This window comes from Streptococcus gallinaceus, assembly GCF_024170225.1.
Lineage (GTDB): Bacteria > Bacillota > Bacilli > Lactobacillales > Streptococcaceae > Streptococcus > Streptococcus gallinaceus.
Genome location: NZ_JALJXU010000002.1, coordinates 1 through 55,795 on the forward strand (window position 1 = coordinate 1; position 55,795 = coordinate 55,795).

64 protein-coding genes, 1 pseudogene and 1 riboswitch (1 of these 66 cut by a window edge) are annotated in these 55,795 nt (G+C 39.6%); of the genes and pseudogenes, 50 read left to right on the plus strand and 15 right to left on the minus strand.

The window, feature by feature from the left end:
- Positions 1–155, plus strand: a 155-nt coding sequence (locus tag J2T50_RS02420; protein WP_253364035.1) for an IS3 family transposase, incomplete at its 5' end; no start/stop codon positions are given.
- Positions 156–222: 67 nt separating this feature from the next.
- On the opposite strand, the gene pepC is transcribed toward J2T50_RS02420, so the two are convergent.
- Complete coding sequence (gene pepC, locus J2T50_RS02425; RefSeq protein ID WP_253363309.1) at positions 223–1,551, minus strand: aminopeptidase C; 1,329 nt, start codon at positions 1,549–1,551, stop codon at positions 223–225.
- A gap of 152 nt (positions 1,552–1,703) precedes the next feature.
- On the opposite strand from pepC, the gene J2T50_RS02430 reads away from it, so the two are divergent.
- From J2T50_RS02430 to J2T50_RS02495, 14 genes are all read left to right on the plus strand, one after another.
- Positions 1,704–2,951, plus strand: coding sequence for a diaminopimelate decarboxylase (locus J2T50_RS02430; protein WP_253363310.1), 1,248 nt, complete (start codon positions 1,704–1,706; stop codon positions 2,949–2,951).
- Positions 2,952–3,096: 145 nt separating this feature from the next.
- Positions 3,097–3,330: a YneF family protein gene (locus tag J2T50_RS02435; protein WP_253363311.1), complete on the plus strand. Its 234-nt coding sequence runs from the start codon at positions 3,097–3,099 to the stop codon at positions 3,328–3,330.
- A 56-nt stretch (positions 3,331–3,386) separates the two neighbouring features.
- The gene (gene racE / locus J2T50_RS02440; RefSeq protein ID WP_253364037.1) at positions 3,387–4,181 is read left to right on the plus strand and encodes a glutamate racemase; all 795 of its coding nucleotides are present in this window, start codon (positions 3,387–3,389) and stop codon (positions 4,179–4,181) included.
- Positions 4,178–5,173 (plus strand): nucleoside-triphosphate diphosphatase, encoded by a 996-nt coding sequence (locus J2T50_RS02445; RefSeq protein ID WP_253363312.1) that lies wholly within the window; start codon positions 4,178–4,180, stop codon positions 5,171–5,173. Before racE ends, J2T50_RS02445 begins: the two co-directional genes overlap by 4 nt.
- Positions 5,152–5,673, plus strand: coding sequence for a metallophosphoesterase (locus J2T50_RS02450; RefSeq protein ID WP_253363313.1), 522 nt, complete (start codon positions 5,152–5,154; stop codon positions 5,671–5,673). The genes J2T50_RS02445 and J2T50_RS02450 overlap by 22 nt, the downstream gene beginning before the upstream one ends.
- Positions 5,670–6,116, plus strand: a complete 447-nt coding sequence (gene cbpB / locus J2T50_RS02455; protein ID WP_253363320.1) for a cyclic-di-AMP-binding protein CbpB — start codon at positions 5,670–5,672, stop codon at positions 6,114–6,116. The genes J2T50_RS02450 and cbpB overlap by 4 nt, the downstream gene beginning before the upstream one ends.
- Before the next feature lie 8 nt (positions 6,117–6,124).
- Positions 6,125–6,871 (plus strand): site-specific tyrosine recombinase XerD, encoded by a 747-nt coding sequence (gene xerD, locus J2T50_RS02460; protein WP_253363328.1) that lies wholly within the window; start codon positions 6,125–6,127, stop codon positions 6,869–6,871.
- Positions 6,861–7,580, plus strand: coding sequence for a segregation/condensation protein A (locus J2T50_RS02465; protein ID WP_253363330.1), 720 nt, complete (start codon positions 6,861–6,863; stop codon positions 7,578–7,580). Before xerD ends, J2T50_RS02465 begins: the two co-directional genes overlap by 11 nt.
- Positions 7,564–8,130 carry an SMC-Scp complex subunit ScpB gene (gene scpB / locus J2T50_RS02470; protein WP_253363338.1) on the plus strand — a complete coding sequence of 189 codons (567 nt, stop codon included), beginning with the start codon at positions 7,564–7,566 and terminating at the stop codon, positions 8,128–8,130. The genes J2T50_RS02465 and scpB overlap by 17 nt, the downstream gene beginning before the upstream one ends.
- Positions 8,120–8,845 (plus strand): pseudouridine synthase, encoded by a 726-nt coding sequence (locus J2T50_RS02475; protein WP_253363339.1) that lies wholly within the window; start codon positions 8,120–8,122, stop codon positions 8,843–8,845. The genes scpB and J2T50_RS02475 overlap by 11 nt, the downstream gene beginning before the upstream one ends.
- Positions 8,845–9,093 carry a membrane protein insertion efficiency factor YidD gene (gene yidD, locus J2T50_RS02480; RefSeq protein ID WP_253363340.1) on the plus strand — a complete coding sequence of 83 codons (249 nt, stop codon included), beginning with the start codon at positions 8,845–8,847 and terminating at the stop codon, positions 9,091–9,093. Before J2T50_RS02475 ends, yidD begins: the two co-directional genes overlap by 1 nt.
- Positions 9,094–9,293: 200 nt before the next feature.
- Positions 9,294–9,836, plus strand: a complete 543-nt coding sequence (locus J2T50_RS02485) for a tRNA (cytidine(34)-2'-O)-methyltransferase (RefSeq protein ID WP_253363341.1) — start codon at positions 9,294–9,296, stop codon at positions 9,834–9,836.
- A 127-nt stretch (positions 9,837–9,963) separates the two neighbouring features.
- A riboswitch (FMN riboswitch) is annotated at positions 9,964–10,095 on the plus strand.
- An 80-nt stretch (positions 10,096–10,175) separates the two neighbouring features.
- Positions 10,176–10,733, plus strand: a complete 558-nt coding sequence (locus tag J2T50_RS02490; protein WP_253363347.1) for an ECF transporter S component — start codon at positions 10,176–10,178, stop codon at positions 10,731–10,733.
- Positions 10,734–10,756: 23 nt separating this feature from the next.
- Positions 10,757–11,407 carry a phosphatase PAP2 family protein gene (locus J2T50_RS02495; protein WP_253363349.1) on the plus strand — a complete coding sequence of 217 codons (651 nt, stop codon included), beginning with the start codon at positions 10,757–10,759 and terminating at the stop codon, positions 11,405–11,407.
- Positions 11,408–11,451: 44 nt separating this feature from the next.
- Here J2T50_RS02495 and J2T50_RS02500 read toward each other — a convergent pair whose 3' ends face one another.
- The 3 genes from J2T50_RS02500 to J2T50_RS02510 all read right to left on the minus strand — a co-directional run bounded on the left by J2T50_RS02500 (position 11,452) and on the right by J2T50_RS02510 (position 14,177).
- The gene (locus J2T50_RS02500) at positions 11,452–13,266 is read right to left on the minus strand and encodes an acyltransferase family protein (RefSeq protein ID WP_253363350.1); all 1,815 of its coding nucleotides are present in this window, start codon (positions 13,264–13,266) and stop codon (positions 11,452–11,454) included.
- Positions 13,256–13,678: an MORN repeat-containing protein gene (locus tag J2T50_RS02505; RefSeq protein ID WP_253363352.1), complete on the minus strand. Its 423-nt coding sequence runs from the start codon at positions 13,676–13,678 to the stop codon at positions 13,256–13,258. Before J2T50_RS02505 ends, J2T50_RS02500 begins: the two co-directional genes overlap by 11 nt.
- Before the next feature lie 64 nt (positions 13,679–13,742).
- Positions 13,743–14,177 carry a low molecular weight protein-tyrosine-phosphatase gene (locus J2T50_RS02510; protein WP_253363354.1) on the minus strand — a complete coding sequence of 145 codons (435 nt, stop codon included), beginning with the start codon at positions 14,175–14,177 and terminating at the stop codon, positions 13,743–13,745.
- Positions 14,178–14,335: 158 nt separating this feature from the next.
- Here J2T50_RS02510 and J2T50_RS02515 point away from each other — a divergent pair, with 158 nt between their 5' ends.
- From J2T50_RS02515 to J2T50_RS02525, 3 genes are all read left to right on the plus strand, one after another.
- Complete coding sequence (locus J2T50_RS02515; RefSeq protein WP_253363356.1) at positions 14,336–14,857, plus strand: Dps family protein; 522 nt, start codon at positions 14,336–14,338, stop codon at positions 14,855–14,857.
- Positions 14,858–14,971: 114 nt separating this feature from the next.
- Entirely contained in the window at positions 14,972–15,196 is a 225-nt protein-coding gene (locus tag J2T50_RS02520) for a YqgQ family protein (protein WP_253363358.1), read from the plus strand.
- A complete protein-coding gene (locus tag J2T50_RS02525) occupies positions 15,193–15,582 on the plus strand; it encodes a rhodanese-like domain-containing protein (protein ID WP_253363360.1) in 390 nt (129 codons plus the stop codon). The genes J2T50_RS02520 and J2T50_RS02525 overlap by 4 nt, the downstream gene beginning before the upstream one ends.
- Positions 15,583–16,120: 538 nt before the next feature.
- Here J2T50_RS02525 and J2T50_RS02530 read toward each other — a convergent pair.
- Positions 16,121–18,439: a hypothetical protein gene (locus tag J2T50_RS02530; protein WP_253363361.1), complete on the minus strand. Its 2,319-nt coding sequence runs from the start codon at positions 18,437–18,439 to the stop codon at positions 16,121–16,123.
- Positions 18,440–18,706: 267 nt separating this feature from the next.
- Between J2T50_RS02530 and J2T50_RS02535 the strand changes: the two genes are divergently transcribed.
- The gene (locus tag J2T50_RS02535) at positions 18,707–20,221 is read left to right on the plus strand and encodes a helix-turn-helix domain-containing protein (RefSeq protein ID WP_253363362.1); all 1,515 of its coding nucleotides are present in this window, start codon (positions 18,707–18,709) and stop codon (positions 20,219–20,221) included.
- A 403-nt stretch (positions 20,222–20,624) separates the two neighbouring features.
- Here the strand turns inward: J2T50_RS02535 and J2T50_RS02540 are convergent, their stop codons facing one another.
- Complete coding sequence (locus J2T50_RS02540; protein ID WP_253363363.1) at positions 20,625–21,266, minus strand: DUF421 domain-containing protein; 642 nt, start codon at positions 21,264–21,266, stop codon at positions 20,625–20,627.
- A gap of 3 nt (positions 21,267–21,269) precedes the next feature.
- Positions 21,270–21,719, minus strand: a complete 450-nt coding sequence (locus J2T50_RS02545; RefSeq protein ID WP_253363364.1) for a DUF3290 domain-containing protein — start codon at positions 21,717–21,719, stop codon at positions 21,270–21,272.
- Positions 21,720–22,037: 318 nt separating this feature from the next.
- Here J2T50_RS02545 and rsmD point away from each other — a divergent pair, with 318 nt between their 5' ends.
- The 8 genes from rsmD (at position 22,038) to trpB (ending at position 28,350) form a co-directional block, all read left to right on the plus strand.
- Positions 22,038–22,577 (plus strand): 16S rRNA (guanine(966)-N(2))-methyltransferase RsmD, encoded by a 540-nt coding sequence (rsmD, locus tag J2T50_RS02550; RefSeq protein WP_253363371.1) that lies wholly within the window; start codon positions 22,038–22,040, stop codon positions 22,575–22,577.
- A 10-nt stretch (positions 22,578–22,587) separates the two neighbouring features.
- Positions 22,588–22,881: a hypothetical protein gene (locus J2T50_RS02555; protein WP_253363373.1), complete on the plus strand. Its 294-nt coding sequence runs from the start codon at positions 22,588–22,590 to the stop codon at positions 22,879–22,881.
- Entirely contained in the window at positions 22,878–23,360 is a 483-nt protein-coding gene (gene coaD / locus J2T50_RS02560; RefSeq protein ID WP_253363383.1) for a pantetheine-phosphate adenylyltransferase, read from the plus strand. Before J2T50_RS02555 ends, coaD begins: the two co-directional genes overlap by 4 nt.
- Positions 23,360–24,409 carry a SepM family pheromone-processing serine protease gene (locus J2T50_RS02565; RefSeq protein ID WP_253363386.1) on the plus strand — a complete coding sequence of 350 codons (1,050 nt, stop codon included), beginning with the start codon at positions 23,360–23,362 and terminating at the stop codon, positions 24,407–24,409. Before coaD ends, J2T50_RS02565 begins: the two co-directional genes overlap by 1 nt.
- A 127-nt stretch (positions 24,410–24,536) precedes the next feature.
- Positions 24,537–25,121 (plus strand): YutD family protein, encoded by a 585-nt coding sequence (locus J2T50_RS02570; RefSeq protein ID WP_253363388.1) that lies wholly within the window; start codon positions 24,537–24,539, stop codon positions 25,119–25,121.
- An 8-nt stretch (positions 25,122–25,129) separates the two neighbouring features.
- Positions 25,130–26,251, plus strand: a complete 1,122-nt coding sequence (gene rlmN, locus J2T50_RS02575) for a dual-specificity RNA methyltransferase RlmN (protein ID WP_253363390.1) — start codon at positions 25,130–25,132, stop codon at positions 26,249–26,251.
- Positions 26,251–26,766, plus strand: coding sequence for a VanZ family protein (locus tag J2T50_RS02580; protein WP_253363392.1), 516 nt, complete (start codon positions 26,251–26,253; stop codon positions 26,764–26,766). Before rlmN ends, J2T50_RS02580 begins: the two co-directional genes overlap by 1 nt.
- Positions 26,767–27,234: 468 nt before the next feature.
- A complete protein-coding gene (gene trpB, locus J2T50_RS02585; protein WP_253364039.1) occupies positions 27,235–28,350 on the plus strand; it encodes a tryptophan synthase subunit beta in 1,116 nt (371 codons plus the stop codon).
- 20 nt (positions 28,351–28,370) lie between these two features.
- On the opposite strand, the gene J2T50_RS02590 is transcribed toward trpB, so the two are convergent.
- From J2T50_RS02590 to J2T50_RS02605, 4 genes are all read right to left on the minus strand, one after another.
- The gene (locus J2T50_RS02590) at positions 28,371–28,931 is read right to left on the minus strand and encodes a GNAT family N-acetyltransferase (RefSeq protein ID WP_253363394.1); all 561 of its coding nucleotides are present in this window, start codon (positions 28,929–28,931) and stop codon (positions 28,371–28,373) included.
- A 24-nt stretch (positions 28,932–28,955) separates the two neighbouring features.
- Entirely contained in the window at positions 28,956–29,780 is an 825-nt protein-coding gene (nadE, locus tag J2T50_RS02595; RefSeq protein ID WP_253363401.1) for an NAD(+) synthase, read from the minus strand.
- Positions 29,781–29,794: 14 nt separating this feature from the next.
- Complete coding sequence (locus J2T50_RS02600) at positions 29,795–31,243, minus strand: nicotinate phosphoribosyltransferase (protein ID WP_253363402.1); 1,449 nt, start codon at positions 31,241–31,243, stop codon at positions 29,795–29,797.
- Between the two features lie 85 nt (positions 31,244–31,328).
- Positions 31,329–31,973, minus strand: coding sequence for a prepilin peptidase (locus tag J2T50_RS02605; RefSeq protein ID WP_253363403.1), 645 nt, complete (start codon positions 31,971–31,973; stop codon positions 31,329–31,331).
- A gap of 524 nt (positions 31,974–32,497) precedes the next feature.
- Here J2T50_RS02605 and J2T50_RS02610 point away from each other — a divergent pair.
- From J2T50_RS02610 to mnmM, 17 genes and pseudogenes are all read left to right on the plus strand, one after another.
- Entirely contained in the window at positions 32,498–33,715 is a 1,218-nt protein-coding gene (locus tag J2T50_RS02610) for a trypsin-like peptidase domain-containing protein (protein ID WP_253363404.1), read from the plus strand.
- Positions 33,716–33,728: 13 nt separating this feature from the next.
- On the plus strand, positions 33,729–34,619 hold the full coding sequence (locus J2T50_RS02615; protein WP_253363405.1) for a hypothetical protein: 891 nt from the start codon (positions 33,729–33,731) through the stop codon (positions 34,617–34,619).
- A 465-nt stretch (positions 34,620–35,084) separates the two neighbouring features.
- Positions 35,085–35,309, plus strand: a complete 225-nt coding sequence (locus J2T50_RS02620) for a hypothetical protein (RefSeq protein WP_253363406.1) — start codon at positions 35,085–35,087, stop codon at positions 35,307–35,309.
- Positions 35,296–35,526 (plus strand): type II toxin-antitoxin system YafQ family toxin, encoded by a 231-nt coding sequence (locus tag J2T50_RS02625; protein WP_253363407.1) that lies wholly within the window; start codon positions 35,296–35,298, stop codon positions 35,524–35,526. Before J2T50_RS02620 ends, J2T50_RS02625 begins: the two co-directional genes overlap by 14 nt.
- A 212-nt stretch (positions 35,527–35,738) precedes the next feature.
- Positions 35,739–35,915, plus strand: a complete 177-nt coding sequence (locus tag J2T50_RS02630; protein ID WP_253363409.1) for a hypothetical protein — start codon at positions 35,739–35,741, stop codon at positions 35,913–35,915.
- 305 nt (positions 35,916–36,220) lie between these two features.
- A complete protein-coding gene (locus tag J2T50_RS02635; protein ID WP_253363411.1) occupies positions 36,221–36,640 on the plus strand; it encodes a helix-turn-helix domain-containing protein in 420 nt (139 codons plus the stop codon).
- Positions 36,641–36,658: 18 nt separating this feature from the next.
- Positions 36,659–39,202: an SEC10/PgrA surface exclusion domain-containing protein gene (locus J2T50_RS02640; protein ID WP_253363413.1), complete on the plus strand. Its 2,544-nt coding sequence runs from the start codon at positions 36,659–36,661 to the stop codon at positions 39,200–39,202.
- A 345-nt stretch (positions 39,203–39,547) separates the two neighbouring features.
- On the plus strand, positions 39,548–40,258 hold the full coding sequence (locus J2T50_RS02645) for a CPBP family intramembrane glutamic endopeptidase (protein ID WP_253363415.1): 711 nt from the start codon (positions 39,548–39,550) through the stop codon (positions 40,256–40,258).
- Positions 40,259–40,731: 473 nt separating this feature from the next.
- On the plus strand, positions 40,732–41,280 hold the full coding sequence (locus J2T50_RS02650) for a hypothetical protein (protein ID WP_253363417.1): 549 nt from the start codon (positions 40,732–40,734) through the stop codon (positions 41,278–41,280).
- 70 nt (positions 41,281–41,350) lie between these two features.
- A pseudogene (locus tag J2T50_RS02655) lies at positions 41,351–41,496 on the plus strand (putative holin-like toxin).
- A 205-nt stretch (positions 41,497–41,701) separates the two neighbouring features.
- A complete protein-coding gene (locus J2T50_RS02660; protein ID WP_253363419.1) occupies positions 41,702–41,953 on the plus strand; it encodes a DUF3850 domain-containing protein in 252 nt (83 codons plus the stop codon).
- Between the two features lie 473 nt (positions 41,954–42,426).
- Positions 42,427–42,648: a hypothetical protein gene (locus tag J2T50_RS02665; protein ID WP_253363421.1), complete on the plus strand. Its 222-nt coding sequence runs from the start codon at positions 42,427–42,429 to the stop codon at positions 42,646–42,648.
- 132 nt (positions 42,649–42,780) lie between these two features.
- The gene (locus J2T50_RS02670; protein ID WP_253363423.1) at positions 42,781–43,536 is read left to right on the plus strand and encodes a tyrosine-type recombinase/integrase; all 756 of its coding nucleotides are present in this window, start codon (positions 42,781–42,783) and stop codon (positions 43,534–43,536) included.
- Positions 43,537–43,676: 140 nt separating this feature from the next.
- Positions 43,677–44,603 (plus strand): tRNA modification radical SAM protein MnmL/YtqA, encoded by a 927-nt coding sequence (gene mnmL, locus J2T50_RS02675; RefSeq protein WP_253363425.1) that lies wholly within the window; start codon positions 43,677–43,679, stop codon positions 44,601–44,603.
- Positions 44,604–44,605: 2 nt separating this feature from the next.
- A complete protein-coding gene (locus J2T50_RS02680) occupies positions 44,606–45,391 on the plus strand; it encodes an aminoglycoside 3'-phosphotransferase (RefSeq protein WP_253363427.1) in 786 nt (261 codons plus the stop codon).
- 9 nt (positions 45,392–45,400) lie between these two features.
- The gene (locus J2T50_RS02685; RefSeq protein ID WP_253364043.1) at positions 45,401–46,081 is read left to right on the plus strand and encodes a YdcF family protein; all 681 of its coding nucleotides are present in this window, start codon (positions 45,401–45,403) and stop codon (positions 46,079–46,081) included.
- Entirely contained in the window at positions 46,050–46,613 is a 564-nt protein-coding gene (mnmM, locus tag J2T50_RS02690; protein WP_253363428.1) for a tRNA 5-(aminomethyl)-2-thiouridylate-methyltransferase MnmM, read from the plus strand. The genes J2T50_RS02685 and mnmM overlap by 32 nt, the downstream gene beginning before the upstream one ends.
- Before the next feature lie 19 nt (positions 46,614–46,632).
- On the opposite strand, the gene J2T50_RS02695 is transcribed toward mnmM, so the two are convergent.
- The 3 genes from J2T50_RS02695 to J2T50_RS02705 all read right to left on the minus strand — a co-directional run bounded on the left by J2T50_RS02695 (position 46,633) and on the right by J2T50_RS02705 (position 49,796).
- Positions 46,633–46,938: a DUF1827 family protein gene (locus J2T50_RS02695; protein ID WP_253363429.1), complete on the minus strand. Its 306-nt coding sequence runs from the start codon at positions 46,936–46,938 to the stop codon at positions 46,633–46,635.
- 56 nt (positions 46,939–46,994) lie between these two features.
- Positions 46,995–47,447, minus strand: coding sequence for an NUDIX hydrolase (locus J2T50_RS02700; protein ID WP_253363430.1), 453 nt, complete (start codon positions 47,445–47,447; stop codon positions 46,995–46,997).
- A 108-nt stretch (positions 47,448–47,555) separates the two neighbouring features.
- On the minus strand, positions 47,556–49,796 hold the full coding sequence (locus tag J2T50_RS02705; protein ID WP_253363431.1) for an ATP-dependent Clp protease ATP-binding subunit: 2,241 nt from the start codon (positions 49,794–49,796) through the stop codon (positions 47,556–47,558).
- Positions 49,797–50,008: 212 nt separating this feature from the next.
- Between J2T50_RS02705 and J2T50_RS02710 the strand changes: the two genes are divergently transcribed.
- The 3 genes from J2T50_RS02710 to J2T50_RS02720 all read left to right on the plus strand — a co-directional run bounded on the left by J2T50_RS02710 (position 50,009) and on the right by J2T50_RS02720 (position 51,770).
- Entirely contained in the window at positions 50,009–50,239 is a 231-nt protein-coding gene (locus J2T50_RS02710) for a DUF1797 family protein (RefSeq protein WP_222346934.1), read from the plus strand.
- A 117-nt stretch (positions 50,240–50,356) separates the two neighbouring features.
- Positions 50,357–51,043, plus strand: coding sequence for an amino acid ABC transporter permease (locus tag J2T50_RS02715; RefSeq protein ID WP_253363432.1), 687 nt, complete (start codon positions 50,357–50,359; stop codon positions 51,041–51,043).
- Positions 51,036–51,770, plus strand: coding sequence for an amino acid ABC transporter ATP-binding protein (locus J2T50_RS02720; protein WP_253363433.1), 735 nt, complete (start codon positions 51,036–51,038; stop codon positions 51,768–51,770). Before J2T50_RS02715 ends, J2T50_RS02720 begins: the two co-directional genes overlap by 8 nt.
- Positions 51,771–51,792: 22 nt before the next feature.
- Here the strand turns inward: J2T50_RS02720 and brnQ are convergent, their stop codons facing one another.
- Positions 51,793–53,169, minus strand: coding sequence for a branched-chain amino acid transport system II carrier protein (gene brnQ, locus J2T50_RS02725; protein ID WP_253363435.1), 1,377 nt, complete (start codon positions 53,167–53,169; stop codon positions 51,793–51,795).
- Between the two features lie 284 nt (positions 53,170–53,453).
- Here brnQ and J2T50_RS02730 point away from each other — a divergent pair, with 284 nt between their 5' ends.
- The 3 genes from J2T50_RS02730 to J2T50_RS02740 form a co-directional block, all read left to right on the plus strand.
- Positions 53,454–54,305, plus strand: a complete 852-nt coding sequence (locus J2T50_RS02730; RefSeq protein ID WP_253363437.1) for a bifunctional methylenetetrahydrofolate dehydrogenase/methenyltetrahydrofolate cyclohydrolase — start codon at positions 53,454–53,456, stop codon at positions 54,303–54,305.
- Positions 54,306–54,444: 139 nt separating this feature from the next.
- Positions 54,445–55,482, plus strand: a complete 1,038-nt coding sequence (locus J2T50_RS02735) for a LacI family DNA-binding transcriptional regulator (protein ID WP_253363439.1) — start codon at positions 54,445–54,447, stop codon at positions 55,480–55,482.
- Positions 55,483–55,581: 99 nt separating this feature from the next.
- Positions 55,582–55,795, plus strand: the 5' portion of a protein-coding gene (locus J2T50_RS02740; protein WP_253363441.1) for an RDD family protein. 182 nt of this gene lie beyond the right edge of the window; only the first 214 of its 396 coding nucleotides appear in the window; its start codon is at positions 55,582–55,584; its stop codon lies off the right edge, out of view.

Below are 55,795 nucleotides of genomic sequence, written 5' to 3' on the forward strand. Positions count from 1 at the left end.
CAGAGATGTTTTACGGCTATGAAGAGTCCTACAAATCACTGGTGGAGCTTGAATCTGCCATCAAAGAATACATAGTTTACTACAATAACAAGAGAGTCAAAACAAAATTAAAAGGACTGAGTCCCGTTCAATACAGAGCTCAATCCTGTGCTTAAAATATAGTGTCTAACTTTTGGGGGCAGTACAAAAGTCCGGGGCCTTTTCTTTTTAACTGTAACAGTTTTATTTGTTTGCAAGTGCTCCCATTGGATCCCATGGTGCAAGGACGATTGGTTGGCTTTCGTAGGCAGCTAATTCTTCTGCTGTGAGGAATTCTTTGCGCACAACGATTTGGTAAGTGAATTCATCCATCCAGGCATCAGAAGCGACGAAGTAACCTTGTTGGCCAACCTTGTCTCCCCATGAATTTTCGACTTTCCATTTGGTTGCTTTGCCATTTTCGTCCAAGTCAACTCCGGTCAAGACCATAGCGTGAGTCATCAAGCTTTCGCTGTAGTCCAGGCGACCAGCCTTGTCTTGAGTCAATTGAATATCCATAGCAGATGCAAAGTCGTAAGTGTTAGTTGCCATAACACCAGATTGACGGTCGCTCATTTGGCCGACATCAGAACCAAACCAAACTGACTCGCCGGCTTGCATTTGGGCAATGGCCAATTCTTTGAAGCGGTCCATGTCTAAGTTGATGTAGCGTACGTCACGGCTACCAACGACATTTCCGAGGAGTTCAACAGTATAAGATTTGCCATATGGTTTATCAGCTGTTGGAGCATTGATGACAGAGACATAGTCTTCGAGTTTCAAGCCGACATATTTTTCGTAGAAAGCTTGTGGTGTCAGATTTTTCTCTGAGTAGAAGTTGTTATCTTTGTCACGGTAGGCAAAGTCAAATGTGCGTGGTGGCAAACCAAGGTTCATTGCTAGGAAGTTGAAGATTTCTTGGAGAAGTTCTTCTTTTTTAGCTTGAACATCGCCGCCGTTTGTGACCAATTCACGGAGAATTTGTGCATCTTGACGCAATAATTTGTTAAGGTATTGGTTCATTTCACGGCTGGCGCTAGATGATACAGATTCAGGATAAACAGATTTCGGTACGACGCCGTATTTTTCAAAGAGGGCAACGACCATATCCCATTGACCACCGTCTTGTTGAGGGACATCCAAGAGGAATTTTACCTTGCGGCTACCCAATTCTTGATCAGCTGTTGCGATGATTTGTTCCAAGAACCAGTTTGATTTTTCGTATTTGTCCCAGAAGAAAGTGTGGGCTTGTGACAATTCAAAGTTTTCCAATTTGAACTCGCTGATGAGTTTGTGGCGGAAGGTATTGAGGGCAGCAAACATCCAGCAACGACCAGATGCTTTTTGGTTTGAAACTGCATCTTTTGTCAAGTCAATGGAGAAGACAGGGTCTGTTTCAATTTCGCTTTGGCGCGTTTCCAGTGCTTTTAGAAGCCCAGCGTGGGTTACAGCATTTTCTACAGCTTGGTATTTGGGATTTGCCAAATAGTCTGCATAGAGTTTTTCAGTGAAGTTTTGTGTTAATTCGGCCATGGTTCACTCCATTTCTAAAAAATTTACCCTTCCATTATAACGCTAGGAGGTCAGATTGCAAGTCGGGACTAGAATTTTGCGAATATTTTGCCAGAAAACTTGTATTTTATGGTATAATATGACAACATATTTTGAAGATTTGGAGAGTAACGATGACAAAGACCCCTTTTATTTCCACACCTGTACTAGAAAGGTTAACTGAGCAATTTCCAACGCCATTTCACCTGTATGATGAAAAAGGAATTCGTGAAAAAGCGCGTGCGGTCAATCAAGCATTCGCTTGGAATCCTGGATTTAAAGAGTATTTTGCGGTCAAAGCAACTCCCAATCCAACAATTTTGAAGATTTTACAAGAAGAGAATTGCGGTGTGGACTGTGCGACAGAAGTCGAATTGTTGATGAGCGACAAACTTGGTTTTACCGATATTATGTTTTCTTCCAACAATACGCCTGCCCAAGAATACCGCTATGCGCGTGAGATTGGAGCGACCATTAACTTGGATGCCTATGAACAAATTGCCTTCTTAGAGGAAGTGGCAGGCCTACCTGAGACGGTATCTCTCCGCTACAATCCTGGTGGGGTATTTGCACTTGGGACTGACATTATGGACAATCCAGAGGAATCCAAATTTGGCATGACACGTGCCCAGTTGATCCAAGGTTTTAAGGATTTGAAGGCTGCGGGCGTCAAAGAATTTGGAATTCACTCATTTCTTGCTTCCAATACCGTAACCAATGATTATTATCCCGAATTGGCACGCCAACTCTTCACTCTCGCAGTCGAAATCAAGGAAGAAGCAGGAGTTGAACTCAGCTTTATCAACTTATCTGGAGGAATTGGGGTCAATTATCGCCCAGAAGAAAAAGAAAATGACATTGTCATCATCGGTGAGGGCGTGCGCAAGGTCTATGAAGAAGTCCTGACACCAAACGGACTGGGCTTTGTCAAAATTTTCACCGAATTGGGACGCTTTATGCTGGCACCGCACGGTCTCTTGGTTACCAAGGTTCTCCACCGTAAGAAGACTTATCGTGACTATGTGGGCGTAGATGCTTCTGCTGTCAATCTTCTTCGTCCGGCTATGTACGGCTCATACCATCATATCACCAACATGACCAATTCTGAAGGTGCGGTAGAGGTTGTGGACATTGTTGGTTCGCTTTGCGAAAATAATGATAAATTTGCCAAGGAACGTGAATTGCCAGAGGCTCGTGTCGGTGACACACTTGTTATCCATGATACAGGTGCGCATGGCTTCTCTATGGGGTACCAATACAACGCCCGCTTGCGCTCAGCAGAAATCCTTCTCCAAGAAGACGGATCAGCTCGCATGATTCGACGCGCTGAGACACCAGAGGACTATTTTGCAACCCTTTATGGATTTGATTTTGAGGAGTAGGTTTCCTCGTTAATTGACGTGAAAAAGACAACCGCCAATTTGATTTCTCTGTCGAGGAAGAGGCTGATTGAAAACCATAACAAAACCTTGGAAAACTTTGATTTTTCTGATATAATGGTACAAGAAAATCAAGGAGTTTAGAAATATGAATTTAGCATTAGCAATTGTATTAATTTTGGCAGCTTTGGCTGGTGGTGTCGCTTTGGGAATGTACCTTTCACGTAAGCAAGTACAGGACTACATCGCAGATAAGCCAGTTTTGGATGAAAATGCCCTTCGTTTGATGATGAGTCAAATGGGACAAAAACCGAGCGAAGCAAAAGTGCAACAAACACTTCGTCAGATTAAAGCTTCTCAAAAGGCTGCAAACAAAAAATAAGCATAAATGGGACTCGGGAGAACATCCCAGTCCTTTTTTAGCGAAAGTAGGAAATGATGGATAATCGACCAATTGGTTTTTTGGATTCAGGTGTGGGTGGTTTGACGGTGGCGCGTGAGCTCATGCGCCAACTTCCTCATGAAGAAATTGTCTATATCGGGGATTCGGCTCGGGCACCTTATGGACCGAGACCAGCAGAACAAATTCGTGAATATACTTGGCAGCTGGTTCATTTTCTCTTGACCAAGGATGTGAAGATGATTGTCTTTGCCTGCAATACCGCAACAGCCGTTGCTTGGGAAGAGGTCAAGGAAGCCTTGGATATTCCTGTTTTGGGTGTGATCTTGCCTGGGGCATCTGCAGCTATCAAGGCAACAAAATCTGGCAAAGTCGGTGTGCTCGGGACATCTATGACTATTCAGTCCGACATTTATCGACAAAAAATTCAAGCACTTTCTCCTGAAACAGACGTAAGCAGTCTGGCCTGCCCCAAGTTTGCTCCTCTGGTAGAGTCCAATTCTTATCAGTCCAGTTTGGCTAAAAAGGTGGTCTATGAGACTCTAGGAGGCTTGAAGGGGAAGGTGGATACACTGGTCTTAGGCTGTACTCACTACCCGCTTCTACGGCCCATTATTCAAAACGTTATGGGGCAAGAGGTCAAGTTGATTGATAGTGGGGCAGAGTGTGCTCGGGACATCTCCGTCTTGCTTAATTACTTTGAAATCAATCGCAGCCGGACAGCAGAAAAAACAGGCCATAAATTTTACACAACGGCCAGTCCAGCAGCCTTTCGCGAGATTGCTGAAAGCTGGCTAGATCGAACAATAGATGTGGAGCGTGTGACATTATGACAAAGAAAATTTATGAATACAAGGATGTAGCAAACTGGTTTATTGCGAGCCTAGGTTCTTTTCAATATGTAACGAGTTTTCTGGAAGATGATGACTTTTCAAGTTTTTCAGAAGTGATTTATAAATTGTTAGAAGATGTTGGTATGAAACGATTTGAGGAAGGTCCAGGTGTCCAAATTCATATCGTGCAATGCTCTTCACATTTTCATTTGTTGAACTTTTTAGTGGATGTCATCAATCAAGAATTTGACCGGAAGATAGAAGTACGTCGTCACCAAGGAGCCATTTTAGTCAGTGAAAACGACCAACTCTTGTCTGTTCAACTTCCAAAAAATGGTGTGAAGCTAGCTGACTTTTTAGGTGCTTCTTCAGAAAAATCACTTGAAGATACCATCCTCATTGCGACGAAAAATGAAGGAAAAACCAAAGAGTTCCGAGCTTTCTTTAAAAAAATGGGCTACGCAGTTGAAAATCTCAACAACTACCCAGACTTACCTGATGTCGCAGAAACCGGTATGACCTTTGAAGAAAATGCACGGCTCAAGGCTGAAACCATTGCCCAGCTGACTGGAAAAATGGTCTTGGCAGATGATTCTGGCTTGAAGGTGGACCGACTGGGTGGTCTGCCCGGAGTTTGGTCTGCTCGCTTTTCAGGAGCAGGAGCAACCGATGAGAGTAATAACGCTAAACTCTTGCATGAATTAGCAATGGTCTTTGAACAGAAGGATCGTTCTGCTCAGTTTCACTGCTGTCTAGTCATTGCGGCGCCTGAGCGAGAAAGCCTCGTCGTCGAGGCGAATTGGGAAGGCTACATTGCCTTCGATGCCAAGGGGGAAAATGGCTTTGGCTATGACCCACTCTTTATCGTTGGAGAAACTGGCAAGCGCTCAGCTGAATTCACACTAGAGGAAAAAAATCAGATTTCTCATCGTGCAAAAGCACTTAATCAATTATTGGAGGCATTTCCAGTATGGCAAGCAAACGAATTGTAGTCATGAGTGATTCCCATGGAGATTGGGAAATTGTGGAAGCAGTCAAACAGACCTATCTTGGCAAAGTAGATGCTATTTTTCATAATGGCGATTCAGAGTTGCCAGCAGATGATGCAATCTGGGACGGGATTTCCGTTGTATGTGGAAATTGTGACTATTATGGTGGCTATCCAGACACTCTTTTGACTGATTTGGATGGTATCCGCATTGCTCAGACGCATGGTCACTTGTTTGGCATCAATTTCGGTTGGCAGAAGTTGGACTATTGGGCACAGGAAGTAGAAGCAGACATTTGTCTTTACGGTCACCTGCATGTACCAGACGCAGAGGTACGTGGTGGAACCCTCTTTCTTAATCCAGGATCAGTCAGTCAGCCAAGGGGGCTGGTGAGAGAATGTCTCTATGTTCTTGTCACTATTACAGACCATCACTTTTTGGTGGAGTATTTCACTCGTGATCACCAGCTTTATCCTGCATTGACAAAGGAACTTGCCCGATGATAACACCAAAAATTAAAGAATTTTTATTGGCGCAAGAAGAAACATTTTTGACGCCAGCTGAAAAATTAGCCGTGATTGTGGAAACGCACAATATCGACCATGCCAAGCTCCTATTGAGCCATATGACCTACTCGCGGGTACCAGTTGTGACGGAAGACAATCGATATTTTGGGACCATCAGCTTGCGGGAAATCATTCTCTATCAAACGGAAAACAATCTATCTGATGACCAGCTGAATGTAGATATTTCCTTGATTGCCAAGACGGATGGACCAACTGTTCCTGTTGAGTATGACTTGGAAGAAGTCATGCGCGAATTGATTGACGAAGCCTTTTTACCTGTCGTCGGACCGGATAAAGAATTTTTAGGGATTATCACCCGTAAGTCAATCCTAAAAGCAGTCAATGCCCTTGTCCACAATTTTCACCTTGAAGAAAAATAGAAAGTCTTATGAACACATTGATAACAGCCTTTTTCCAGCAAAAAAAACTTTCCAAGAATTCACAATTGGCTTATCAATATGACCTCCAACAGTTCTTGGATGTTTGCGAGGGGCAGTTTTCAAGTGGAAAGTTGGAGATTTACCAAGCCTTTTTACAGTCACTAAAGCCAAGAGCCCAGCAGCGTAAGTTGTCTGCGGTTAATCAATTCCTCTATTTTCTCTATGAAAACGGGGCGATGGAACCTTATGTCAAGTTGAAATTAAAACAGTCTAGCTCAAGCCTGGCTCCGCAAAACTTGCAGTTGGAAGAATTAGGTGATTTGTGGCAGGATACAGATTACAAGGCAGGGCAACTCATTGCTCTTTTGATTGCGATTGTTGGCTTGACACCTGCAGAAATTGCAGGCATCCGCACAGAAGATGTTGTGCTGAGTTTTGCCGTCTTGACGGTGGAACGGGAGCAAGTTCGCCGTGTTGTCAGTCTGCCCAAGGAATTACTTTCCTATCTAGACGCACAACTGGGGGCAGTTTTTCTTTTTGATAAAAAGGGGAAATCCTATTCACGTCAGTGGTTCTTCAATCAGTTGTCACAGTTTGTCACAGCTATTGGGCATCCGACTTGGACTGCGCAAAAATTGCGTGAGCAGTATATTTTACACAGATTGGCAGAAGGAAATTCTCTGGAAGAAGTTGCTAAGCAATTGGGACTCAAATCAATGACCAGCTTGGAAAAATTTAGAAAAAATGGATATTAAATTAAAAGATTTTGAAGGGCCGTTAGACTTGCTTCTGCACTTGGTTTCCAAGTACCAGATGGACATCTATGAGGTGCCTATTACAGAAGTGATCGAGCAATATTTGGCTTATATTGCGACCTTGCAAGCTATGCGCTTGGAGGTAGCCGGTGAGTACATGCTGATGGCGAGCCAGCTGATGTTGATTAAGAGCCGTCGACTTTTGCCCAAGGTGGTGGAAGAAATGCCTGAAGAGGAAGACCCAGAGCAGGCCTTATTGAGCCAATTGGAGGAATACCGTCGCTTTAAGATCATCAGTGAAAAGATGGGAGAGCAGCATGACGAGCGCGCCCATTATTATTCAAAACCAAAAGTTGAGTTGGTCTATGAGGATGTGACTCTGGCCCAGGATAAGACGACGGTCGACCTCTTTTTAGCCTTTTCAAAAGTCATGGCAGAAAAGCAAGCGGAACTCCGTCAATCTCATGCCACAATTGCGCGGGATGAGTACAAAATCGAAGACATGATGGACCAAGTTCGTGGTCGTTTTGGGAAGAAGCAGCAAATCCGACTATCGGACTGTTTCAAGGAAAGTCGGGATATGAATGAAGTGATCACGATTTTTCTAGCCACCTTGGAGTTGGTCAAGGTTCAGGAAATCTTGGTGCAACAAGAAGAAAACTTCGGAGAAATTTACCTAGTAAGGAGTCAAGATGAGTCGAATAGCTGAAATAGAAGTCTTGCTCTTCGTGGCAGGCGAGGATGGATTGACCCTGCGTAATCTAGCAGAAATACTAGAAATGCAGCCCTCAGCGGTCACCCAACAATTGGAAAAATTAGCGCAAAAGTATGAAACAGATGAGGATGCCGGTCTCATGCTTTATGAGTCCTCCAATCATTATAAATTGGTCACAAAGAAGGTCTACGCAGACTTGTTGAGAGCCTATGCCAAGACGCCTATCAACCAATCCATGTCCCGAGCTTTGTTGGAAACCTTGTCCATCGTTGCCTACAAGCAGCCCATTACTCGGGTCGAAATTGATGACATTCGTGGGGTGAATTCCAGCGGTGCCATTAGCAAGTTGCAGGTCTTTGACCTGATTCGAGAAAATGGGAAGAAGGATGTGGTTGGCCGTCCAAACCTCTATGTAACCACGGATTATTTCCTGGATTATATGGGAATTAACAATCTGGAAGAATTGCCAGATGTATCAGGTCTAGAAATTACAGACCAGGAAACGGAATTGTTTCTAGAAAGAGAAAATCAAGATGAGAATTAACAAATATATCGCTCATGCAGGAATTGCCAGCCGTCGTAAGGCTGAAGAGCTAATCAAACAAGGTTTGGTCACGGTAAATGGCCAAGTTATTCGTGAATTGGGCACAATCATCAAGTCAGGTGATGTGGTTGAAGTAGAAGGGCAGCCTATCTACAACGAAGAAAAGGTTTACTACCTTCTCAACAAACCTCGTGGTGTGATTTCAAGTGTGTCGGATGACAAGGGACGTAAGACGGTTGTAGATTTATTGCCTACCGTTAAGGAGCGGATTTATCCTGTTGGCCGTTTGGACTGGGATACTTCAGGTGTTTTGATTTTGACCAATGATGGGGATTTCACCGATGAGATGATTCACCCCCGCAACGAGATTGATAAGGTCTACCTTGCGCGTGTCAAAGGAGTTGCCAACAAGGAAGTACTTCGCCCATTGACACAAGGTGTTGTCATTGATGGCAAGAAAACTAAACCAGCAGTCTATGAAATTTTGAAAGTTGATCCTGTAAAAAATCGTTCCGTGGTACAATTGACCATTCACGAAGGGCGCAATCATCAGGTCAAGAAAATGTTTGAATCTGTTGGACTTTTGGTGGACAAGTTGTCACGGACTAAGTTTGGGAATTTGGACTTGACAGGTTTGCGTCCAGGTGAGTACCGTCGCCTCAATAAAAAAGAAGTCAGTCAGCTACATACCTTGGCTGTTACCAAGACAAAATAATGGTTTGGCTATTGAAAAAGCTGGTGCGCCTCTACCAACGCTTCATTTCTCCTCTCACACCTCCCGCATGCCGCTACCATCCAACTTGCTCTAATTACATGTTGCAGGCCTTGGAAAAGCATGGCCTTAAGGGAGTGCTGATGGGCCTATCCCGCATCTTGCGCTGCCATCCATTTGTTGAAGGAGGAGAAGACCCTGTTCCAGACCATTTTTCACTAAGACGAAATAAACCTGAAAATGGATCCTAATTTCTGTAAAAATCAAGGAATAATCTATTCATTTTCCTTGAAATTTACTTAAATTATGATATAATTGAAGACAAGATATTCATTTATTTAAATCAAACCTGTTGTGATTTAAGTGAATGACTTGTCATTCACCATGCTGTCTGCTGAGCTTGACTCCGGGCAGTGTGGCATTTTTTTTGTAAAAAATAGAAAGAAGAACTATGAATATCGAAGACCTTTCTTACCAAGAAACATCCTCACGCAACCATGTTGTTTTGTTTGAACCACAAATTCCACAGAATACTGGCAATATTGCGCGGACCTGTGCAGCGACCAACAGCCCCCTTCATATCATCAAGCCGATGGGCTTCCCGATTGATGACCGAAAAATGAAACGTGCTGGACTGGATTATTGGGATAAATTGGATGTCCGTTTTTATGAAAATCTCGACGGATTTATGCAGGCAGCAGCTGATGGTCAAGTGCATTTGATTTCAAAATTCGCCGATAAAACTTATTCAGATCAATCCTTTGATGATGGACGTCCGCATTATTTCCTTTTTGGACGAGAGGACAAGGGGTTGCCAGAGGAATTTATGCGTCAGTATCCTGAAAAGGCACTCCGCATTCCGATGAATGATGAACATGTCCGCAGTCTCAATGTCTCCAATACTGTGTGTATGATTGTTTACGAGGCATTGCGCCAACAAAATTTTGCGGGGCTCGAACTCACTCATACCTACGAAGCAGACAAGCTTAAGTAGGGAGAAGTGTGTCTAAAATGACAACTAAGCCTGTCTCCAATGCCACTATCGTGCACGACGGAACGTCGCTAGTTAGATAAAAAATGAACCAAAACCTTGCAACTGTAAGGTTTTTTTGTTATGATTATCTTGTCTTCAGGGCAGGGTGAAATTCCCGACCGGCGGTATTCAATCTGAAAAGGATTGTCAGTCCGCGAGCGCAAGCTGATGTGGTGTGATTCCACAACCGACAGTAGAGTCTGGATGGGAGAAGACGAAGGTTTTTGGCGTACACGAAAAGTGAGTCAAATGATACCTTTGGGACTTCTTTCAATTTGTCAAAATTGGAGGAATTTTTTTATGACACAAACACGCAAAATGGCCTACATTGCCATTCTTTCCGCAGTTTCTTTTCTGCTCATGTACTTGAAGTTTCCCTTGATTCCAACGGCTAACTTCTTGGAAGTTGACTTTTCCATCATTCCCATTTTACTGGGCTTGCTGGTATTGGATTTGAAGTCGGCTTGGGGAATTTTACTGCTTCGGACCTTACTCAAATTTGTCTTTAACAATGCTGGTCCCTCAACCTTGATTGGCTTACCAATGAACATTGTGGCGGTTGGTGTATTCGTGCTGGCGATGGCCATTATTTGGAAGAAAAAGCCGAGCTTGAAAACTTACTTACTCGCATCGCTAGTTGGAACACTAGGATTGACAGTCTCAATGCTGGTGCTCAACTATGTCTATGCGATACCCTTGTATGCAACGGTTGCGAATTTTGATATCAAACAAATTCTAGGTCTCAACCCGTATTTGTTTGGGATGGTCTTGCCTTTCAATCTTTTGGAGGGAGCCTTATTCGCCCTTGTATTCTATCTTTTTTATCTAGCTTTCAGACCTTATTTAAAAAAACTTTAAGCTAGCTATCCTATAGTTAATTTATGAAAAACAAACAATCTTATTTACGTTATGCTTCATTTGCAGCCCTCTTCTTTGTTATTTTAGGTTACACAGTCAAATTTTACCCTGAGACTTTGGCTGGTTTCGATAAAGGATTGCAAGCTGCCTTTCGTGGTCAGTTGCCAGAAGCAGCAACACTTTTTTGGTCGCACATCACTATTTTAGGCAATGCCAGTGTGACTATTTTATTGATGCTTGGTTTGGCGAGCCTATTCTACTGGAAAAAATGGAAGGCTGAGGCTTATTTCCTAGTTTTGAATTTTGCCTTGATGGGTTTCTTTTCAACCCTGCTCAAATATGTCTACCAGCGACCACGTCCTACGATTGAATGGTTGGTCAATACGACCGGCTATTCTTATCCGAGTTGGCACACTGCTTCTACGCTTTTAATTGCTGGTTTCTTGGTGATTATTTTGCAGCAACGGATGAAAGCAGGCGCGCTCCGCTTGCTAAGCCAAATCGGTCTTGTCTTAGTTGCAATTCTTGTAGCTTTATCACGGATTTACATCGGAGTGCATTTCCCGACAGACATCATCGGCGGCTGGTTGCTGGCTGTGACTATTTTACTAGCTGTTTTTCCTTACTATGATCAGTATCGCTTTACTCAGCGTTTTCAGAGTAAGCAGAAATAAGGATTTGATTAAATAAAAATGAAGACTAGCAATAGTCTTCATTTTTATTTTTTAACAGGCTTTTTAGCAGCTTCGTTGAGTCCTTCTTGGATTGTTTGTACATAGAGTTTAGCACCCGCTTGGATAGAAGGTGAGTCGCCACCAAAGTGGATGTTATCACTATTTGCCCAGATTTCAGGATGTTTTTTAGCGGTAGCATTCCAGTCTGCAATGGTGATAAAGTCATACTCTTTAGCGAGCTCTAGCTCATATTGGTAATGTTTTTCTGCGATAGGATCTTCATACGTTGCAGAATTACCGTCGTATGGTGTTACAAAGATGAGGCTGTGTCCCTTAGGAAGAGTAGAGATGATATTGTCCAATTCTTCGTTGTAATTATTGACGACATTCACACCTGTTGCAATAACGACATTTTTCATGAGAGTGCCATTTTGGATATTGGTTTTGACAATTTCCAAGGCTTGGGTAGTATTACGGCTCTCAGCCGCATCAACGATAGCATTTGGGAGTAACTCTGAGATAGCAGATGTTGCACGAAGTGTCACTGAATCTCCGATGACAGTAGTTCCTTCTGTAACATTGTATTTAGAAGCTGTTTTTCCATCCGCAAAGGTACGGGTTTGTTGCATCTGAGTATCGGCTTGTTTTAGCGAGTTGGTCAATAAATCAGTCTCAAAAGCGCCGATAGCTGGTGCAGTAAAGATGACCCAGAGGCCTAGTAAGGCGATGATTGCTCCGCTGATGGAAGCTGGTAGACGAAGTTGTTCCCAGCTAATCTGCACAGAGAAGAGTTGGACTTCTTTTCCTTGCAGCAGTGGTTCTAAGATATAGAAGGATAGACTAGCAAAAAGAAGGGAGAAGAAAGTCGTTAACAGTACTGCAACTAGATTGTTGGTAGCTTGTGAAAAGATAGTATAGAGTGGCCAGTGAAAGAGGTAGACTCCGTAGCTAGTATCGGCTAAAAATGTCACGATAGCAGGTTCTTCCTTGTCTGGTAATTGCTCGTGCAATAGGCGGGCAGAAAAAATAAGACACGTAGTAGCCAAGCTAGAAAACAAAAATCCAAATAGGTAGGTACTACGATTTTCAAATTTCAAGAAGAATGTCAGAAGAAGAAGAACAGTCAGTGCTCCGCCTGCCCAGTAAAATGTTTTCTTAACAGGCCAAGTATGAATGAGTCGCTTGAATGGCTTGGTCGTTCCTTGAATCCCTGTCAAGGTTGCAAGAGTGCTTCCGACAAAAAATGGGAACAGGTGTGTCCAACTAGAGAAATAAATGGTTGAAAAGCTATCTGTCAAAAATGATCGAACAAACATAGAGAGGAAGCAGACTAGGAAAATGAAGGAGGAAAGGAAGAAAATCATTCCTCGCAATTGCCCTTGCGATTTAGCATGTTTGGATAGCCACCAGACAAGCAAGCCCCACAAAACATAGAAGTGAACTTCAACAGCCAAGCTCCAAGTATGGACAAAGAGATGGGGAATAAATTGATTTTCGTAGTTTCCGCCAGTCAGAATCTCAAAGTAATTGGTCATGAAACCAAAAACGGCGACGATTTGTTGACCGATATTGGCGACAAAGTCTTTACGGATTAAGAGGGTAAAAGGTAGGCTGAGCGCCACCATCAGGATAACGGGTGGTAGGATACGATAAAATCGTCTTCTAAGAAATCCGATGATGTCGATATGATTATTTCGAGCAAATTCGTCCAAAAATAAGGCGGTGATCAGGTAACCTGAGAAGGTGAAGAAAATATCTACACCGACGAAACCACCTGAAAAATATTTTGTGAAGTAGTGGTAAAGTAATACGAGCACCAGTCCTATGATACGTACGACTGAAAACCATTTAATTCTCATCTTGATAAATCCCCTGTTTAAACTTTCCTTGGTAAATTGTCTTGTCTTCGGTTTTTAATTTGCCTTGACCGTTTGGACGACCATTGCTAAATGCGCCGGTATAGGTCCAACCCGCCTTTGCACGGAAGGTGCCTTGACCATGGAAGAGCCCGTTTTTGAACTGTCCTTGGTAGACATCCCCATTTTCAAAGGTAACTTTACCTTGGCCAGTCAATTTATGATTGGTGGTATAGCCGGTATAGGTAATTTTTCCATTGTCTAAGGTAAGAGAGGTTTTAGTAGGAATGCGCCCTAAGAACATGACAATGATGCAGAGAACAATCAAGGCTGCTGTAGCCAATTCGATATTTTTTCTCGTTAGGTAGACTTTCAAATTTTGCAGTTTTTCAAGGTCAAATGATAACTGTTTCATAGCGTAATTCTCTTTCTATAAAGTAGTACCATTCTATCATTTTTGACCCAATATTACAAAAATATTACATAGAATCCATCTGCTTCAATTTTTGTAACCATTCTTTACAACCTGCTAAGATGCGCTGGTAGGTTTCTTCAAAATCCCTTGTATAATAAGGATCAGGGATACTCTCCACAGCAAAAGGATGAATCTTATAATGCAAATGAGCAGGAACCATCTTCTTTAAATCACGGATGTTGTTGCGATTCATACCGATAATAAGATCGAATTTCTCCGCATCTGCCCTAGTCAATTGTTGGGAACTTTTGGTCGGTTCGTAGGGAATCTGATATTGCTTCAAAATTCCTTGTGTACCTCTGTGAATAGGATTTCCATGCTCCCATAAGGATGTTGTGCGACTTTCTATTTTAACATCTGTGGTCAGATTTTTCATAACAAACTCTGCCATAGGACTGCGGCAGATATTGCCTAGACAAACAAAAACAATTTTGTTCATGCGTTTTTCTCCTTTTCTTCTATTATACCCTAGTTGGATTTGTTAGTTTTCTCATTTTTGGAATATTTTAGAACATTTCTAATTTAGAGACTAAAAGATTGAAATGTTGATGAATTTTATTTATAATAATTACAAATAAAAGAAAAGAGGGTAATTATATGAAATATCATCAAGCAGCAGCGGAAGTGGCAAGATTTGCCAAAGCTGAGACAGTGGCAATCAATTTCTCAGAAACACAGGCAGTATTGAACCAAGCAGTGGCAGATTTGTCAGTAGCTCATTCTATCTTGCATCAAGTGCATTGGTATATGAGAGGGACAGGCTTTATGGTTTGGCATCCAAAGATGGATGAATACATGGCAGAGTTGGATGGTTATTTAGATGAAATGAGTGAACGCTTGATTACTTTGGGAGGCGCTCCATTTTCAACTTTGGCGGAATTTAGCAGCAATAGCCAGTTGACAGAAGTTAAAGGAGATTATAATTTGTCTTTAGAAGAACAATTGGCGCGTGTCTTGGAAGTTTATCGTTATCTAGCAGGCTTGTTTACAAAAGGATTTGCTGTAACAGATGAAGAAGGAGACAGTGTGACAAATGACATTTTCAATGTGGCAAAAGCGAGTGTTGAAAAGACGATTTGGATGCTGGCAGCAGAATTAGGACAAGCCCCAGGCTTATAAGAGAGAGCATCGAAAGGTGCTCTTTTATTTATCTTTTTTTAAAAAATGAGAGCAGAAAGAGTGGAATGTGAAATAGACCTTGAAAATAGAGCGGATTTTTGCTAAAATTTTCCTATGAAAACCCTTTACGATGTGCAACAATTGCTCAAACGATTTGGTATCTTTGTCTATATGGGAAATCGCCTCTACGACATTGAAATGATGAAAATCGAACTCCTCCAGATTTATCAAGCAGGTCTTTTGGATAAGATGGACTACATTCAGGCAGAATTGATTTTGCGCAGAGAACATCGGCTGGAAGAAGAGTATCAGAAGAAAAAGGAGCAAGCAGAAAAATGAACTCAACTCTCTTAATTTTATTGGTTACACTGGTTTTATTGTTGGCTTGGATGGGCTACAATTATTGGCGTCTAAAACGTGCAGCGACGTTGATTGAAAACAAGGAATTTGCTGAAAAAATGCACGGTGCTCAAGTCATTGACTTGCGTACGCCAGCTGAATTTAGTAAAAAACATATTCTCGGTGCGCGTAATATCCCATCAGAGCAAATCAAGCAAAGTCTAGGTGCTATTCGTAAGGACAAGCCAGTTTTGATTTACGAAAATGACCGTGGGCAACGCGTGACATCGACAGCTCTTCTCTTGAAAAAAGCAGGCTACAACGAAATTTATATTTTAAGTTATGGTCTTAATGAGTGGGATGGCAAAGTGAAGAAAAATTATTAAAATAGTGATTTATAGAATAGGATACCATCCCAATATATCTGTTGTACGCTAGTTAAACGACTTGTGTGGATGGTGTCTTTGTTTTGTGCTACAACGAAATAACATTCTCTCGTCTATTTATACTTTTTTTATTTCAGAAGTAAGTGATAAACAGCGAAGTTGTTATTAATGAAATGTTATTTAGAAATATATTATATTTTTCACTAGTCTACTGATTGGCAAAAAATTAGCATTTCATTATGTGTTGCATATTAAGGGAAAGAATATTGTGTAGTTTGATAGAAAAAGATAAGCCAAAAGTGAATTTCTAGAAATGAGTATTAAGTGGTAATCGAATCATAGGACTGTTAAGCAATTTTGAATTCTAGGGTGTTAGGTAATTTAATTTTCTTGCTAATTAAAAATAGATGTAATGGTGGGTATCTGTGGGAAGCTCACCATATCTTTGTAAACAGTTTGATAAAATCCAAATAGTAGAAAAGGACTGAGTTCTCTATAAAGTAGTCTCAGTCCTTTTTTGCTATTAAATTTTAGATAGTCACTTTAGACGACGTTTTACGAAAGGTAATAGTAATAAGTTTAAAAGTCCCAACATCATCATGAAAGATGATGAACGCTCACCAGTTACAGGGAGTATTTTTTCTTTGGATGGTTCGTCCTTACGTGCTGGTTCCTCTTTATGCGCTTGTTTCTCTTTGCGTGCTTGCTCTTCTTTGCGTGCTTGCTCTTCTTTACGTGCTTGTTCCTCTTTACGTGCTTGTTCCTCTTTACGTGCTTGCTCTTCTTTGCGTGCTTGTTTCTCTTCTTTGCGCGCTTGCTCTTCTTTACGTGCTTGTTCCTCTTTACGTGCTTGCTCTTCTTTGCGTGCTTGTTTCTCTTTACGCGTTTGCTCTTCTTTACGTGCTTGTTTCTCTTTACGCGTTTGCTCTTCTTTGCGTGCTTGTTTCTCTTTACGCGTTTGCTCTTCTTTACGTGCTTGTTTCTCTTTACGCGTTTGCTCTTCTTTGCGTGCTTGTTTCTCTTTACGCGTTTGCTCTTCTCTACGCTCTTGTTCGTCTTTACGAGGAGCATTTTCTTTTGCTTGGAAAGTAGCAGCAATTCGCTTTAACCCAGCTTGCAAGGCAGCCTCAACCTCTTCTTTAGTTGTTGCTTTATCAATAGCTTCGACAGCATATGTTGCTTCTCTAGTGGCAAATTTCTTGTAAGAGTATTTTTGCGGTTCTGGGAGAGCAGCATCAATTTCAGCTCGTTTTTGTTTCACCGCAGTTTTGATTTGTTCTTTTGCTTGACGTTGTTGAGTTGCGAGAGCAGATTCCTCTTTACGCTCTTGTTCGTCTTTACGAGGAGCATTTTCTTTTGCTTGGAAAGTAGCAGCAATTCGCTTCAACCCAGCTTGTAAGGCAGCCTCAACCTCTTCTTTAGTTGTTGCTTTATCAATAGCTTCGACAGCATATGTTGCTTCTCTAGTGGCAAATTTTTTGTAATAGTATTTTTGCGGTTCTGGGAGAGCAGCATCAATTTCAGCTCGTTTTTGTTTTACCGCAGTTTTGATTTGTTCTTTTGCTTGACGTTGTTGAGTTGCGAGAGTAGATTCCTCTTTACGCTCTTGCTCTTCTTTGCGCTCTTGCTCGTCCTTACGTGCTTGCTCTTCTTTGCGCGCTTGCTCTTCTTTGCGTGCTTGCTCATCTTTACGTGCTTGCTCTTCTTTGCGCGCTTGCTCGTCCTTACGTGCTTGTTCTTCTTTACGTGTCTGCTCTTCTTTGAGCTCTTGTTCCTCTTTGATTAATTGTTGAACTTGTTGAGATTTTTCTTCTATTACTTTGTTTACTTCTTCAAGTGCTTGAGTTCCGTTGTTATTGGTTCCAAAACGATTTTCTTTAATGACCTTGACTACTTGTTCAATGATGTTAGAAATTTGGGTGCTTTGGCTTTGTTTGGTTAATTCAATAAAGTCATTGAATTGTTTATTAATTTTAGCAGCAACTAGATAATCTTCCAGACGATGATATGAAGAAACTAATTCCTGAATATTTTTTTTATCGTATTGTTCTTTTACATAAACTCTATATGGCATAGATTTATATGCTCCTGACAATGCCTCTGCTATGACGGTATCTTTTAATAGAGTATTCATACTAAATTGATCTGGCGCGCTTGTTAAACTATCTATCTCATCAATACGTTCTATTGTTTTTTTATATGCATCATCTAATTCGTTTTTTTTCTCAACTTTCTGACGCTCTTGCTCTTTTTCAGTTTCCACAACGTTATTAATAGCAGCGATTGTTACTTTTTCAAGCTGTTTTACTTCTTCTACTGACTGTGTAGATGTAAGCTTTTCAATAAAATTCTCAACTTTTTCGGTTATCGACTTTTTAGAGTTTTGTGAGTTCACATCGTCTTGACGATTTTTTCCATGTGCCCTGACAATTTTTAGTGATTCCTCTCGCTGTGTCTTTACTTTCGCAATTTCATTAATTGCTTTAGTTAGAGTAGCTGAAAAATTCTCTTTCGCCTTTTCAATTATGCTATTTATTTGGGCAGAGTCTTTGGCTGTTTGTAATTCAGTCGAAGATTGTTCTAATAAAGTTTGAATTTCAAGATTATATTGACGGTGAAGATTAAAAAAGGATAAATAATCACTAACTCTCTTTGGAAATTCGTCCTGAAATCCTTGTGCTGCAAGTTGAAGTTCAATGGTTTTTAATTTAATATTGTTATCATCATTCTGTGTAATTGGTACAGCTGGAGGATTATCATTTGCGGCTACTGTTGTTTGTCCGTAAACTCCTCCTAATAAAATAGTCGAAGCCAGAGTAGCGGCTAAAATGACTTGTTTCTTTTTGCTATGATTCATATCATACTCCTTATTTGTAATTATTCCTATAAGATAGGCACTATCTATTTAATACTAATTTATTTTAAAATACAATATAAAATAACATTTTATTATTCTCATATTTCTTTTTGAAAAATAGTATGAAAATGGAAACAGTGTGAATATTCCGACTATTCAGTCTCTAATTTATCAGCAAGTTATTGATTTTTAGATGAAAGTGTGATTTACTAGTATGGTTTGGTAGTTTTCACTACCTAGCGCATTAATATTTGATGGAGAATATCTATGCTAGCTAACTATATTGAGCCTGCTATTCTGAATAAAATTTTTTTAATTAATACTCTATTGGAATTTACACATAGTGACTTTTCTGAACTTGTTCAGATTACTGGATTCAGTAAAAAAACAATTCGAGAACTCATTGCCGAACTTCAGCCAGAGCTTGGAGATTTGCTTCAGATTCATATTGATTCTAAACGGATTCACTGTTGTTTATTGTCGAATGCAACTAAGACACAATGTTTGCAACGTATCTATGAGAACTCTCTTTTTTTACAATGCTTGCGTTTTTTATTGACAAATCAGCAACATCTTCCCTATACAGAATTTATCAAGACGCATTATATCTCTGTTCCAACAGCATACCGTTTGAAAAAGCGTTGTCATCATTACCTTGAGACTGTCCAACTTACTATTAAAAATAATTATATTGTAGGTGAGGAATTTAAAATTCGTTATTTACTTGCCTTATTGCAATGTCATTTTGGAATTACCTGTTACAAAATAACTGAAGAAGACCGTATGCTAGTCAAGGAGTTTATTACTGTATCAAATGATCATATCACACCAGAGTTATTGGTATTGATGGAAGAAGAACTTCTTTTTTTTGAGTTTTTAATCATTTTAACGTGGAAACGCCATGTCTTTAGACCATTTTTACCTGCTTCTCGTCAGTTTGATGCATTGAAAAAAATATTTATTTATCAACTGATTCGGACCTATTCAGAACAAGTTTTTGAGCCTCATCTGCAATTAAAATTCGACCAAGTTGATTATGATTATCTGTTTTTAGTGTATTGTACTCGTAACAATCCATTTGCTGGGGATAAGTGGACGCCAGAGCATGATAATACGTTAGCCCAAATTGTTATTCATGAAACCGATATAGCAAAACTATTGCCATTATTTAATCAGTTTTTAGATTCTTCTATAGTATTTTCAAATTTTTTCATTACTAGTATGATTGAATTATTTAGAAAATTCCTATATAATCTTCAACAGTTTCTCCCTGAGGATCGCTTAATTGATAAATATCTAAACGATAATTGTTCACCACTTTATAGAAAAAACAGAGAACTTCTCAGTAAATGGATGACGGAATTGGGCTATGAAGGGGAGATTAGTCCTAAACATCTGAATTTACTAACTGTTCAAATTAGACAATTACTGAAAACTCAACTTGCCCGTATATCAGTAGTGCTATGTTCTAACAACGATGCTAATTTACTCATGTTTGAAAGTTGGCTACATCAACACTTACCTGAAAAGTCTACAAGGATTATTCCCTTTAATTTCAACAATGACAATGTCAAATTGTTAAAAGATATGGAGAGTGCTGTGATTATTGCTGATCAAAAATACATTCCTCTCTTAAAAAAGGTGTGTGCTACAAATAATAACATTATCTTCGATTTAGCAGTTTACACAAAGGAACATCGTTTGAAGCATATTTGTGAAGCGATTGAAATGCAACGCCAGCAGGCCTACCTCCAGTTTATTAGTAGGCGATTAGAGATATAGCAATGAAAGTATAATTTTTCTACCAATTGTCAAGGATATCAATAGTTTTTTGAACTAGTTTTCGGTAATACAGTAGATTTATCAAGTCTACTGTATTTTTGAATACTTAAAGTTTTAAAATCTGCATCTTCTCATATACCATATGAATTTTTGATAAGGTGTCATAATGATAAAGTATAGCGAAACAGTATTGATTTTTAGTTTATTGATAGTTGATAGAGGTTAGAAGCCTTGTCAGCCACCAGTATAGCTGGTGATTTTATTGTTTTTCACTTCATGAAAAACTGGCTTGAAGCCATAATAAAAGCCCGTAGTTACGGGCAATAGTCAAGTAATATAAGCATAAATTGAACGTTTTTAGACGTCACTTTATGGATTGGATGGTTATGATTTTTAAAATTCACTAAGTTGACCTTTTAGAATAGGGTGTTATATATAGTTGCTTGTTCTGATATTCTGCTAAAAAAATCTCTCTTGCGGATTTGAAACCTTGTTTATTAAGGGTGTTGAATAACCATTCTTCTTTTTGATTAATCAGTTCAAGGACATCATAATTGATGTATCCGTTACTAATAAGTGGAAATTTGGGACTTTCAGAATTCTTATCTAAAATTGTTAACTTTCCATTTGGTTCCATAATAGCACTTTTAACATCCTTGGTAGTGCTAACCCCCTCCATTCTTAAATGAAGCATCAGTTGGTCTGCTGATAAGCCAACTTGAGCACAATTTTCAACATTAACCTTACCATTTTTTATTAACATCACAGGATTTCCAACGATAATAGCTCTGATTATTTTATTATTAATTAATAATTTTATAATAACCACTACCAAAGACCAAATCAATAAAATGATGAGAAAAGTTAAAATTGAAATAGAATTATTATAAATGATACCACCAATAATACCACCAAGAACATAATTTTGAATCTGATTAAGTGGAGTGTTTACAGAGAATTCATACTTCCCTAAAATATGAATTTGTAGAATCATGACAAGAATTCCCAAAAGAAATTTAATACTTACTAAGAGATACATATTCATCAATTATTTTCCTCCGTTAATATAGACATGATGATCAATCACATGTGTGCGTTCAAGTATATAAGAATTATTATCGTCATTAAGATGAACAGTATAATCTTTCGTATTGTAACGTACAATAATACCATCCTTTAATATTGTAGAATTAACTAAAACATCTTCTGGCAAAATATCATTATCGGTAGCAACACTTTCGATAAATTTTACCAAGATCTGAGATTGTGAAAAATCATGATTATTCTGCCAATAGTCTTCAACTTGTATACCTAAAAGGATTAATATCAGAACCACAATTCCGATACTGATATCTCGCAAACGCGTTTTCAGTCTATTACGCATATAATGAAGGCTTGTAAGCATGACAATCACAAGTAACAGAATCAAAGTTACAGATCGAAAGATTAGATTAAATGATTGATTTTGTGTGATATATTCCAAATTATAAAAATTCATACTATTTCCTCAAATTTTTGATTTGTTATAATAATAACTCAAATTAAGATGAATTTCAATTTCTCCTCTTCATTCTCTGAAGAGTTCGGAATTCCATAATCATAACCGCCATTTGACAGATATTTGTGTTTTTTCAATATGTAAGTTCGAATCCTTCATATACGTTGCTAATATTATTTTGAAATGGGTATCTATATGTTTATCTTATATAAGATAGACAGGTATCCAAAAGTTTTACGAATCAACAAGGCATCGTCACTATATACTACTAACCTTAGTGTGTTTTATTTTAGATGGCTTTTTGCTATAATACTAGGTATGAGAATTGTTTCTGGGAAATATGGCGGGCGTCCGCTGAAGACTTTAGAAGGTAAGACCACACGACCGACCTCTGATAAGGTAAGGGGAGCCATGTTCAATATGATTGGTCCTTATTTTGATGGGGGGCGGGTTCTGGACCTGTTCGCAGGTAGTGGCGGTTTGTCTATTGAGGCTGTTTCGCGCGGAATGGATGAGGCAGTTCTTGTCGAACGGGATCGGAAAGCGCAAGCCATTGTTCAAGAAAATATCCGTATGACCAAGGAAGAGAGTCGGTTTCAGTTGTTGAAGACGGAAGCGAATCATGCTTTGGGGCAATTAGACGGACAGTTTGATTTGGTTTTTTTAGATCCTCCTTATGCTAAAGAAGAAATTGTAGCCAATATTGAAAACCTGTGTCAGCAGCAGCTATTGGCTGAGGATGTCATGGTGGTCTGCGAGACGGATAAGTCCGTTGACCTACCAGAAGAAATTGCAGAATTGGGCATTTGGAAGCAAAAAACATATGGCATTAGTAAGGTAACGGTTTATGTGAAGTAGGAGGTGCAGGATGCATCCACTCTTTTGGGGAATACTAGCCTTTGCAATCGGCGTATTCATCTATCTATTGTTGCATTTGAAGAAATTAGAAGACTGGATAAAGGGCTATCACTTGAAAAATCAAGAGGGGGTAGGGGCGCTGTCCAAGAGTCGAAATCCATTTTATCTATTTTGTATCTTTGTGTCCGCATCGGCCAATGTGATTAGCTGGCTCTACAATGGACTTGACCGTTATACCTTATTAGGGTTACTGCCAACTTTACTTTTTTGTTACTTGTATTTTTGCCAAGATGAGGACAAATGATGAAAAAAATCGGGCTATTTACAGGATCCTTTGACCCAATTACCAAGGGGCATGTGGATTTGATTGAACGAGCGAGTCAACTTTTTGACCAGCTTTACGTTGGTATTTTTTACAATAAAGCGAAGCAGGGCTTCTTTCCCGTGGAGGAACGGCTGGAAATGGTAGAAGCTAGCCTTGCGCATTTGAAAAATGTGACGGTGATCACTTCGTCAGACCAGCTAGCGGTAAGCGTTGCAGAAGAACTGGGTGCTACCCATTTAGTGCGGGGCTTGCGCAATGGAGCAGATCTTGCCTATGAGATGTCCATGGAGTTTTACAACCAAGCCTTATCTCAAAAGCTAGATACCATCTATCTCACGTCCAAGCTGGCACATCGGGAAATTTCTTCATCGGGGATTCGGGAGTTGCTTCATTTTGGCGCTGCGATTGATGACTACGTACCGCAGGCAGTGGTGGCCGCATTAGAAAAGGAAAAATAATGAAAAAACGAAATAAAGTATTACTGTTTACATCAATTGGTATAGCGACTGTGCTCTTATGGGTAGCCTTCATTTTCCCGCTTCCTTATTACGTTGAAAGTCCCGGCGGGGCATCGGATATTCGCTCAGTTTTGACGGTGAAGGATAAGGAAGATAGCGCTAAGGGCTCCTATAATTTTGTCTATGTGCAGGTGAAAAAAGCGACGGCAGTTCAATTGCTTATGGCCTATTTTGACAAAAACTCAGATATCTACACTGAAAAAGAAATGACAGGTGGCTCAAACAGCGAGGATTACTACCGTATCAGTCAGTTTTACATGGAAACCTCCCAAAACATGGCCAAGTACCAAGCGCTGAAATTGGCTGGTGAGGAAGCGTCCATGGACTTTTTCGGGGTATATGTCCTAAATGTAGCGGATAATTCAACCTTCAAGTCCGTCTTGAACATTGCGGACACTGTAACGGGTGTCAACGGAAAGACCTTTAAAAGTTCGAAGGAATTGATTCAGTACGTTGGCGGCTTAAAAATCGGCGATGAAGTCAGTATTCAATACGTGAGTCAAGACCAAAAACTGAGCGCAAATGGTAAAATCATCAAGTTAGAAAACGGTAAAAATGGTATCGGGATTGGACTTGTAGACCATACAGAGGTCAAGAGTAAGACACCGATTCAATTTGAAACTGGCAATATTGGTGGACCAAGTGCGGGACTCATGTTTACTCTAGCTATCTATACTCAGCTAGCCAACCCTGATTTGCGTGCTGGTCGGACGATTGCGGGGACAGGGACCATTGAGCAGGACGGTTCGGTTGGTGATATTGGCGGAGCGGACAAAAAAGTGTTATCAGCGGCAAAAGCTGGAGCAAGCATTTTCTTTGTTCCCAACAACCCAGTTGAAAAAGAAGTGCGAAAGGTTAAGCCAAACGCCAAGACCAACTACGAAGAAGCTCTGGAAGCAGTCAAAGAAAACAAGTTGGATATCAAGGTGGTTCCTGTCAAAACAGTGCAGGATGCGATTGATTACCTAGAAAAAACAAAAGGCGAGTAGTAACTCGTCTTTTGTTCTTGTCATTGCGGTTAATTGTCTGAAAATTATCATGGACGGCAAAAGCTCTGCAAATTTTCCTAAAATACGATATAATGAATAAATTAGAGACTCTAGTAAAGGAAATGAAATGAAGAAAGAGATTTCTCCAGAAATGTACAATTACAACAAGTTTCCTGGTCCCAGTTTTGCACGGGTCGGAAATAAGGTTGTAGCAGAAAATATTGAATTAGAATTAGTTGAAGATTACCGAGAAGCCTTCGACCAGACAGTTTTTGGTCAACGTTTTTCCCAGCTTATGCTGAAATTTGACTATATCGTTGGGGATTGGGGTAATGAGCAGCTGCGCCTCAAAGGATTTTATAAGGATGAGAAGGCTATGAAAACAGATATCAAGATTAGCCGTCTCGAGGATTATTTGACCGAGTTTTGTAACTTTGGCTGTGCCTATTTTGTTTTAGCAAATCCAAATCCTCAAGAAATGCCAGCTGAGCCAGAAGAAAAACTAAAACGTCGCCGCAATCGTACGAATCGAAATTCCGGTCAGTCTAATGGCAAATCTAAAAATCAATCACAAGGACGACATTTTACGGTCAACGAAAAAACAGATCCAGCCAAGAGACAGGAGCAGGATCGCCGTCAAAAACGAGATAAGAAAAAGTCAAACCGTGAAATTCAAGAAGCCAAGCGTGGCTTTGTCATTCGCCAGAAATAAGGAGCAACATGAAATCATCTATTTATGCCCTCACACGCCAACAATTAGTGGAGTGGGCACTTGAAAACAACGAGAAAAAATTCCGTGCCACCCAAATTTGGGAATGGCTCTATCAAAAACGCGTGCAGTCATTTGAAGAAATGAGCAACTTGCCAAAATCCTTGATTGATAAATTAGATGCACAATTTGTATTCAATCCATTGAAGCAACGGATTGTCCAAGAGTCCAAAGATGGAACGGTTAAGTATCTCTTTGAATTGCCAGATGGCATGCTGATTGAGACAGTTCTGATGCGCCAGCATTATGGGATGTCTGTCTGTGTAACGACGCAAGTTGGGTGTAATATTGGTTGCAGTTTCTGTGCCTCAGGCTTGATTCCAAAGCAACGTGACTTGACCAGCGGCGAAATCGTTGCGCAAATTATGCTCGTTCAAAAATACTTTGACGAACGTGGCCAAGGAGAACGTGTCAGCCACATCGTTGTCATGGGGATTGGCGAGCCGCTAGATAACTACGACAACGTGATGAATTTCCTCCGTGTTGTCAATGATGATAAAGGCCTGGCTATCGGTGCTCGTCACATTACGGTATCGACTTCTGGTTTGGCACCAAAAATCCGTGAATTTGCTCGCGAAGGTGTGCAGGTTAATTTGGCAGTTTCTCTTCATGCACCAAATAACGATATTCGTTCACGCATGATGCGTATTAACCGTCGCATTCCAATCGAAGAACTCTTTGAAGCTATTGAAGATTACATCCAAGTGACCAATCGCCGTGTGACCTTTGAGTACATCATGCTCAATGAAGTGAATGACGGTGTGGAGCAAGCTCAGGAATTAGCTGACTTGACTAAGCGCATTCGGAAGTTGTCTTACATTAACTTGATTCCCTACAATCCAGTTTCTGAGCATGACCAGTACAGTCGTTCCACTCCAGAACGTGTGGCTGCGTTTTATGATCGTCTCAAGAAAAATGGAGTTAACTGCGTGGTGCGTCAAGAACACGGTACAGATATCGATGCAGCTTGCGGACAGTTGCGTTCAAAAACTCTCAATAAAGACCGTGAACGTGCAAAAGCTCGTATTGCAGCTGCCAACGCCAAAGCAGGAATTCGGGAGATTCAACCCTAATGTCTATCTTTTTTCAGCCAAACGGTCAATTGACACCGTTAGGAAGAAAAGTCACAGGATATCTAGCTGGAGCCTATGCTCTGGCTATTTCTTTCATGTGTTTTCTTCCGCAGCATTTTCTACCAAATCCAAAAGGATTTTCAACGCCAGGAATTGTGCAAGTCGGTCGCTTTTATTTTCTGCCAACGCCCTTTAACAGCCTTGTAAATGGGCATGAAGTCCATAGTCTCAAGGGGATTTTCTATATTTTTCTGCAAAATATTAGCAATGTTTTCTTGCTGTTTCCACTTGTGCTAGCCCTTATTTTTCTCTTTAAAAAATGGCAGAGCACAAAGACAGTTGTTCTTTATAGTTTTTGCATCAGCTTAGGTATTGAGTGTACGCAGCTACTTCTAGACGGTCTTATGGATGCAGGACGTGTTTTTGAAATTGACGACCTCTGGACCAATACATTGGGAGGACTGTTGGCTTATCTTTTTTATCAGCAAATACAAAAAATCATAAAAAAGACTTGACAGACTAAGATTCAAGCCGTATAGTGTTACTCAATCAGAAAAGTACTAGACGAAAGTTTTCAGGGAGCTTGAGATATGGGGACATTCTAGACAATTCCCATAAGTGAGGTGGCACCGCGGATTTTCGCCCTCGCATACTATTTAGTATGCGAGGTTTTTTCTATTCCCCTTAATGAAATAAGGAGCATTGCACCGCCATTGAATTTAAGGGAATTGACGCAGTTCGAACACAGTGAGAACTACGAACCTTACATTCTTAAAGCTTGCAAGTTCGCAGAAGGTAGCAGGGGGTAGAAGATGAATTTCACGATAAAGGAGAAGTGATATGAACAAACGATGGCGTCTGAAAGTTGGAAAAATAGTGTAAATAAACTGTAAAAAGAGTTTCAGCAATAAGGAGAAAATTTGTTATGACAGTAGAAAAAGGATTTTTTTGGTCAATTTGGTGGTAGTTTTGTTCCTGAGCCAATTCAGGCACTTTTGGATGAATTGGAGACAACATTTGAAACCTATAAAAATGATTCAGAATTTTTGGAGGAATACCAGCATTATTTGAAGGATTATTCTGGTCGTGAGACGCCACTTTATTTTGCAGAGTCCTTGATCAATCACTTGGGCGGTGCAAAAATCTACCTCAAGCGGGAAGATTTGAATCACTTAGGCTCGCATAAATTGAATAATGTCTTGGGACAAATTTTGCTGGCTAAGCGGATGGGAAAATGTGTTATCGCAGAAATAGGAGCGGGTCAACACGGAGTTGCTACTGCAGCAGCCGCGCCACGATTTGGAATGGAATGCGATGTTTATATGGGGGCGGAAGATGTGGAGCGTCAGCGCTTAAATGTATTTCGGATGGAGATGATGGGAGCGCGTGTCCATGCTGTAACAGAAGGAACGGCTACCTTAAAAGAGGCAGTAGATGCAGCCTTTGGTGCTTGGATGGCAGATTTGGATGCATTTTTTGTCTTGGGATCGGCAGTTGGTCCCCATCCCTATCCATCCATTGTTCATGAATTTCAGAAGGTTATTTCCATTGAGTCACGACGTCAGATTTTAGAAATAGAAGGACGTTTACCAGACTTGGTCATTGCGTGTGTCGGGGGCGGTTCAAATGCCATTGGAGTTTTTTCACAATATGTCAATGATGCTGAAGTCGGCTTGGTGGGAGTAGAAGCTGCGGGGCGTGGTGTGGACACGGACAAGCATGCCGCAACAATGACCAAAGGAACCGTCGGAATTGTTGATGGGATGAAAACGATCGCTCTGTTCAAGGAGAATGGAGAAATTGCGCCGGTTTACTCTATTTCAGCTGGCCTAGACTATCCTGGAGTTGGTCCGGAACACGCCTTTTTCAAGGAAAGTGGCCGCGTAGAGTATGTGTCGGCTCGTGATGCTGAGGCGGTTGAGGCCCTGTTAACTCTCAGTAAAACGGAAGGGATTCTACCTGCCATCGAGAGTTCTCATGCTATTGCAGAAGCCATTAAGCGAGCACCTTTGATGGATAAAGAGCAAATCATCATCGTCAATGTTTCTGGTCGTGGTGACAAGGATGTGGTTGCGGTTGCAGATTATTTAGAAAAATAAAAAAGGACAATGTGTCCTTTTTATTTTTTTGTGAAATCTTCTCTTAAAATAGCGTATTCTGAAATGTCCACTAAATTTCCTTTTAGATTAGCAGCTTGACGGAAGGTTCCTTCGTATTTCATCCCTGCTTTGTTCATAACACGGCCAGATGCGGGATTTTCTGTTGCATGAATGGCAGTGATACGATTGCAGTTGACTTCTTGGAATAAAAAGTCAATGACAGTTTTCAAAGCCTCTGTCATTAGGCCTTGTCCCCAATAATCTTGACTGAGAATATAGCCCAGTTCACAGGATTGAGTTGCTTGGTCGCTATCAATAACACTAATATCTCCAATCACAAAATCAGGTTGGTCTTTAAACGCAATAACCCAGTGGAGAAAGTCTGGTTGGTCATAGCTAGATGTCCATTCCTTCAAGAGTTGCCTTGTAAAATCAACACTTTCGTGGGCAGACCAAGTGACATAGGTGACATTTTCAGGGTGAGAAGCCCAGTTGTCAAACATGAGTTGTGCATCTGCTAAGGTGTAAGGTCGGAGCAACAGACGATCGCTTTCTAATATCGGTATACCAGTGAAATTCATAGATTTTCTCCCTGTTACTTTTTATTATTTCCAAAAATCATCGAAGACTGTAATGGGCAAGTGACGCTTGTGGGCTGTTTTTTTCCACCAATTTTCAATGATTTCCTGCGCTTGAGGACTTACGGTTTTGCCTTCCAAATAATCATCGATGTCATTGTAGGTCACGCCGAGAGCGACCTCATCAGCAAGTCCGGGCTTGTTTTCTTCGAGGTCCGCAGTTGGAATCTTTTCATAGATGGCTTTTTCAGCACCAAGCGCGGCTAAGAGAGCCTTTCCTTGGCGTTTATTGAGACGGAAAAGTGGCAGAACATCTGCACCACCATCACCAAACTTAGTGAAGAAACCAGTGATATTTTCTGCGGCATGGTCCGTACCGATGACGGCTCCTTTATGCTCACCAGCAACGGCATATTGGGTAATCATGCGTTGGCGGGCCTTGATATTGCCCTTGTTAAAGTCAGAAATGCTCAATCCGGCTGCTTCAAGTGCGGTAACTTGACCATCAACGGCTTCCTTGATATTTACCGTCAAGCTCACGTCTGGTTTGATAAAAGCCAGCGCACGCTGTGCATCGTCCTCGTCGGCTTGGATGCCATAAGGAAGACGAATGGCGATAAATTGATAAGCATCGTCACCTGTTTCAGCGCGCATTTCTTCAATAGCAATCTGTGCCAGACGACCAGCGAGACTGGAATCTTGACCACCAGAAATTCCTAAGACATAACTTTTTAAGAAAGGATGTTTTTTCAAGTATTCTTTTAAAAAGTCAATCGAACGACGAATTTCTTCTTGTGGATCAATGGTAGATAGGACGCCGAGTTCACGAATAATGATTTCTTGTAATGTCATGTTTTCTCCTATTTTTACTTACCGAGGGCTTGTTTGCGGACGGTGTCAATGAGATTCATCTTATGGTCCCAAACATTTTTTGCCAGGTCAACAGGGTAATCTTGTGGATTCAAGACCCGCTTGTACTCATCCCATAATTTATCAAATTCCTGATGGGCATAATCTTGAATATCCTGAAGACTAGGCAGTTGATAGACCAATTTCCCCTGGTCAAAGATAGGAACAAGGAGAGGCACCGCGTCAAAATTTGTGACGGTTTTGTTAATGTAGGTATAGGTAGGGTGGAACATGTGGATGCTGTCCATATGAGCCACATCTGTATCTGCAAAGGTAATGTAATCCCCTTCGGACTTCCCTTTTTCGCGGGAAGTGATGCGCCAAACTTGCTTTTTACCGGGAGTTGATACCTTCTCAGCATTTGAGGACAATTTAATGGTGTCCTTCATTTGACCGTTTTCGTCTTCGATAGAGACAATCTTGTAGACGGCTCCTAACGCTGGCTGATCATAGGCGGTGATGAGTTTGGTGCCGACGCCCCACACATCAATTTTTGCCTTTTGCATTTTGAGGTTGAGAATGGTATTTTCATCCAGGTCATTGGAAGCGTAGATTTTTGCATCGTGGAAACCAGCATCATCCAATTGCTGACGAACTTTTTTCGAAATGTAAGCCATGTCACCAGAGTCAATGCGAACTCCGAGAAATTGAATCTTGTCACCTAACTCCTTTGCTACCCGAATTGCAGCTGGAACGCCCAGTCGCAAAGTATCGTAGGTATCAACAAGAAAGACACATTTTTTGTGAGTCGTCGCATAAGCCATGAAGGCATCATAGTCATTGCCAAAAGTCTGTACGAGAGCATGGGCATGTGTACCAGAAACTGGAATGCCAAACATCTTACCAGCCCGAACATTGGATGTGGCACCCGCTCCACCGATGAAGGCAGCCCGTGTACCCCAGATGGCAGCGTCCATTTCTTGGGCGCGACGTGTTCCGAATTCTAGGAGTGGCTCGTCCTCGATAACCGTTTTGATACGGCGGGCTTTGGTCGCAATTAAGGTCTGGTAATTGACAATGTTGAGAATGGCAGTTTCCACCAGCTGGCATTGGGCCAGTGGACCTTCGATTTGCATGATGGGTTCATTGGCAAAAACCAAGTCGCCTTCTTTAGCCGAACGAACGGTCAGTTCCATTTTGAGATTGGCTAGGTAATCTAGGAAATCCTCAGGATAGCCTTGCTCGCGGAGGTAGTCGATATCTGTTTCAGAAAAATGCAAATCCGATAAATATTGGACCACTCTTTCTAGCCCAGCAAAGACGGCGTAGCCATTTTCAAAGGGTTGCTTACGGAAGAAAACTTCAAAAACAGCATGCTTATTATGAATATTTTTTGTAAAGTAGACCTGCATCATGTTGATCTGGTAGAGATCGGTATGCAGCGTCAAGCTATCATCCTTGTACATAGGTATACTCCTTTATATACAGAACATTATAGCATAAAAATCCACCGAAAGGTGGATTGTCTCGTTTGTCAGGAGTTAGGAATCCTTAGAAAATCAGCAAAACAGGGATGCTTGCTAGCCACAGGAAAGGAATGAAGGGAAGTGCCTTTCTATAAAAATAAAAATAGGTTACCAGCCCTAGAATACTGCTGATTTGGATGAGCCAAAGTAGGTTGGTGTAGGGAAAAATGAGTGCCAAGGTAGCAAGGTAGAGCAAGTCGCCGGAGCCAATTTTTAAATTCACTTTTTCAGCTAGGTAGGCTAAGGCCAGAAAGAAGAAAAATAACCAATTGAGCGAAGAAAAGAGCAGTGCAATAAAAGTTAAGACAAGCCAAACAACTAGCGGGTATTCGCGGTGTTTGATGTCATAAATACCCAAGACAAGTCCCGTCAATAAGACGCAAGAAGTGGCAAAAGATAGGACTTGATAAGCAGTTAGGACGACTAGAAATGCTGACGAAATCTCCAGTAAGAGATACCAATAAGGAATCTTGGCCTGGCAATAACGGCATTTGGAATGGGTAGAAAGTTGCGAGACAATCGGAATCAAGTCCCAAGCCTTGAGCTGTTTTTTGCAATGATTGCAGTGGCTGGCTGGTGCGATGATGGATTGCTGTGGGAAACGGTCGATGACAAGCCCTAGAAATGAACCAAGAGATGCCCCGAGAAATAGGAATAATAATATCTTCATACTTATTTATTCGTTAATTTATCCGAAAAAAGAAAAAAATAGTAAATTTTGCTATACTATTTTTATTTCATAAATTATTATACAATCTCTTAAAATAGCCAGTTTTGAAGTATATTTTTTAGAATTTATATAGAGATTAACCAAAACATTAACCAAGCAATGTGGGTGATACTAACTTAAATATAGAATAAAAAAATATTGAGGATAATGTTTTTTATTGTGTGTTTAAGTTGGAATAAAACGTTCATTTGTGTTGTAACCTATTTAAGTTGTTCTTTAGTAAAGAAACCTTCCTTCTGGGTGTTGTAATAGTCTTGCATTTTAGCGCCGTTCTAATTGTTGTGGTGGTGATTACAATGATATCTCTCTGAGATGTTTTTTAATCCCCTTAAGTGGTAATTTCATTTTAGAAGGTTCTTTTGAGCAAATAGTAGAAATTTTTATACCAAACAACAAGATGTACGTTGAAAAGGCTCTCAAAGTGTGCTACAATTCTTGTGGAAATTATAAAAAGAGGTAGATATATGTTAAAGAAATACTTATATTCTGGATTGCTTTTGTTAACTATTACGACTTGCGTGGGTACTGTTATAAAAGCAGAAGAAACACCAGTAAATGTTGCCGATCAAGAACAGGTAGTAGAAAATGAAGTTTTTGAACGAGTTTTTGGAGGTGATAATAGGGTAAATATTACTGATACAACTAAAGGTTTTTTTCCTAAAATTGTTAAAATTGAAGGGGTAGGATATTATTCTGCAAGCGGTAGCTATGTGCCTCTTACGGGTACAGGTACATTGGTTGCTAGTGATGTTGTGTTGACTTCTGCTCATGTCGTATATTCAGTTGAGAAAAATGAATATTTTACAGATATTAAAGTTACACCAGCAACTTCTGATGGAAGTGTGCTGTTTGGTGTAAGTACTGCTACTGTAATTAAAATAAATCCAGCATATTCTTCTAATCCAAGTCATCAGAATGATTATGCAGTTATTAAGTTATCAAAACCACTTGGTACAAAAACAGGTTATCTAACGTTATCAACTAATATTCAATCAGGAGATTATGCTCAAACAGCGGGGTATCCAGGAGATCGTCCGGGTCAAATGGTGTTTGCTTCAGGAAATATAGACACTCTTTCAGATAGCGAATTGAATTATAAAATTGATACAAGGGGGGGACAAAGTGGTAGTCCTATTTTGAACGCTGATAATGAAATTGTTGGTGTTCATAGTGGTTTCAACCGAGATATTACTAATCATGCAGCTAGAGTTACATCAAGCATGCTTGAACTTATTAATTCAGTGAATCCTTCTTCAGGAGTTGTATCATTTACTAAATCTGAGCCTACCGCATCATCCCCTGTTTATCGTTTATATCATAAGGGCTTAAAGAGACACCATTATACATCAAATTTGAATGAAAGAAATACACTAATTTCTAAGCATGGTTGGGGTGATGAGGGTGTTGCATGGAAGACAGGAGATGTCGCCCCTGTTTATCGTTTATATAATAGAGCTACGAAAGACCATTTATTAACTACAAGTATGAATGAAGTCCAGAAGTTGCAGAATTTTGGCTGGATTAATGAGGGTGTAGTTTTTCAAAGTGGTACTGGAGTAGATGTTTTTAGATTATATAGTCAAGTTACAAAAGAACATTTTTATACAGCAAATGTAGACGAAAAAAATCAGCTAATCAGTGTGGGCTGGAAATATGAGGGAGTAGCTTTTAAAGCGAATTAGTTAGGAGGAAAATATGTTGCGTAATATTATGAAAAGTGTAGTTCTTTTATCACTTTGTAGTGGAGCAATACTTGGAGGAGTAGATTTCTCTGAATCAAGAGTTGGTCAGGTAGTTTCTGCGGAGGAAACGGCAAAAACTGAATTTTATAGTAAAGGCGGAGCAGAGTTTGAAGCCGGAACTTTTAAGTTCAATCTTCAAGTGGGTGAGCAGGGACAAATCCGCCGTCCTCAGGATTCTCCATTAAAAGATTTTCTCTATTCTTTTAACATGACGGTAGAAGATCCATCTATTATTTCTTTTGATGAACAAGGGAATTGGGTAGCCTTAAAACCAGGAAAGACAAAGATTATTGCGGATTTTCCTTCTGGAGATAATGAACAGTCAAGACGATTTAATGAAGAACTTCAGCGAAATTCAGTTAATTTAAGAGTAGATGAAGTAGCAGTGGTCTGGGAAGTCACCGTAGTAGCAGCGGATGTCCCATATGTTCCTATGTATCGTCTCTACAATCCCAATAATAAAGAACATTTTTATACAGCAAGTAAAAATGAAAGAGATACATTGGTTCGTATTGGTTGGGGAAAATACGAAGGTGTCGCATGGAGAGCGCCTAAGGAAGGAAGAGAAGTTTATCGATTGTATAATCCGATTCTGAAAGATCATCATTACACGATGGATCAAAATGAGGTAAAAGTTTTAACAACTAAACATCATTGGCGAAATGAAGGTGTTGCATGGTATTCAGATGGAAGTCGTCCTGTTTATCGCCTTTTCCATCAAGGGTTAACATCAGGTTCTCATCATTATACAATGAGCGAAAATGAGGTCAGAGTTCTTCAGACTAGGGGTTGGAGATACGAAGGCGCTGCTTGGTATGGAGAGTATGAAGAGGTATTTGAATAGTCATTAGTGTTAATTGGCACTTAATGGATTCAAAAAAAGAAAAGTAAAGACTTATATTTTATATAGAGGTAGGAACAGCGTTCTTGCCTCTTTTTATTTTGGATAAAAAGCTCTCGTTTTAACTAATAGTTCCTGCATTCCAAATCTTGAGTGAGGTAAATTGACAAGTATGCGTTGTAAAGAGGAAAATGTGAGTGATACTAACTTAAATATAGAATAAAAAATATTAGGAATAATACTTTTATTGTGTGTTTAAATTTGAAACAAGCATGTATTTATGTTGTAATTATATTACAAATGAAATAAAGGGGTATGGTTATGACTACAAAGAATTTTCAAAAAAGAGTTGATGCGGATTTGTTAGATAATGTATCAAAAATTTATGCTTCTTTAGGTACAAGTGTACAAGAAGCGTTTGTCATGTTTTAAAAAAAATCTGAGCAGGTTAGAGGGTTACCTTTTGAATTGAAGGAAACAGTATATATTGATAAAGACCATAATATTCATATTGATACACGTTACAATGATACAGACATGTATATTCGGACACGTGATATTAGTGAATATAATCAGGAGACACAAGATTCTGTTAAGGAATATATGAGAAATTATGCTCAAAATGAAATTAGTCCAAGTAAGCAAAGTGTATCAGATTTTTTTAGAGAGGTAAAAGAAGATGTTGACGTATGAGTTTACCAATCGTTATCGCAAAGATTTAGCAAGAATCAAAAAAAGAGGAATTAGTCTTGAACCAATAGAAGAAGCGGTTCAGAAAATTATTCGAGATGAAGAATTGGGATATGAATACAAGAAACATGCTTTAGAGCCTAAAAAGCAAATTCCTAAAATTTGGGAAATTCATATAGGTGGAAGAAATTCAGATTTGTTAATGTTATGGTTTTATTAAATAGGCAATCGATAATTATATTAAAAAAACACTAAAAAATGGGTTTCGTCCTGGCAGTGTTTTGTTTCATGTTGGATGGATTGTCTGTTTTATTGATTAGAAAATTGAGATTAAGAGTAGTAGCTGGTAAATGGAGTTTTATCGGCTTTTTTGTAATTATAGAGAGGATTAAATATGGCTAAAGGAACTTTGTTGGAAAAAATAGTTTTGTAATGCGCATTCATCAAGCAACCGCAACGCATCCTGAAAATGGGGAAGAAATTGATATTTCTATTACTGGTTGTACTTCAGCTATTACCTATAAAGGACGAGTGGTCGTTTGGGACATTCAAGAAATGATAAATGAAGCAGTAGACTTAATTGAATCAGAATTGAATAAAGAAAAATGAGTTTTGATATATGAATAAATACATAGCACGAATGAAAGATTCTACAGGAGGATTTAATTATTCTTTAATGGATGAAAGTTTGGAAGGTGCTGATAAGTAATTCATAAAATTGGCTTTATATTGAAATTGTAGACTGGTATTAGTAGTTTTAATTTTCTAATCAATAAAACAGACAATCCTTAGTTTAGAATAGTTCTCGGTTATCAAGATTGGTATGGGTTTTGTCCTTTGATGCTGATAGCTATTTTATAAAGGGGAGAAAATTTCCTATCCGTTCTTCCCTCTGTAAGATAAGGAGATTTTAGATGTTAGATATTGCGACAAATTTGAAACAACTTCGTTTAGATAAAGGAATTGAGATTCCTCGTATAGCAAAATGGCTAAATGTACAGGAACGTACCTATAAACGGTATGAAGATGGTACACGTACACCTGATATTGAAACATTGTATAAAATATCAGATTTGTTTTGTGTTACTGTAGACGATTTAGTCCGTTATATTGATAAGAATACAGGTTCAGTAGATAGAAGTCTTGTTCTTTCCTATAAAGACTTGGTTGAATTGGGTCTGCATCTACGATTAGCTCATGGTCTGATTGCAGAAGTGTTTAGCAAGTATACTTATGATGAAGTTCCTAAGATTAGCAACGACAGTAAAATTAAGTATATTTATAAAAAAGATGTTATAATTTTGTTAAAAAAACTTAGAAACAAGCTTGGTTAAATAAAAAGGAGATATAAAATGAAAAAATCAAAAGTTCTTAGTGCAGTTTTAGTTTGCGGATTGTCTTTAAGTTTGGCAAATAGCGTATTTGCTGAAGAAACACCTACTGTACCAGTTAAACCTGCTGATAGTTCAACTGAGAAAAGCGATAATGTGGTTACAGATAAGCAAGTCAAACTTGCTGAAGGTGAATATAAAAACGCTAAGTCTGCTTATGATACCCAGGCAGGTGTTGTTAAAGGGGTAAGCGGAACAGTTGCTGGTGCTACTAAAGATATAAATGGTGCATTAAGCAAGCTTTCGGAAGCCAAAGAAGTTGCTGGTCAAGCAACTCCTGAAAACATTGATACTGCCAAAGCTGAGGTCAAAACTGCCGAAGGTGGTGTTTCAACTGAAGAGAAAAATCTCACAAAAGCACAAGAAATCGAAAATGAAGCTGAAGCACGTGTTGATAATCAAATAGGTGTAGTTGCTGAATCAGGTAAGCAAGTTAAGACTGCTGAAGATGAAGTTAAGACTGCTCAAAATGGTGTTGATACTGCCAAAGCCATACTTGATGGCACTGGCGCTCAGAAAGTCATTGATGAAGCAGAGAAGGCAGCTAATCAACTAACAATTGATGAAGCAAAGCTCGTCGAAGCACAAGTCAAGGCTGATGAAGCTAAATTTGCTGATGGTGACCGTCAGTTACAAATTGACATGGCTACAATTGACCGTGACAGTAAACAAGTAACGTTGACTATTGCTGAAACGCGTCAAAAAACTGCCACTGAAAACTTGGCAAAATCTACTAAAGCAGTTGAAGAAGCTACACCAAAATTGGCAACGTTGAAAAATGCGGTTGATGGTATCAATACTATCAAAGTCTCAGTTGAATATGTTGAAGCCTTGAAAGAATACAATCGTCTTTTGTCTGCTACTGATGAAGCGAGTAAGCAACAACGTAAAGAAGTTTTTGCTAAATTACAAGCTATGTCACCAGCTGAGTACAAAAACAATACTTACAAAGCAAATAAGAATGATTCAACTACAAAGATTGATACAAACAATCTTTCAGAAGAAAACTTGAAAGAGTTGACCTTCTTTGCACAAGAGTTAGTGAACGATATTCGTAAAGCTTTTGGTCATACAGTCGTTTCAGTAAGCAATGGTTCAGTAAAATTCGCTGATGGTGTAACAGACCATTATGTTGCAGATAAATGGATATATTCTGATGTGGAAAAATATGGACATGATACTTACGCTATCAATCAAGCAGCCAAAGAAGCAGGACTTTCTTATGATGAAAAAGTTCTTGCAACAGGTTTGGTGCGAGAAAAACAAGCTCAACCGTATGAAAACATGGTGAGCCTTGGTCTTGAAACATCAACCATTTCAATGGCGGAAGCGAAAGAATTAGTCTTTACTTCTGTTCTTGATTTCATGTTTAATGGTGATGAATTTGCACATGCACGTTCAATCGCTGGATTCAGTTGGGGCAAGGCTATTGACAAACAGTATCTAGGAGTGGATGTATCTAATCGTTCAGGAGTAACAGGTATTCATTATCTATTAGTTTCATCTGACCAGATTGATTCAGTTTCAGCGACTAAGTTTGATTCAACTGAAATTGCTAATCCTATTAGTAAAGAAAAAGTATTGTCAGATTATCAAACTTTCCAAAAACAATATGAAGGTTTGGTATCAACTCGTGAAGCTGACAAAGTAACTCTTGCAACTGCGGCTAAGGCAGTGGCAGAAGCTAAAAAAGCCTTGACCTCTGCGCAGGAAGTTTTGAAACGTGCTGAAGCTATTAAGGTTCTTTCTCCTGAAGCACAAACAAAACTTACTGAAGCACAAAAACAAGCTGAAGCTAGTCGTCTTGCAAATGCAAAAGCACAAGAAGCTTTGAAAGTTTTGGATGCGGATGTAAAGGCTAAACAGAAAGTCTATGATGAAGCAAAAGCGAAGCTTGCTGAAAAGGAAGCTAAACTTGCTGAAGCAAAACAAGTTTTTGCGAAAGAGAGTCAAGAATTAATTCGTTTGAAGAATGAAGTGAAATTGGCTGAATCAAAATTGGCGGATGTGAAAGCTAGTTTGGCAACTGCGAAGCAAACACTTGCTGAAAAGTTGGCTCGTGTTGATAAATTGATTCATGCTCCTGAAGAATTAGAGAAAGCTTTGACTGCTTATGCAAAAGCAGAAAAAGCTTATAATGAAGCTATCTCTACATTAACACTTGAAAATGACAAGTTAGTTAGCTTGCAACAAGACCGTGATGCCAAATTTAAGGTATGGCAAGATTTACTTGCGAAGTACAATAAGCAAGAAGAAGCAAAACAAATGGCAGAAACCTTGAAACGTGCTGAAGAAGCACAAGTACGTGCAAAAGCAGAAAGCAATTCTGAGACAGTTCAGCTTTCTAATCCTACTAAAAAAGGGACAACTCCTAATTTGAATACAACAGTTAAATCTTCTGTTTTACCTCACACTGGTGAAACAAAATCTGTTCTTCTGCCACTTGGTATGTCAATTATGGTAGCTATGTTTGGTCTCTTTGTAGCTGGTCGTAAAGAAAATTAAGATATTTATTGAAACTAGGAAGAATGAAAATTCTTCCTTTTTTATTGAGTAATAAATTAGGGAGGAAATTGGATGTTTTGTATACACAAGATTAGGGATAATCATTCCTATAGAAAAAATTAGTTACAAAGATTTCAAAGAATTAGGGAGTATTAAAGTTTATGTAAATGAGGAATCTGTTAAGTTATACCAAGCACAAAGCGATCAATACACAAAATTTAGTTTAGCATCAATTTTAGGAATTCCCTATTGGCAAATTAATGTTTTTTTTGTTACAATCTATCTATCAGTGCCTCTTGAGAGGTGATAATAAATTAGAATGCTTTAATGAATTGGGAGGTTTTAATGATTCAACAACTTTTTAAAAAGAGTAATAAGACTAAAAATATTGTCTGTATAACAGTTCTTTTTTCTCTCATATGGACAACATTAGCTCGTATTTTTTCATCACTTACGGGTGTAACATACAACACTTCATTTTTAAATAGCGTTAGTTCATTTCTGAGTGTTGCGGTACCGATGTTCATGACAGTTCTGTTATTTCTTTATTTTGTAAAACAAACAAAAGGACTTGTTTATATCAAGGAATTGTACTCAACAAAACATAAAGAAATTCAAAACCCATATCTTAAAATAATAGCCTCAATTATTGTGATTGCAATGCTACTATTCGCTTGTTACAATTTTTATACAAATATGGGGTCAATTATCAAAAACTGGAATAGCGATTCACTTCCTCGTATTCTTTCTTGTTTGATATCAGCTTTGTGTGTGGGAATGACAGAAGAGACTATTTTCCGTGGTTTTTCATTAAGAGAACTTCGCCAAAATAATAATGAATGGACATCTTTTATAGTTCAACAAATTTTGTTTGGCTTTTGGCATTTACCAAATGTCATCATAGGAGCTCCATTTCTCCAATCATGTTTTCAAGTATTGTTTGCAATAATTCTAGGTACAGGATTATACTTATCATTACGTGTCACACGTTCACTTAAGGGAGCAATTCTTTTCCATGCTTTCTGGGACTTCGCATTATTTATCGCAATTACTTAATCGTAAATAAATATTCAAATCTAAAAAATCTGAGTTATATCCTCTAAAGTTAGATATAAAATCTAATTTTAGGGGATATTTTTTATAAATTTAAAATCACATCATCATCTTGATAAAGTTCATAATAAAATTTTACTCGTTGTACTAGTTAATAACAAAATATCTTAGTTTGTAAGCAAGTAGGATTTAGTTGTAATCCTATTCTTCCTCTAGCTCATACTTGCTCAATATTGAATAGTATACAAATCTAATATTATGGATAGAAGATGGTGCCACAATTTTGTTTAGGTATTTACAGTGTATATGTTTTTTACAATAATGTTTTTATTTTGTTTTGTCTGTTGGTTAATAAAAGCAAAAGCTGTGGCAGGGTTAAGTTCTGAAATAATTAATGAATTTATAATTTACTACTGTCATTTTCTATGAATATTTTTAGTTGGTCTGTACCATAGAGATTACAAAGGAGTAAAGGTATGAAAAAGGTAGAAGTTTTAGTGCTATTAGCTTGTACAAGTCTATTGATGAATGCTTGTACAAATAAAAAGAAAGAAACAGGAATGAAGGTATCACGACAATCAAGTGTAGTTAAAAATGTGGATTCCTCTTCGAGTTCGAATAGTTCGATTCAGACAGCTAGTCAATTAGAGTTTGCAAAAGAATTTATGACAACTTATATTGAACAGTCGATTGATCTTGTGAAGTTGAAAGAAAAAGAAAAAGCCTTAAAAGGCTATAGAGGGTATTCTTCGCTTGATTCAGCTATTCAATCAGTTTCATCATTACAAGTAGAAATAGTTGACTATCAAAAGACGAAGGAGATACGAAATATGGCAAGTGTAACTCTTGTCGAGCGTGAGTTACAGAATGTGACTGTTTATCAAAATGGCGCTTTGTATTTTGCGGATGTATCTTATTCTGAAAGTAGTCCGGCTTATGCAGGGAAATTTGATAGACGAAGACAGTTTACATTTAAAATTCAAAATGGAAAGATTAACCAATTTGAAGAAGTTATGTATAAATAAAGTTATGCTATAATAGTTAGTGCAGAAAAGTTAAGACGGTGGCTCTGATTTCTGAAAGGTGGTGGTGCTTATGAATGTAAGTGCTAAAATCCAAAAAGAAAGGAGCGAATATTGTCGGTTTACGAGACAATGCAACTCATACTTGGGTTTGGTAGTTTTCTACTATCACTCATTGGTTTGATGGTTGTTATCGTAAAAATGAGCAATAAAAAATAACCGTCTATAACTTTGGTCGAGTTAACGGTTATTTTTAACCAATAAATATGCCACCGTCTTAAACGGTTCTGCAAGGGGTAGTTGTTTCCGCAACTACCTTTTTCTATAATTATTATATATCAGGAATACAGAGTTGTCAAATTGAAGCACTTACCGTACATGGGTGGGTGCTTGCTTTTATTCTTTGCTAGGAAGGAAATTATATATGAAAACGCATATCTTAAAAATATTACCTAACTTTTTTGAAGATATTGTGTCTGGTAAAAAAACATTTGAGTGCCAATATAATGATAGAGGCTATCAAATTGGAGATTGTTTGTATTTAAAGGAATATGATATTGAAAGTAATCAATATTCAGGTCGAGAAATGTTAGCAAAAATCAGTTATACATTACAAGATTTTGTTGGGCTAAAAGAAAACTATATAATTTTAGGTTTAAGTGATATTATGGTCTGATACTGTATAGAAAGATTTTGATAGGCAAGTCAGAAATGACTTGTTTTTTGTTTTGTTCGGTATTTAGTTGAAAAGATGGGAATACCTGGTTTGAAAATTAGAATGAAATCCGAACTTAAACCTGTCTGAAGATAAGTGATATGGTGGTAAAAAATGAATGATGGAAAGGGTTAATAATGAGTGATTTAATGTTAGAAAGAAAAAAAGGAGAAAAATTATCATAACTATCCTGATAAGTCTGTAGTAAAAACAGAGTTATTAAGTTATTTTCCGATGTCAACGGCAACTTTAAGCCGAAGATTGCGAGTGATGCGAACGTATAAGCAGTTTAGAGATGTAGAGATACGAAGTGGTGGTAAATTGCTTATAAATGTACGTGGATTTTTTGAATTTTTACTTTTTTGGATAAAAAAGGGGATGTGGTATAATAGGGTGTTAGTTTTCACCCGCAAATCTATTCAAAGGAGAAGCGGATGTTCGATAAAAAGTTGCCTAGTGGAAAAGTTAGGTATTACCAAAAATTCTATAATGAAGAGGAGGAGAAGTGGGAACAAGTATCATGTACACTTGCAAGTAAAAGTAGAGCAATGCAGGCTAAAGCAAGAGAGATACTTGAAGAAAAAATTGAAATACGTTTGCAAAAGAGTGACAAAAGGTTATCTTGTGAAACAGTTAAGGAAGCCTTACATGAGTAGCTTCTTATCCGAAAAGTTGAGCTGAAGCAAAGCACTTATGACAGACAGTTAGATATGCTGAATCCGTATTTGAGACAATATGGTGATGTGAAGTTATCAAAAATAACTTCAATTAGCTTACAGAAGTATCTGATGAATAAAAATTGGTCTAAACAATATCGTGTGTTAGAAAAGGTTGTATTATTTAGATTCTATAAATATTGTTACGAAGTAGGTTTGATAAATGAAGATATTACACAAAAAGTTGTGCTTCCAAAGGTTAAGAAAACAATAGAAGATGTTCAAAAAGCAAAAGAGAAATTTTTAGATCGAGTAGAGATGAAGAAATTTCTAGATTATTTGAAAAAATATGATAGCAACAAGGTGTTTCGCTTATTTACTGAATTTATGTATCTTACTGGTTTGCGTTTTGGCGAAGCTACGGCTTTGCAGTGGGAGGATATAGATTTTGATAATCAAAAGTATACTTTGTATAGTAAAAGTAAACAAGAGTATATATTGACAACTCCTAAAACTATCAATTCGTATCGGAAGGTTGATTATAACAATCGTGTAAAAGAAATTTTTATGGAATTGATTGGGATGGCAGGCAAGGTAGAGGGCTTTGTTTTTTTGCATAATCAAGCTCCTATTTTGAATACAACTTTTAATCATTATTTGAATACAAAGTTTAAGCTCTCTAAAATTGAAAAAAGTGCTACTTTTTCAATGACCAGTCATGTATTACGACATTCTCATATAAGTTTATTAGCTGAATTAGAAATACCTATTAAAGTTATTATGGAAAGAGTGGGGCATGGAGATGAAAAGACAACGTTGTTGATCTATAATCATGTGACTGCGACTATGAAATACAATCTAAAGTCGAAATTGGAACTTATAGAGTAACCAAAATTTAATCAAGAACTTGATGAAGTGTGATAAAATCTGGTAAGGTATGATAATTTGAAAATATATGAAAACGCTGTTGTGATAAGGATGGATAACCTATGGTAAAGCGTGATAAGAAAGGACGGCTATACTATTTTATGAAAAAACGATATCGAACTGTAAATGACTATTACCGAGAACTATTTGGAGAAAAGATTTTCAAATTGCCCATTGATGCGGGTTTTGATTGTCCTAATCGTGATGGTACGGTGGCAAAAGGTGGCTGTACCTTCTGTACGGTTTCGGGGTCAGGAGATGCCATTGTAGCTCCTGAAGCACCGATTCGGGAGCAATTTTATCACGAAATTGATTTTATGCATCGGAAGTGGCCAGAAGTTACCAAGTACTTGGTTTATTTTCAAAATTTTACCAACACCCATGAAAAAGTAGAGGTTATTCGTGAGCGGTATGAGCAGGCCATCAATGAGCCTGGAGTGGTGGGTATTAACATCGGGACCCGTCCAGATTGCTTGCCAGATGAGACCATTGCTTATTTGGCTGAATTGAGTGAACGCATGCATGTGACAGTTGAATTGGGCTTGCAGACGATTTATGAGCACACTTCAGAGCTAATTAACCGGGCCCATTCCTATGATTTGTATAAGGAAACGGTGGCTCGTGTACGTGAGCTAGCACCCAAAGTGGACATCGTCTCCCACTTGATCAATGGACTTCCAGGAGAAACCCATGAGATGATGGTTGAAAATGTCCGTCGTTGCGTGACTGATAACGATATTGACGGCATCAAGCTCCACCTGCTTCACCTCATGACCAATACACGCATGCAGCGTGATTACCATGAAGGACGCTTGCGGTTGCTCAGTCAGGAAGAATACGTGTCCATCATCTGCGACCAACTGGAGATTATTCCTAAAGAGATGGTGATTCACCGCATCACGGGAGATGCACCGCGTGATATGTTGATAGGTCCCATGTGGAGCCTCAATAAGTGGGAAGTGCTAAATGCTATTGACCAAGAGATGGAAGCGCGTGGTTCATGGCAAGGATGTAAAGTAGGAATGTAAATATGAAGAAACAGCTCATCAGGCTGGACGACCAAGTACCAGCAGAATTTCACCCTCTGTTAGCGCAAGCAAAAGCAGTTTATGACAGTAGTAGTTCGCCACAAGCCAAGGTTTATTTTATTGACGGAGATGGGGGATATTTTTTAAAAAGAGCCCCCAAAGGCAGTCTTCAGAGAGAAGTAGATGCTACCGATTATTTTTTCAAGAAAAACTTGGCGCCAGAAGTCTTGGGCTATATCTCTGAAGAGGAGGACTGGATGCTGACAGCTAAGGTGGATGGAGAGGACACTAGTTCCCCCATTTACTTGGCAAATCCAAAGCGCTTGTGTCAGGTTTTAGCGGAATCCATGCGAAAATTACACAGCATAGATGCTGCAGATTGCCCCATCGTGGACAATGTCGATCGCTATCTAGAGAACGTGTATAAGGGTTATCGTCAGGGAAATTTTGAAAAGAAATACCTATCTAGTCAGCAAGAAGAGCTAGGAAGAGACGAGGCCTTTTTGCGAGTGCAGGAAATTGATCCATTTTTACAAAAAGATGAGCTGATTCATGGGGATTTTTGTCTGCCAAATATCATCTTGAATGATTGGCAATTTCAGTCATTTATCGACTGCGATAGCGGTGGCTTGGGAGATCGGCATATTGACCTTTACTGGACCCTGTGGTCTCTCCAAAGAAATCTAGGCACAGATGCCTATCGAGATTATTTTTTAGATTGCTATGGGAGAGAAGCCATCAATTTAGCATTACTAGAAGCAATTGCTTGCTTTGAAGTATTTGGGTAAGGAGAAATGATGAGACCAATCATTCCTAAAATACCAGAAGTTCCTAGCTTATCTTCGGAAGAAATTTCATTTTTAACAGATATTACATTTGGTGAAAAAATGTTACCTCAAATCAGTGATGTCCTTTTTGTTTTCGGAGGGACACATGTCGGTTATTGGCAGAAAGCGATTGAGGTTTTTGAAAATGGCTGGGCTAAACAAATTGTTGTGACAGGTGGGATTAGTCCAACGGGGACACCAAATCCTGAATGGGTACACGGAAAAGAAAAAGCGGAAGCTGAGGTAATTGTAGAGCACTTGTTGGCAGCTGGTATTCCTGAACAGCTTATCTCTTATGAAAATCGTTCGACCAATACCTTGGAAAATGTCTTATTTGCCAAGGAAGTCTTTGATTTTTCAGCTGTTCAAAACGTCATGTTTATTTGTAAAAGCCATGTTGCAGGAAGACAAGGCTGCACACTAGCCAAACATTTACCAAATCATTTGACCTATATTCCTTTTACATTTGATGCGCAATATCAAGGAGTTCCCTTGTCACGGGAGACTTGGATGGAGACTGAGATAGGTCGCTCTCGTATATGGGGAGAGTATTTGCGTATTCTTCACTACGGGAAAAAGGGAGATTTAGTAGCCCTTGATTTAGAGGAAGGAGAAATACATGATCAAACGTCCCATTCATCTATCTCATGATTTCTTAGCGGAGGTGCTGGATAAGGAAGCGGTGGCTGTTGATGCCACCATGGGAAATGGAAATGATACCGCCTTTTTGGCCAACTTGGCCAAAAAGGTCTATGCTTTTGATGTCCAAGACGAGGCCTTACGAAAGACACAGGAGCGCTTGGAGAAGGAAAATGTCAGCAATGTCAAACTGATATTAGACGGGCATGAGAATGTCGACCAGTATGTCGAGGAGCCTATCCGCGCAGCCATTTTCAATCTTGGCTACCTGCCGTCAGCAGATAAATCTATCATTACCCAGCCACAGACGACCATTTGTGCGATTGAGAAAATTTTAGAACTTCTGGAAGTTGGTGGGCGACTGTCGCTCATGATTTATTATGGTCATGAAGGCGGCGATATCGAAAAGGATGCAGTGCTGCAACTTGTCAAGAACTTACCACAAGAAGCCTTTGCCACCATGCTCTATCAGCCGCTCAATCAAATCAACACTCCACCATTTTTAATTATGATTGAAAAATTAGTACCAAAAAAGACTGAATAATTTTTTCAGTCTTTTCTTTTTATTCAGCAATAATAGGGATAGACATTTCAATCAAGTTAGCTGTATGAATCGTTTGAATGCCTGCTTGGTCAATGGATTTTCTATCGATTTTCCGTTTGAGGAAATAGTCACGGATACCGATAATTTCTCTTTCTTGAACAGCGCGGTATTTGTTGCTAATCAATAATTCGTAGTGGAGGGGCGCTTGTGTGAAAACGACATCCGTGTTTCCAGCAGAATAGGTTTCCACCAAAAAGGCGTCCGTATTAGCCAGTTGATTCTGGACAAGTATGGGATTGGTATTGGTCGTGTTGATGAGTTTCATGCGAGCCTCCTATCTGTAGCTTTATTATAGCACTATCACTTTTGTTTGACTAGTTATTATTTTGAATTTTTTCGCAATTTCCATTGCTCGATTCCCCATTTGTGGCTGCCACGTTTTAGTTTGTCAATGGCTTGGTCAATTGGGAACCAAGCAAGATGATTGAAGTCTTCTAAGGGTTTATCTACTTGGGTGAATTCTGTCACTTCATAAATATAGGCTGGATTGTAATAGTGGGTATCGCGGTGACGGGAGTAAAAATATTCGTCCGCCTGTCCATAGTATTCCCCGAGTGTAGCTGTGAAACCTAATTCTTCAATCAATTCTCTTTCCAAGGCCTGAACATGATCTTCACCTGCTTCGATTTCTCCACCAGGCAAAAACCAGGCTCCATTAGGCGCTTGGACTAAAATAATGTTTGTATGACTTGCATCAGGGATAACAGCATAGACACCATAACGATTACTATAGTGAACGCCTTCTTTTTTCTCGCCGAAAGTTGGATATTCCATAACGTACTCCTTTTTTCTATCCTTTCTACATTATACTAAAAAATAAAAGAAAAAGATGAAAGAAAATTGTCAAAATAGACATTTTCTTTCATCTGAAGATTTCATGGCTTAAGCCTTGGTTGCGACGGGCTTAATTTGGATATGACCGCTTGAAGTCATGACTGCACGAAGTTGTTTTTCGTTTGGATTTTCCAAGTAGAAGTCTGTAATCGCATCTTCAATCTGGTCTTGAATGGTCCGGCGGAGTGGACGTGCGCCCATTTTTGGATCGTAGCCTAAGTCAACCAATTTTTCTTTGACCTTGTCTGTCACATGCAGACTGATGCCGTTTACAGCTAGGCGTTGGTTGACATCTTCTAACATGAGGGTCACGATTTGGAGAAGGTTGGCCTTACTAAGAGCTTGGAATTCAATAATACCATCAAATCGGTTCATAAATTCCGGACTAAAAAAGTTACCCAATTGCCCTAAAACGGATTGACTACGGTTTTCAATGGTCGCCCCAAAACCAACAGAGGCTTCTACTTTGCCAGTTCCTGCGTTGGATGTCATGATGATAATGGTATCCTTGAAGCTCACCGTGCGTCCTTGTCCATCTGTCAAGCGTCCATCATCAAGAACTTGCAAGAACATGTGCATGACATCGGGATGGGCCTTCTCAACTTCATCCAGGAGAATGAGCGAGTAAGGATTGCGGCGTACTTTTTCGGTTAATTGACCAGCTTCTTCATATCCGACATAGCCTGGAGGGGCACCAACTAGCTTGGCGACAGCGTGTTTTTCCATGTACTCAGACATGTCAAAACGAATCATGCTATCGGCTGAGCCAAAGAGTTCGATGGCCAATTGTTTTGAAAGCTCCGTTTTACCAACCCCAGTTGGACCAACGAAGAGGAAGCTACCGATTGGACGATTTGGGCTTCCAAGACCGACACGATTGCGGCGAATAGCCTTGGAAATCTTATCAACTGCATCGTCTTGACCGATGACGTGCGACTTCAGGTCGCTGGCTAGATTGATCAGCTGAGTTTGCTCTTTTTCCTTCAAATCACCGACAGGAATATTGGTTTTTTGCTCCACGATTGCTTCGATTTCCTTCTCTGTAATAAGAGGAATATCTTCTTCGCTTAGGCTGGTTTTCTGCATTTCCTTGTATTTGGCAATCTGGTCACGGTAGTAGGCTGCCTTTTCAAAATCTTCATCGCGAGTTGCTTGCGCCTTGCGGTTTTCTGCATCAATCAAGCGTTTATCGATTTCTTTTGGATCCACAAAGTTGAGGGTTAAGTTCATTTTTGAGCCTGATTCATCCAGCAGGTCAATGGCCTTGTCTGGCAAGAAACGGTCTTGGATATAGCGGTTTGAAAGGACTGCCGCGGCTTCAATGGCTTCATCGGTATAGCGGACGTGGTGGTAGTCTTGGTATTTATTTTGCAGACCTTTTAGGATGGTGATGGTCTCGTCTACACTTGGCTCGTCAACTTTGACAGGCTGCATGCGGCGCTCTAAAGCAGCATCTTTTTCGATGATACGGTATTCATTGAGCGTTGTAGCCCCGACTAATTGGAGCTCACCACGGGCAAGGGCAGGTTTGAGAATATTTCCAGCGTCCATATTGCCATCTCCGGCAGAACCGGCTCCCACGATTTCATGGATTTCATCAATGAAGAGAATAACTTCGCGGCGGTTGCGGATTTCTTCCATGAGTTTTTGCATCCGTTCTTCAAATTGACCACGGATACCAGTGCCCTGCACCAAGCTCACGACATCTAGGCGAATGACTTCCTTGCCTTGAAGTTTTTGCGGAACGGCTCCGTCTACAATTTTTTGAGCCAGTCCTTCGACAACAGCTGTCTTCCCAACACCAGGCTCCCCGATGAGAACGGGATTGTTCTTGGTGCGGCGGTTGAGGATTTCAATGACACGGGTAATCTCTTCATCACGACCGATGACAGGATCGATATCGCCACGACGGGCAATATCGGTGACATTGATACCAAATTCTTCTAAAAGACCATTTGGTTGTTGCGGTTCTTGTGGGCGTTGAGGTGGCGTGTTGCCACCGCGGCCACCTCCGTTTTGTCCAGCCTGAGTCGGTGGTGTTTTTCCATAATTTGGATTACCAGCGGGCGTACGACCCGTGATTCCTCCAATATTATTGAAGAATTCGCTGAATGGATCCATATCATTTGGATTGTGCATATCCCCAAGTCCTTTTAAGATGGCATTGTTGGGATCGGTTTTCATAATTTGGTAGCAATTGTGGCAAAGGTCCACTTGCTGTTGTTTTCCATTAAGATTGGTATAGAGATGAATGGTAGCGTCATTTATCTGACAATTTTTACATAACATAGGCATTCCTCTTTCCTGTAAGTTTGGTATTTTATCAATAGTCAATAAAGGTCAAATACAGTTTTATTATAACAAGATTTACTTAAAATGCAAGAATCTGCTACGATTCTGAAGGGAAAATCCTGCAAAAATCTAGACTTTCAAGAATATTGTAAGACTTTTATGAGAAAGTATGGTAAAATACAGGTATATAAAGAAATAGGAGAATTGACATGGAATCACATTTGGTGAGAATTATCAGTCGATTGGAAGCAATGGCTACCGACGGTGGCACATTGAAACGTAACTTTGAACGTGATGGCGTTGTGGTTGCTGAGGTTGCTTTCAGTCACGACGAAGAAAATGGCTCTGTATTTACCTTGCGCGATGTTGCTGCTCGTGAAACGTATACGTTTGATAGCATCGACCTTATCGCCATGGAAATTTATGAGTTGTTGTATTAAAGAAAAGCACCTAGGTGCTTTTTTTCTGTTCAATAATGAATATTTATATCTAAATCATTGCATAATTATTCTTTTTGTGATATAGTATTACTTATTTTAGAAAAGATGGGACAATGAATGAATTTTTCTTTTTTACCTAAATATTGGACTTATTATAATTATGGAGCGATTGTAACTCTGATTATTGCGGCCTGTGTTGTGTTCTTTGGAAGTATTATCGGGATTATCTTGGCTTTTGGACAAGGAAGTAAATTAAAGCCAATCGTGTGGCTTTGCAATGTCTATGTTTGGATTTTCCGTGGAACGCCAATGGTCGTGCAGATTATGATTGCCTTTGCTATGATGCATATCGCAGCGCCTGCTTTTAAAATCGGTATCTTGTCTGTTGATTTGACACGTTTGTTGCCAGGGATTATCATCATCTCGATGAACTCTGGTGCCTATGTTTCTGAGACAGTCCGTGCGGGTATCAATGCGGTACCAAAGGGCCAACTTGAAGCGGCTTACTCATTGGGAATTCGTCCTAAGCAAGCCATGCGCTATGTCATTATGCCTCAGGCGCTGAAAAATATCTTGCCAGCCTTGGGGAATGAGTTTATTACGATCGTCAAAGACAGTTCGCTCTTGTCCACGATCGGGGTCATGGAGTTGTGGAATGGTGCCCAGACGGTTCAGTCTACTTCTTACATTCCGTTAACACCGCTCATTTTTGCAGCCTTTTACTACTTGATTATGACCAGCATTTTGACGCTGATTATGCAAGCATTTGAAAGAAAATTAAACAAAGGAGCTCAACATGTCTGATGCCATTATTTCCATCAAGGATTTACACAAGTATTATGGTGAAAATGAAGTTTTGAAAGGGATTGACCTAGACATTCAACAGGGAGAAGTGGTCGTTATTATCGGTCCTTCTGGCTCTGGGAAATCAACTTTCTTGCGTACCATGAATTTGCTAGAAGTTCCGACAAAGGGGACTGTGACATTTGAAGGTGTCGATATTACGGATAAGTCAAATGACATTTTCAAGATGCGAGAAAAAATGGGGATGGTTTTCCAACAGTTTAATCTCTTCCCAAACATGACGGTTCTGAAAAATATCACCCTTTCACCAATCAAAACCAAGGGGATTTCAAAAGCGGATGCGGAAGCGAAGGCTCGGGAATTGTTGGAAACGGTAGGCTTGCCAGATAAGGCAGAAGCCTATCCACAAAGTTTGTCTGGTGGTCAGCAGCAACGGATTGCCATTGCTCGAGGTCTGGCCATGGATCCAGATGTCTTGCTCTTTGATGAACCAACTTCGGCCTTGGACCCAGAAATGGTTGGCGAAGTGCTGGCTGTTATGCAAAATTTGGCACGTTCAGGGATGACTATGGTTATCGTGACCCATGAAATGGGCTTTGCGCGTGAAGTGGCTGATCGGGTTATTTTCATGGATGGTGGCTATATCGTTGAAGAAGGCACACCTGAGCAAATCTTCGAATATACTCGTGAGGAACGGACTAAAGACTTTTTGTCCAAAGTATTGTAATAATAAGAAAAAGGATAGACAGCTATCCTTTTTTCTTACTATAGTGTAGCAAGAGAAGGCCACTTAGGTAGCCTATTAGAGTGAAGCAGATCCAGCCCAGTGAATAATTTCCTAGCGGGACCGTATTTCTGAAAAATTCTGTTAGTGTCTGGGGCAACTGGAAGAGATAGGTCAGTTCTGAAAGACTTTCAAGGGCATCATAGAGTGCTGGAAAGATTGTCAAGAATATAGTTGCCCGGTAGACGAGTGGGTGATTGTTGTAGAGTTTGCGGGTCAAAACTAAAAATATCAGGGCAATTGTCAGAGGGTAAAAGAGGTAGAGGACAGGAGTTGACCAACGGATGATGACATCCAAGCCTCCAAAGTAAAAACTAGCTGATAATAGTGTGAAAATCTGTGTCCATCTGACTTGAGATAGTCTAGGGTATAACTTGTGGAAGTAGCTTGCGCTAGAGGTGATTAGACCGGTAGCGGTAGTTAGACAGGCAAGAAAAATCGCAATTCCAAGACAGACTTGTCCGATATTCCCCAAGAAAAATTGGGCAGTGTGGCTGAGAATCTGGCTGCCATTTACAGGGGCGCCGTTCTGAGTAAAGAGACCGACTTTCATGTAAAAAAGAGATTGGGAGGTTGCGCCGATTCGACCGATAAAGATATAGATAAAGGCCAACAATCCAATCGCAATTAGACCAGAAATGAGGGTGACTTTTGTGATGTCCGCCCGTTTTTTGATACCAAAAATCTTGTTTGCTTCGATGACCAATGAGGCAAAAATCAGAGAAGCGAGCGCATCCATTGTACCATAGCCTTGAATCAATCCAGCGATAAAAGGATGTGAAGAAAAGGCGAGGTTGATTGAGGTGCCCGCATCATAAGGGGTTCCAAGCTCACCAGCAGGGTGTAAAAATGAAGCAGCAATCAAAATAGTAATAATAAGAATTAAACTGGGAGTCAAGTATTTTCCGATATTTTCGGCCAATTTTCTAGGATAAACAGCCAGTAAATAGGCCAGTCCAAAGAAGACGATGGCGTATCCAAGCTTGATAGGAAAACCAGTTCCTAATACAGGTGCAATCCCGATTGCAAATGAAGTGGCTCCGGTCCTCGGAATAGCAAAGAAGGGGCCAACCGCTAAGGAAAGGACAGCTGTGAAAAAGACAGCATACCATTTTGAAATAGGGTGTGCTAAGCTCTCCAGATCATGTACTCCTGAAGAAGCGACAGCCATGACTCCAAGCAAGGGGAATGACACTCCTGTCAGGCAAAAACCTAGTATAGCAGCCCAAATCTTTTGCCCTGCATAAAGCCCAAGATAGGCGGGGTAAATCAAATTTGCCGCTCCAAAAAAGAGGGCAAATAGCATAAAGCCAATAATAAAATAAACTCGTTTCGAGTACATCTCTTTCATCCTTTTCATATAGAATCATAATCCGCATGATATTATACCGAATATAGGAAAAAAGAGCAAGGTTGACCCGATAATAGACGAATTTTACATATTTTACATTGCAAAAATATTCGGAGATTAAGTGGATGTGTCGACTTAAACAAGTATATCCTTTCTGCCTTTCTAGAAACTATCGTTTTTTACTTCCTCCAGCTCCAATATTTGAAAAAATTGAGCAGATAGTGGGGGATTATCCACAAATTTAGTATAATAGAAAGAAAAAAGAAGAGGTGCATATGGTAGTTATTGATGGTAAGGCGCTCGCAGCAAAAATGCAGGGACGATTAGCAGAAAAAACAGCAAGCTTACAAGCAGAAACAGGTCAGATACCGGGTTTGGTCGTGATTTTGGTTGGGGAAAATCCAGCCAGCCAGGTTTATGTGCGAAATAAAGAGCGTTCGGCCTTGGCAGCGGGATTTCATAGCCAAGTGGTGCGTCTGCCAGAGAGCACTTCTGAAGCAGAATTGTTGGACGTTATCGCGCAGTACAATGCGGATAACAATTGGCACGGTATCCTGGTTCAGCTTCCATTGCCCGCTCATATTGATGAGGAAAAGGTGCTCCTAGCCATTGCTCCAGAAAAGGATGTCGACGGCTTCCACCCTATGAATATGGGGAAACTTTGGTCAGGGCATGCTGTCATGGTACCGTCTACCCCGGCAGGAATCATGGAAATGTTTAGGGAGTACCAGATTGACCTAGCGGGGAAAACGGCGGTGGTGATCGGACGTTCCAATATTGTTGGCAAGCCTATGGCGCAGCTATTATTGGATGCAAATGCTACCGTGACTATTGCGCATTCTCGGACGAAAAATCTGGCTGAGGTTGCTAAACAAGCGGATATTTTGGTTGTGGCGATTGGTCGTGCTAAATTTGTCACCAAGGAATTTGTTAAAGAAGGAGCGGTTGTCATTGATGTCGGTATGAACCGTGATGAAAATGGCAAATTGTGTGGTGATGTGGATTTTGCTCAAGTCTCAGAAGTAGCCAGCCATATCACGCCTGTTCCTGGAGGAGTGGGCCCTATGACAATTACTATGCTTATGGAGCAAACCTATCAAGCTTGCAAACATAGCCTAAAAAAATAAAATCAGCCTCAAGACCGATGAGAAAAAATAGTGGAGAAGGTATACTAATATCAATCCTAAATATTTTTCATAATCTCCTTGAAAGCACCGTTGTGAAACGGTGTTTTCTTTTTGGTAAAATGAAACTGTTTATAGACACATGAAAACGTTTGTAGTAAAATGTGTGAAAAGCAATAGAAAGGAACCTCATATGGTCTCAGGGAAAAATGCAACCATAAAAGATGTCGCCAAGGAAGCAGGAGTGTCTGTCAGTGCAGTTTCAAAAGTTTTTAATAATTACGGTGATATTGGTGAAGAAACGAGACAAAAAGTAGTAGAAGCAGCTAGAAAACTGGACTATATCCCTAATCAGGCTGCTCGAAAGCTCTCCAGCAAACATAAAAAAATTATTGCATTAATACTAAGTGGATTGAAGGTTGAAAAAGGTGTAACAATGCCTTTTGAAATTTTAACAGGTGTTAGTCATTATTTGGATGAGACGGACTACGAGTTTGTATTTTACGGAACAACGACGAAAAAACAGAAAGAAAAGTCCCTTAAACAATTTTGTGCAGAGCATAGCATATCAGGACTATTGATTCAGGGGTTAAAGACAACAGATCCGTATTATCAGGAATTAAAAGACTTTACATTACCAACCGTAGCGATTGATCTACAGGTGGGAAATGGGGCTATCTCAACTATCTCTATTGACAATCAGCAGGCAGCAGCTGAGGTGACCGAGCGATTGCAACAAGCTGGATATGCAAATATACTTTTTTTGAATGGGACAAAACAAGATGAAGTGTCACAAAAACGTGAGGCTGGTTACCGCTCCAAAGTAAAACAACCTAGAGTTGTGTATGCACATTTCTCTGAAGAGGAAGCATTTCACTATGTTAACCAATTAGAAAATATTGAAGAAATTGATGCGATATTTGCTGCGAGCGACCTGATGGCCATTGGAGTTTTAAAGGCTTTGCGTGAGAGGGAAATAAGTTCATCTCCTGCTGTAGTTGGATTTGATGACATGGCCTTAGCAAACTATGTTACACCGAGTCTAACCACTGTACGTCAGGATATAGAGGTCATGTCTAGACAAGCTGTGCGGGACTTATTGGCTCAAATAGAGAATAATAAAGTAACTCATCGATTATTGCCTTATGAGATTATTGTTCGAGATAGTGCAAAAATATAAAATGCAAGAAAAATAAAAAGTCTTGCATTTTTTTCTTGACAAATGTATGCGCTTGCAGTAAAATATAGCCAACTAAAACGTTTTAGAAGGGGTTTCGAAATGAAGAAATTATTATTTCTACAGCGCATTTTAGCTAGTATGATTGATTTGATGATTGTCTATCTACCATTTGAATTTTTAACTTTGATTTTATTTCAAGGTAAAAATATAAATGGCATTTGGCTCATACATATCCTGTTTGTTCTGTACAACACTTTAGCGTGTGTGTATTTCAACGGTCAGACCTTGGGGAAATATTTTGCGGGGTTAAAAG

Excerpts from the sequence above, each read along its gene's own strand:
- J2T50_RS02505 (WP_253363352.1), bottom strand. The coding sequence starts at position 13,678 with ATGAAACAGTTATCATTTGACCTTGAAAAACTGCAAAATTTGAAAGTC.
- J2T50_RS02490 (WP_253363347.1), top strand. The coding sequence starts at position 10,176 with ATGACACAAACACGCAAAATGGCCTACATTGCCATTCTTTCCGCAGTT.
- J2T50_RS02705 (WP_253363431.1), bottom strand. The coding sequence starts at position 49,796 with ATGTTATGTAAAAATTGTCAGATAAATGACGCTACCATTCATCTCTAT.
- J2T50_RS02650 (WP_253363417.1), top strand. The coding sequence starts at position 40,732 with ATGAAAAAGGTAGAAGTTTTAGTGCTATTAGCTTGTACAAGTCTATTG.
- J2T50_RS02570 (WP_253363388.1), top strand. The coding sequence starts at position 24,537 with ATGAAGAAAGAGATTTCTCCAGAAATGTACAATTACAACAAGTTTCCT.
- J2T50_RS02495 (WP_253363349.1), top strand. The coding sequence starts at position 10,757 with ATGAAAAACAAACAATCTTATTTACGTTATGCTTCATTTGCAGCCCTC.
- J2T50_RS02515 (WP_253363356.1), top strand. The coding sequence starts at position 14,336 with ATGAAATATCATCAAGCAGCAGCGGAAGTGGCAAGATTTGCCAAAGCT.
- J2T50_RS02605 (WP_253363403.1), bottom strand. The coding sequence starts at position 31,973 with ATGAAGATATTATTATTCCTATTTCTCGGGGCATCTCTTGGTTCATTT.
- scpB (WP_253363338.1), top strand. The coding sequence starts at position 7,564 with ATGAGTCGAATAGCTGAAATAGAAGTCTTGCTCTTCGTGGCAGGCGAG.
- mnmM (WP_253363428.1), top strand. The coding sequence starts at position 46,050 with ATGATCAAACGTCCCATTCATCTATCTCATGATTTCTTAGCGGAGGTG.
- J2T50_RS02435 (WP_253363311.1), top strand. The coding sequence starts at position 3,097 with ATGAATTTAGCATTAGCAATTGTATTAATTTTGGCAGCTTTGGCTGGT.
- J2T50_RS02520 (WP_253363358.1), top strand. The coding sequence starts at position 14,972 with ATGAAAACCCTTTACGATGTGCAACAATTGCTCAAACGATTTGGTATC.
- yidD (WP_253363340.1), top strand. The coding sequence starts at position 8,845 with ATGGTTTGGCTATTGAAAAAGCTGGTGCGCCTCTACCAACGCTTCATT.
- J2T50_RS02475 (WP_253363339.1), top strand. The coding sequence starts at position 8,120 with ATGAGAATTAACAAATATATCGCTCATGCAGGAATTGCCAGCCGTCGT.
- J2T50_RS02710 (WP_222346934.1), top strand. The coding sequence starts at position 50,009 with ATGGAATCACATTTGGTGAGAATTATCAGTCGATTGGAAGCAATGGCT.
- J2T50_RS02635 (WP_253363411.1), top strand. The coding sequence starts at position 36,221 with ATGTTAGATATTGCGACAAATTTGAAACAACTTCGTTTAGATAAAGGA.
- J2T50_RS02715 (WP_253363432.1), top strand. The coding sequence starts at position 50,357 with ATGAATTTTTCTTTTTTACCTAAATATTGGACTTATTATAATTATGGA.
- J2T50_RS02450 (WP_253363313.1), top strand. The coding sequence starts at position 5,152 with ATGGCAAGCAAACGAATTGTAGTCATGAGTGATTCCCATGGAGATTGG.
- J2T50_RS02565 (WP_253363386.1), top strand. The coding sequence starts at position 23,360 with ATGAAAAAACGAAATAAAGTATTACTGTTTACATCAATTGGTATAGCG.
- J2T50_RS02555 (WP_253363373.1), top strand. The coding sequence starts at position 22,588 with ATGCATCCACTCTTTTGGGGAATACTAGCCTTTGCAATCGGCGTATTC.
- J2T50_RS02530 (WP_253363361.1), bottom strand. The coding sequence starts at position 18,439 with ATGAATCATAGCAAAAAGAAACAAGTCATTTTAGCCGCTACTCTGGCT.
- rsmD (WP_253363371.1), top strand. The coding sequence starts at position 22,038 with ATGAGAATTGTTTCTGGGAAATATGGCGGGCGTCCGCTGAAGACTTTA.
- J2T50_RS02545 (WP_253363364.1), bottom strand. The coding sequence starts at position 21,719 with ATGAATTTTTATAATTTGGAATATATCACACAAAATCAATCATTTAAT.
- J2T50_RS02625 (WP_253363407.1), top strand. The coding sequence starts at position 35,296 with ATGTTGACGTATGAGTTTACCAATCGTTATCGCAAAGATTTAGCAAGA.
- J2T50_RS02535 (WP_253363362.1), top strand. The coding sequence starts at position 18,707 with ATGCTAGCTAACTATATTGAGCCTGCTATTCTGAATAAAATTTTTTTA.
- J2T50_RS02685 (WP_253364043.1), top strand. The coding sequence starts at position 45,401 with ATGAGACCAATCATTCCTAAAATACCAGAAGTTCCTAGCTTATCTTCG.
- cbpB (WP_253363320.1), top strand. The coding sequence starts at position 5,670 with ATGATAACACCAAAAATTAAAGAATTTTTATTGGCGCAAGAAGAAACA.
- brnQ (WP_253363435.1), bottom strand. The coding sequence starts at position 53,169 with ATGTACTCGAAACGAGTTTATTTTATTATTGGCTTTATGCTATTTGCC.
- nadE (WP_253363401.1), bottom strand. The coding sequence starts at position 29,780 with ATGACATTACAAGAAATCATTATTCGTGAACTCGGCGTCCTATCTACC.
- coaD (WP_253363383.1), top strand. The coding sequence starts at position 22,878 with ATGATGAAAAAAATCGGGCTATTTACAGGATCCTTTGACCCAATTACC.
- J2T50_RS02645 (WP_253363415.1), top strand. The coding sequence starts at position 39,548 with ATGATTCAACAACTTTTTAAAAAGAGTAATAAGACTAAAAATATTGTC.
- xerD (WP_253363328.1), top strand. The coding sequence starts at position 6,125 with ATGAACACATTGATAACAGCCTTTTTCCAGCAAAAAAAACTTTCCAAG.
- pepC (WP_253363309.1), bottom strand. The coding sequence starts at position 1,551 with ATGGCCGAATTAACACAAAACTTCACTGAAAAACTCTATGCAGACTAT.
- racE (WP_253364037.1), top strand. The coding sequence starts at position 3,387 with ATGGATAATCGACCAATTGGTTTTTTGGATTCAGGTGTGGGTGGTTTG.
- J2T50_RS02540 (WP_253363363.1), bottom strand. The coding sequence starts at position 21,266 with ATGAATATGTATCTCTTAGTAAGTATTAAATTTCTTTTGGGAATTCTT.
- J2T50_RS02590 (WP_253363394.1), bottom strand. The coding sequence starts at position 28,931 with ATGAATTTCACTGGTATACCGATATTAGAAAGCGATCGTCTGTTGCTC.
- J2T50_RS02580 (WP_253363392.1), top strand. The coding sequence starts at position 26,251 with ATGTCTATCTTTTTTCAGCCAAACGGTCAATTGACACCGTTAGGAAGA.
- J2T50_RS02735 (WP_253363439.1), top strand. The coding sequence starts at position 54,445 with ATGAAAACGTTTGTAGTAAAATGTGTGAAAAGCAATAGAAAGGAACCT.
- J2T50_RS02660 (WP_253363419.1), top strand. The coding sequence starts at position 41,702 with ATGAAAACGCATATCTTAAAAATATTACCTAACTTTTTTGAAGATATT.
- J2T50_RS02695 (WP_253363429.1), bottom strand. The coding sequence starts at position 46,938 with ATGAAACTCATCAACACGACCAATACCAATCCCATACTTGTCCAGAAT.
- J2T50_RS02720 (WP_253363433.1), top strand. The coding sequence starts at position 51,036 with ATGTCTGATGCCATTATTTCCATCAAGGATTTACACAAGTATTATGGT.
- J2T50_RS02680 (WP_253363427.1), top strand. The coding sequence starts at position 44,606 with ATGAAGAAACAGCTCATCAGGCTGGACGACCAAGTACCAGCAGAATTT.
- J2T50_RS02445 (WP_253363312.1), top strand. The coding sequence starts at position 4,178 with ATGACAAAGAAAATTTATGAATACAAGGATGTAGCAAACTGGTTTATT.
- J2T50_RS02665 (WP_253363421.1), top strand. The coding sequence starts at position 42,427 with ATGTTCGATAAAAAGTTGCCTAGTGGAAAAGTTAGGTATTACCAAAAA.
- J2T50_RS02615 (WP_253363405.1), top strand. The coding sequence starts at position 33,729 with ATGTTGCGTAATATTATGAAAAGTGTAGTTCTTTTATCACTTTGTAGT.
- J2T50_RS02670 (WP_253363423.1), top strand. The coding sequence starts at position 42,781 with ATGAATAAAAATTGGTCTAAACAATATCGTGTGTTAGAAAAGGTTGTA.
- J2T50_RS02630 (WP_253363409.1), top strand. The coding sequence starts at position 35,739 with ATGCGCATTCATCAAGCAACCGCAACGCATCCTGAAAATGGGGAAGAA.
- rlmN (WP_253363390.1), top strand. The coding sequence starts at position 25,130 with ATGAAATCATCTATTTATGCCCTCACACGCCAACAATTAGTGGAGTGG.
- J2T50_RS02610 (WP_253363404.1), top strand. The coding sequence starts at position 32,498 with ATGTTAAAGAAATACTTATATTCTGGATTGCTTTTGTTAACTATTACG.
- J2T50_RS02510 (WP_253363354.1), bottom strand. The coding sequence starts at position 14,177 with ATGAACAAAATTGTTTTTGTTTGTCTAGGCAATATCTGCCGCAGTCCT.
- J2T50_RS02485 (WP_253363341.1), top strand. The coding sequence starts at position 9,294 with ATGAATATCGAAGACCTTTCTTACCAAGAAACATCCTCACGCAACCAT.
- J2T50_RS02465 (WP_253363330.1), top strand. The coding sequence starts at position 6,861 with ATGGATATTAAATTAAAAGATTTTGAAGGGCCGTTAGACTTGCTTCTG.
- J2T50_RS02600 (WP_253363402.1), bottom strand. The coding sequence starts at position 31,243 with ATGTACAAGGATGATAGCTTGACGCTGCATACCGATCTCTACCAGATC.
- J2T50_RS02730 (WP_253363437.1), top strand. The coding sequence starts at position 53,454 with ATGGTAGTTATTGATGGTAAGGCGCTCGCAGCAAAAATGCAGGGACGA.
- J2T50_RS02430 (WP_253363310.1), top strand. The coding sequence starts at position 1,704 with ATGACAAAGACCCCTTTTATTTCCACACCTGTACTAGAAAGGTTAACT.
- J2T50_RS02500 (WP_253363350.1), bottom strand. The coding sequence starts at position 13,266 with ATGAGAATTAAATGGTTTTCAGTCGTACGTATCATAGGACTGGTGCTC.
- mnmL (WP_253363425.1), top strand. The coding sequence starts at position 43,677 with ATGAAAAAACGATATCGAACTGTAAATGACTATTACCGAGAACTATTT.
- J2T50_RS02700 (WP_253363430.1), bottom strand. The coding sequence starts at position 47,447 with ATGGAATATCCAACTTTCGGCGAGAAAAAAGAAGGCGTTCACTATAGT.
- J2T50_RS02525 (WP_253363360.1), top strand. The coding sequence starts at position 15,193 with ATGAACTCAACTCTCTTAATTTTATTGGTTACACTGGTTTTATTGTTG.
- J2T50_RS02640 (WP_253363413.1), top strand. The coding sequence starts at position 36,659 with ATGAAAAAATCAAAAGTTCTTAGTGCAGTTTTAGTTTGCGGATTGTCT.